Source organism: Cohnella sp. GCM10020058 (genome assembly GCF_042683485.1).
In the GTDB taxonomy this organism is placed as follows: Bacteria; Bacillota; Bacilli; order Paenibacillales; family Paenibacillaceae; genus Cohnella.
The window spans coordinates 575,700-633,370 of record NZ_JBHUJV010000009.1 but is presented as its reverse complement, the minus strand read 5'-3'; the positions used below and the strand labels follow the sequence as shown (position 1 = coordinate 633,370).

Below are 57,671 nucleotides of genomic sequence, written 5' to 3'. Positions count from 1 at the left end.
CCGCAAAACGTCGAGAAAGGCGTCCACGACCATCGGATCAAAATGTGCGCCGCGCTGCGCGCAAATCTCGGCGATCGCCTCCTCATGCGTCCACGCCTTTTTATACGGCCGCTCGTGCGTGAGCGCATCGTAAAAGTCGACGATCGCCACAATGCGACCCGACAAAGGAATGTTCGCGCCGCTAAGGCCTCGAGGATAGCCGGCGCCGTTCCACTTTTCATGATGCGTTAGCGCGATTTCTCCCGCTACCTGGAGCACCGGGAACAAGCTCGTCTCCAAAATCCAAGCCCCGATGAGCGTATGCCGCTTCATCTGCTCGAACTCGTCCGTCGTAAAGCGGCCCGGCTTCAGCAGAATCTCGTCCGAAATGCCGATCTTGCCGATATCGTGCAGCGGCGTCGCCTGCTCGATCAGCTCGACCTCCTGCTGCGGCAGTCCGAGCGCGACGGCGACATCGCGTGCCATGCGTCCCACGCGCTGCGTATGCTGACCGGTCTCGTCGTCGCGATACTCCGCCGTACGCGCAAGCAGATGCAGAATCTCAAGCTTGGCCTGCTCCAGCTCGGCCGTACGCTCCTGGACCCGCCGTTCGAGCGTATGATTCTGCTCCTGAAGCTGCAGGTAAAAATAACGCGACTTCAGCAAGTTGCCGATGCGGAGCACGACCTCTGAAGCGTCGAGCGGTTTTGTAATAAAATCGGTGGCTCCCAGATGAAGCGCCTCTTTGCGCGCGCTCGGCGAGTCGTCGGCCGTGAGCACCACGACAGGCAGGAAGCTGCTCTCCCCGATCAGCGGACTCAGCTGCCGGAGAACGTCGAATCCGTCGACGACCGGCATATGAAGATCGAGCAGCACAATATCCGGCGCGAGCTCCCCGAAGAGCCGCACCGTCTCGGCCGAATCCGTCGTACTGTGCAGGTTCGTGAAGCCTGCCCTGCGCAGTACGTGCTCCAGCAGCATAATATTTGTAGGTTGGTCGTCAACGATGAGGAACCTGGCATTCTGCGTCCATGCGCGATCCATTGGCGATCACTCCTCGAACAGATGTACCGTCATAGCCTTTTAGATTCATTTTGATTATAGGCGATCGCCGTCCCAAATGGCAGACAGGATTCGCCAATTTTCGCAACACCGACTAAACTGAGCTTTTATTTGTACCCAATAGTCACCAACTATAAACAAAATATATTTTATATATTTCCTAGCGGGAAGCGATGGCACTATGATAAAGACAGTTAGCAATCGAGGAGGTCATGCGATGAACCCGAACGTGAAAAAACATTTTGACGCCGTCGCGAGTCAGTACGATGAACAGCGGAGGGGCCTGATTCCTTGCTTTGACGACTTTTACGGCATGGCGTTGTCGTTGGCCGAGAGCGGGGCGGATTCGCCTCGCGTGCTGGACTTGGGCGCCGGCACCGGCTTGTTGGCCGCGATGGTGCGAAGCAAGCTGCCAAGCGCGCAAATCTCCTTAATCGATATGAGCGCGAGCATGCTGGACGTCGCCCGGGGACGATTCGCCGGAGACCCGAATGCCAATTTCATCGTAGCCGACTACGCCGAATATGACTTCGCGCCCCAACGCTACGAGATCATCGTGTCGTCGCTCTCGATCCATCATTTGACGCATGCGTCCAAGCGGGATTTGTTCAAAAAGCTGTACCGCGCGCTCGCCCCGGGCGGCGTGTTCGTCAACGCGGACCAGGTCGCGGGCCGTACGCCGGCCTCGGATGCGTACTACCGCCGCAGATGGCTGGCCGAGATTGCCGCCAGCGGCCTGCCTCAATCCGCCATCGATGCATCCGTGGAGCGGCGGAGCGTCGATATCAACGCCAAACTGGACAATCAGCTCGCCTGGATGACGGAGGCGGGGTTCCATGACGTGGACTGCTTGTACAAATATCTCGATTTCGCCGTCTTTTTCGGCGCCAAGCCTTCCGCATCCTAGTCTCCTCGAGCCGCTACACGTCCCGGGAATACACGTAAAATCCGCTTCGGCGCTGCCATCCGGTCGCTGCCCAGAAGCCGGCACCCGCGTCATTGTCCGCAAGCACGAAAAGGTGGCACTTCCCAATGCCGGCCTCCCGCAGCTTGTCCAAACTGAGGGAGGCCAGCTGACGGGCGATTCCCAGGCCTCGATAAGCAGGATCTACTGCAGCATGGTACACGTAGCCGCGCCGTCCGTCATGGCCGCACAGAATCGCGCCGGCCAGTTCTCCTTCCGCTTCGCACACGAAGCTCATACCTTCGTTACGGCACAAGTAGGCCGCGATCTCTTCCTTCTCATCCGCCTCGCTCAGCGCCAGACCTTCGATTCGCCGCCATAGCGCCATCATCCGGTCGTAATCGGCGATCTCCATCGTCCTGTATTCGATCCTCACCGTTCCGGTTCAGCCCTCTCCCGTTCAAGCCGCGCCAGCTCGCGCTCGGCCGACTCCAGCTGATCCTCTCCGAAAACCATGAAGCCGTGCTTGCGAAGCAACGCCGCCGTCCTGCCTTCTCCAAGGCGCTTGGTGCCGCTGAAGGTACCGTCATAGACGGACTGGCTGCCGCAGGAGGGGCTGCTCTGCTTGAGAATCGCCAGCGCCACGCCATGCGCCAGTGCCGCCTGCAGCGCAAGCTCCGCGCCACGGTCGAACGCCTCCGTCAGGTCTTCCCCCTCTTCGGTTACGACGCTGTCGCCCCGAATCTGTGCCGGCGGCCGCGGCGTCGGCAGCCCGCCCGCGACTTCGGGGCACACCGGCACGAACCGGCCTTCCGCCTGCCATCGCAAAAACCGGGGATCCTCGCATAACTTGCCGCCACCGTCGTATCGCACCTGCTGACCGAGCAAGCAGGCGCTGACCAGTATTTTCGCCGCCATCCGCTTCCCCTCCTTCTCCTAAGTCGCCCCGTCCCACCTGCATTGCACGAGATCCACCCTGTAATCTCCATCGAAAAGAACGCCCTCTTCCTCCAACAGCGCTCGCTGCGTATACCGGGCTTCGTCGCCCGGCAGCGCGATCTCTCCTTTGGCGTTCACCACCCTGTGCCACGGAAGACCGTGCGCTTCGCTCAGCGAATGCAGCACCCAGACGACGCGCCGAGCGGCCCGCGAGCTGCCTGCCGCGGCCGCCACTTGCCCGTACGTCATCACCGTGCCGGCAGGTATCGCTTTAATGACTTCAACTACTCGCGCCGTAAATGGCTGCATGTCGCTCACCTCTACGTTACAGCTTATAATAGTTCCCGCAAAGACGCCAAGCCCCCGAGGCCGAAGCGCCCGGGAGCTTGATGTTTCCGCAGTAACTCTGCGGTATTCCGTATTTCGTATTACGCGAGATCGGCGTTAGAAACCGCCGCCCGTTTCCGCCGTCGCCAGCAGGCCGTGCACGACCTTCGCCGCTTCGGCTCGCGTCGTGGAGCCCTTCGGCGCGAAGATGCCGTCGCCGCGGCCCTGCATCAGACCTTCGTCCAACATCCTGCCGACCGCTTGCTGCGCCCAACCGCTGATGTTGCCGCCGTCCTTGAAGCCGGCGGTGCCTGACGTGCCGCCCGACTTCAGCGCCGGGATGCGCGCGAGCATGACCGCCATCTCCTCGCGGGTGATCGGCGCGTTCGGCACGAAGCTGCCGTCGCCCTTGCCCGTGATCAGGCCGTTGGAGGAAGCGATGTTCACGAATTCAGCATACCAGCTGCCGCTCTGCACGTCGGAGAAGGAGGAGCCTGCGCCCTTGGCACCCAGCCCGAACTCCTGCACCAGCAGCTTGGCGAATTCGGCGCGCGTGATTTGCCGCTGCGGCGCAAAGTTTGCAGCGTCCGTGCCGTCAATCAATTGCTTGGCCGCCAGTTCCGCGATGACGTCCTTCGCCCAGTAGGAAGCAGGTACGTCTGCGAAATTACGGTTGTATTCCAGCGCCGCATACGTGCCTGGCATCGTCACTTCGGACGTCAGCGTGCCGCCTTGCAGCTTGGCTTTCACATAGACCGGCTTGCCGCCGTCGATGCGGTACAGGTTCGTCAGATTGGCGTTCGAGCTGCCTTCTACCTTGAATGCGATCGAGACCGGCTGAGCGAAGCCGCTCAGCGTACCGGCCGTCGTACCGTCCTTCGTCACAGCCGAGAGGCCGAGCTTGGCAACGGCGCCCGCAGGCTTGACGTTCAGGTTCGCGTTTTGCGCGCCGGCGAGCAGCGAAGTCGAAGCTTCGGACGTCAAACGGCTGTAATTCAGCGACAAGGTCGCGTCCTTCGCCGCATCGCCCGTGACGAGCTTCGACGCGTCTTCCAGCACCTTGGCCGGAAGGGACAGCGTCACGCCGTCCAGCTCAAGCTTCACCTGCGTGCCGGACCCTGCCAGCTCCGCGATATTCAGCGGGAGCAAGATGCTGACTTCGGTCGCGCCGGCCGGGATCGTCACCGGCAAGCTCACGACGCCGTTGTCCGCCTTCGGCACGTCCTTCGCTTCTACGCTCACCTTAACCGGCGCTCCCGGCGTCGGGGTTGGCGTCGGAGTCGGCGTCGTAGTGCCCGGATTGCCCGGAGGCGTCACGGGGACATTGGAATTGTTAATGCGCCCTTCGATCTTGGCCGTGATCTGCCCGCCCTTGAACGTATCTACAATATACTTGTAGAAAATATCCAGGTCAGTCGGGCCAACGACGGATTCCTTCGCTTGAGTGAGCACTTTGTAGTTGTCTCCGCCCGCAGCCATGAAGTTATTGACGACTGCCGTGTATTCCTTATTGTCCTCGATCGGCGTGCCGTCCGTCTTGGTCAGGCTCGTGACGCGCTGCGCGACCGGGAGCGCCAGATTGGCCGAATACTTTAGACCCGAGATCTGCAGCGTCTTGGTGTCCGCCGTACTGTCCGCCTTGACGCCCCATTGCTGCTGGAGCAGCGTGCGGATCTGGGCGCCCGTCAGCGTCAGCTTCACGAGCGTGTTGCCGAACGGCTGCACCTTGGCCAGATCGCCGAACTTCACCTCGCCGTTCGGCAGGTCCGCGCGGATGCCGCCCGGATTCATGAACGCGAAGTCCGAGCCCGGGAAGGCGCTGCGCATCGCGTCCGCGATCAGGTTGCCCAGCGGCGCTTCATTGTTGTAAGCGTCGGTCCGTACGACAGAGCCATCCGTCGTGCCCACAGGATTTTTAAGCTCCGGGTGCTTGTCGAGATATTTGTTAACCAGTTCTTCGGTCTCCGCGTCCGGCGTTACGCCGTCCTGGAAGGTCGTGGTGACCGTAGCCGACTTGCTCGTCACGTCGCCCGTCACCGGGTCGATCGTCAGCTTGACGTCCTCGAATGCGGTGCCGTAGGAGTAAGCTTGCACGACCAGCTTGCCGTTCACCATACCGTTGGCCAGTGCATGGTTGTCGCCGGCCATAATAACGTCGACTTCGTCGTCGACGCTGTTCGCCAGGTCTGCGGCTTCGCCCGTCGTCAGCCCGGTCGTCGCGTTCGTGGTTGCAGGGTCATGCGCGAGGACGACGATCGTTTTGACGCCTTGCTTCTTCAGCTCTTCAACCGCTTTGTTCACGACCGGCGCCTGGTCGACCAGCTTGACGCCCTTCAGGCCTTCCGGGGACACCTTGGTCACCGTTGCCATCGTGACGACGCCGATGAAGCCGATTTTTACGCCGTCGACTTCCTTCACGACATAAGGCGCGATGATCGGCTCGCCCGTCTTCTCGTCCACGACGTTGGCGTTCACGTAGTCGAAGTTCACGCCTTTGTGCACGATCTCGCCGCCGACAGGATCGACGCCACCTTCGAGCTGTGCCTTCAGCGCCGCTACGCCCTGGTCGAACTCATGGTTGCCCAGCGTACCGACGTCGAAGCCCATCATGTTCATCCACTCCAGCGTAGGCTCGTCCCGCTCCAGCGAGGATACAGGGGCCGTAGCGCCGACGGAGTCTCCGTTATGAACGAGGAAGCTGTTCGTGTACTTAGCGCGCGCGGCCTTGAGATACGCCGCCAGCGTCGCTGCCGTACCCGCCGCCTTGCCGCTTACGATCGAAGTCGTATCGAGCTGGCCATGCAGGTCGTTGATGCCAAGCAGATGCACCTCGACGGGAATGTTCAGCTTGTAGACCTCGAATTGGCTGGCGTTCTGCGTGCCCGTATCCGTGATCTTGCCGTTCGTCGCCTCGGCGTACTTGGCCGCCGAAGGCGAGCTGGTAAAGGTCAGGTTGACGTTGCTCTTGATCGGCACGAACGACCAGTTGTCGTCGGCGCTCGGGCTGACCGTTTTCTTTTCCGAGATATAATCCATCAGCACCTGACGGTTCTCGTCCTGGGAATCGACGGCCAGCGGCGAACCCTTGAGGCCCGGAAAGTTACCGCCGCCGCTCGCGCGGTAATTGTTCGTAACCACGACGAACTCCTGGTCCGGGTCGATCGGCTTGCCCGCGTACTTCAGGTTCACGATCCGGCTCGAAGAAGCGTCGTTGACCGTACCGTCCGGCTTGTACTTGGCCGGCTTGGTGACGTCGATCTGATAAGTGACGCCGTCGATGACATCATAGTTGTAGACAGCGAAGGACGAATTCAGGAGCTGCTGCTCCGCCGTGCTCGCCGGATCGATCCGGTTGAAGGCGCCGGCCGACATCTCCAGCCATTCCTTAACCGTCGAACCCTTGATGACAACCGCCTTCAGCGTATTATCGTACAGATACAGATCGCTGGCGCTGCGGATCGTGAGCGGACCCTTCTCGATGTCCGTATACTCGGACGGCCCGTTGCGTCCCGCCTTGAACGGCGCGCCGGCGCTTAAGATCGGCAGGTTTTCATAGACCGTACCCGCGACCGACTTCTTTACGTACCACTTCTGCGCGTCCGTCACGATCTGGATCGACGGATCGTCCTGCACCATGGCGAAGTAGCTGTTGATCGGCGCATCTGTCTGCCCCAGCTCCTGCCCGGTATAGGCTATCGTCGCTTCGTGCGCGTTTTTGACCGCGGCGACAACGCCTGCGTCAGGCTCCACGTTCGCGATGTTGACCTTGTTCTCCGTCCGGAAAATCGAGCGCGTGGACGACTGCGAACTCGTCTTGTCGACCGCCCACTTGCCGTCGCCGTCCTTGACGAGCTTCAGGTCGATCAGGCCGAGGCTGGCGCCGCCGAACCCCGATTGAACCGCGAACACGCCGTTGATCGTGCCGCCGCCGAGTCCGTAGACATTATTAACGACGCTGGCGGACGAATTGTACGGCAGGTTCGTCGCCGGGTCCTTGAACAGAGCATCGAACGAGGCGTCGCTCGCCGTCGGGAAAATCTTGTGCGTGTGGGAAAACGTAATCGCGTCGATGCCCGGCACCTTGCTCAGCGCATTGACGTCGTTTTCCGAGAGGTCGCCCTCCACCGCGTTCGCGTCGAAGCCCGTGTGCGCCAGCGCCACGATAAGCTCCGCGCCGTCCGCCTTCATCAACGGCACGAAGTGACGGGCAGTCTCTGCGATATCGCGCGTTACCACTTTGCCGGACAGATTGGCCTTGTCCCACTCCATAATCTGCGGCGTGACGAGACCGATGACACCGATCTTGACGGTCTGATCTAAGCCGTTTTCGTCCTTGAACGTGCGGGTAAGAATTTCGTAAGGCTCGTACTTATTGGTCGTCTCCGTATCTTGGGCAATACCGTCGTGGTTGTCGTCCACGTAAATATTGGCATTGACGTAAGGGAGCTGCTCGCCCGAACCGTCCTTGCCGCCGGCAATCGCTTTGTCCAGATAATCCAGACCGTAATTGAATTCATGATTGCCAAAAGTCGCTGCATCGTAACCGAGCAGATTCATCGCTTGATACATCGGATGGACGCTGCCTGCTTCGGACAGCTTGTCCACTTTGGCCATATAGGTGCCGAGCGGTGTCCCCTGGATCAAGTCGCCGTTGTCGAACAACAGCGAGTTAGGCTGCTCCGCGCGTGCCTGCTTGATCAGCGTCGCGGTCCGGTCCAGACCGACCGCCACCGTCTCTGCGTTTTTGAAATAATCGTAGCCTCGTACATTGGTGTGCAAATCCGTCGTCTCCATAATCCGCACATGCAGCGGTGCAACGGATGGCTCTGCCGCAGCCGCCTTGCCGGCTTCCAACAGGCCGAATCCCCCGAACACCTGAGAGACCAATACCGCCGCGGCCGTCACGGTCGACGATCTCTTGCTCCAACCAGTCTTCCTTTTCAACATGCTCGCTCTCCCTTCGGTTCGCATTCTTAGTAAGTATAATAAAAGATATCACTAGATGATCACTTAATTTGTAAAAGATATGTAAAGGATCAATAACAAGGATTTTACAATTGTGCCGGAGGACTCGCGTGCGGCTGGATTGGTCGGCCTATCGTCGCTAACGTCGCTCCTTCTACCTAAAGCCTGCATATATACATCTAATTTCCCCGATCTCGCCCATTTTGGACAAGATACATGCAAATGTGCATCTTTTTCTCTCCATGAGCCGGATTTTCGGCTTGTGCTTGGAAATTAACTGCGCATTTGCAGGTATTTCATTTAGTGCCGTTGGTCGGCAAAAAATACATGTACAAATGCAGGTTTTTCGGCCAGGAAAAACACCCCAAGAACGCCGGTCCTCCAAAAGCGCGCTTACTTGTCCGCCAATCGCCGCTAATCTTATACCTTTTATAATAAAAAGACCCATGCGACAATACGCATGGATCCGCGCTGCATTCTGCCAGAGAGATCATCTGACTCGTCTCCCCTTACCGCTAGCTATATATACTGAATGGAGGACTGCGTCCCGAGCGGCAGCAGCTCATAAAGGTACACCCCTATAAGTTCCCGCTCGATCGGAGAGATCGGCAGGGTCGAACGGATCGTCAGATACACGATGGCGTTCGCCCGGTCGTAGCGCTCGAACGAGATGCGTCCGCCGGCCAGCATGCGGTCCACGACGTCGATGATGTCGTGCAGGTCCGATCCGCGGTTCATCGCGGCTTCCCTGATGTCATCGGGCACCTCCGGCGCGGCAGGCACCCGATCCTCCTTTGTCAGTCCGTACGGCTTCACCTTAAAGCATACGAACGGCGTCAGGTATGCAGCGGCAAACTTCAGCAGGTTCGTCCGCTCCTCCTCGTGCAGCTCCAGCTGATCGTCCCAGGCATAGATCGTCGCCGTCTGCTTGGCGCTGGTATGGATCCTCACGTAACGCAGTTGAGGAAACCGCTCCCGGACGAGCGATTCGGACAACAGTCGCGTACTCATCGTGGGCCGCCCCCTTCTCACTCAAATTTATGCGTTTATAATTTGGCTGCGCTTTCACGAAAAAAGGATCCGTTGCCTCAGCTTCCCTCATGCTTCCCGTCGACCGAAACGGAAGATATTCACTATTGTATTCGGCTCGCTGCGCGTTGTATGTTCGCAAGCCTAAAGTTGGGGCGGAGAAAGGTCGCGAACGCAAAAAGGCCGCCGCCCCGAAGGGCGGCAACCAGCTTTTCTTTATGATTATCGGCTTAACCGCAGCTCCACCAACCTCGCCGTCCGCTCCCGCGGCAGTGTCACGCGCAGCGCGCCGGACTCGGCGTCCCAGGCGACGGCGCTGCCCTCGTGCGCGGCCGGGTACGCGATGCGCGCCTGCACGTGGCCTGCGCCGCCAAACGCATCCGCATCGCCTGTACTGCTGCTGGAAGCGCCGGCGCCTCCGCCAGTCTCCGTCGCCAGCCACGGCATCGACAGCGCGATCTCGGCCGCCTCGCCGCCGATGCGCCAGACCGCGACATAGGCGCAGTCCTCCGCGCGGATGCCGAAGCAGATCCAGTCGTCCTGCTGCGTCGGCAGGCCGAGCGGCCAGAACGGCAGGCCCGCGGCAATGTCGGCGCGCATCGTCTTGTAGTAGTCGAGCGCCTCCTTGACGAGCGCGCGGCGGCGCGGGCTGAGCTCGGCGACGTGGCCGCTCTGGTGAACGCGCAACAGCATCGCGTTGACCATGTTGAAAACGACTTCCTCGTCGTCGCCTTCGCGGAGCGGATAAGACCAGATGGCCGATTGCTCCGGCGTCAGCGCGGAAGGCGAGGCAGCGGCGATCGCCGCGTACTTCACATAGTCCTCCTGGTCGCTGGTCGACTGGATGCTGTGCCGGCTGAGCATGGCATAGTCCATACGCATGCCGCCGCTGGAGCAGTTTTCGATGACAAGGTCCGGATACCGCGCGAAGATGCCGTCCAGCCAGGCTAGATACGCCCGGTTGTGCTGCATCAGGCCGTCGCCGAAGCTATCCGCGTCGGTCTCGGTGCCTATGCCCGCATTGATGTTATAGTCCATCTTAATGTAGCCGACGCCGTAGTCTTCGACGAGACGACGAATGACTTCGTCCGCGTGCGCGACGACTGCCGGATTCCGATAATCAAGCTGGTAGCGCGAGCGGTCCTTGACACGTTTGCCATGACGCATAAAAAACCAGCTGTCGTCGGCATCTGCCAGCTTCGGACTATTGATGCCCATCACCTCGAGCTCCAGCCACAGTCCAGGGATCATGCCTTTGCCGCGAATGTAGTCGAGCACGTATTTGATGCCTTCGGGAAACCGTTCCTTGGACGGCAGCCACTCGCCCACCCCATCCCACCAATCGCCGTCCGCGTACCAGCCTGCATCGATGCAGAAGTATTCGCTGCCGATGTCCGCGGCCGCGTCGATGAGCGGGAGCAGCTTCTCGGTCGTCGGCTGGCCCCACAGGCAGTTCATGTAGTCGTTAAAAATGACGCGCAGCAGCCGGTTGTCGTCGTTAGGCCGCCGGATCGCGCGCCGGTACCGGGTCAGCTCGCCGATCGCCGCATCGAAGCCGCCCCGCGTCGCGCCGACCGCCGCCGGCACGGAGACGAACGACTCGCCCGGCGCGAGCTCGAGCCACCATTGATTATCGTGCTCGGTCGGCCCGCTCACGAGCAGTGTCAAATAATCGAACTGGTCGATGATTTCCCAGTGCCACGAGCCGTTATGCTCGATCTGCCAGAACAGCTGCGTATTCGTTTCAAAGTTGTCCAATACGGCCATCGGGATATGCTCCGCGGCGGCCCAGGATCCGGTATTGCTGCACGAGATGCGTTTTGAGCTGCGGTCCGTCACATGAGACAGTCCCAGCTCCGGCAACGAGTACGTCCGCCACTGCAGCTCGCTCTGCCAGCCGGTGTGCGGGATAGAGACGGACATCTTGTCGTCGCGATCCAGCGCGCCTTCTTTGTCGAGTCCCGTCAAGGCAAAGGTGGATACGTACTCGACGCCCAGCGGAGCCGCACCTCCGTTGCGGAGCGTCGTCCAGCAGCGGGCGACCGCAATGCCGTCGTAGAATTGGAAGTGCGACACGGCCTCGAGTCCCGTCTCGGGATCGGCGAGCGTCACTTCAAGCTTGCGGCCCGGACCGCTGCGCATGTCGTTATGCGACCGGTACTGCATGCGCAAGCCCGGATAGGTCGCACGATGCGTGCGGCCGTGATATTCGGCGCGGTCTTCGCCGGACAACTGCAGCTCCAGCAGGCGAAAGCCCGGCGCTTGCTTGTCCGACACCGCGCCCGGACTGTAGGGCTCGGGCCCGAAGTGCATCAGCCGCGCATCTCCCTCATCCGTCACAACGATATATAGATGCAGGCCGTTTTCGGCAATCTCGATCGCTTTGCTCATTTCCGGGGCACGCTCCTAAGATCCAGTTTAAATAGATAAGGTCCGTAAACGCGCAAAACCCAGTCCCCGGAGGGCTGAGTCTTGCGTGCTTCTATTCGGGTTGGGCGCATCGGGTTAGCGCAGGACGCTATACCGCTGCGTCCTTATTGAGCGGAACCCAGCTGCGTCCATGCTTGTTGGATCTCGGTAATCGCCTGGTCTTTCGTCTTGCTCTTGCCGATATACGCCTGCATGATCTCGCCAAACTTCTGGTGGAAGGTGTCGAGCGAGTAGTTGACGGACAGATCGCCGGACTTCTCGGTCTTCAGGATCTCATCCATCGCCTTCGGCATTTGCAGATCAGGCAGCGGCGCGTCCTTGATCGGCGGAATGACCTTCGCGACGTTGGAGAACCAGCTCTTGCCGTAGTCGGACGTATACAGCCAGTTGAAGAAATCGACCGTTTCGCGGGCGACCTTGGAATCCTTGTTGATGCGCAGCGCTTGGTCGGCGCCCGTGATGATGACTGCTTGCTCGGGCTTGTCGCTCACCGGGTAGCCCATGATGCCGATCTGGATGTCCGGCGCGATCTTCTCGATCGCTTCTTCGTCCCACGCGCCCTTGCCGGTCATGATCGCAGCCTTGCCGGCGGCAAAATCGCCGACTTCGGCGTTGCTGTCGCGCTCAAGCGGCTTGTCGGTACCGTGCGCGACCGTCGTGTCGACGAACTTGAAGAAGTTGTCGGCCAGCACCGGGTGATCCTTGAACGTCGTCTTGCCGGCAATGAAGTCGGCGACCAGCGATTTGGCGTCCGTGCCGGCGTCCAGCGCGGCGGCGTCCACGAAGTGTTGGAATACGTGCTTCCACGTCCACCATTCTTTGTAGGCGTTGGCGAACGGCGTGATGCCCTTGGCTTCGAGCTTCGCGATCGCGTCGTCGAGCTGAGCGGTCGTCTTCGGCACTTCGGTGATGCCTGCTTCTTCAAACAGCTTCTTGTTATAAATCAGCGTGAAAAGGTTGCCCTTAACCGGCAGACCCAGCACCTTGCCGTCGCTGGACGTCATGTTGCTGCGCACGGCGTCCGTCATGGCTGCCGCGAGCGGCTCGTTCGTCAGATCGGCGCTGTACTCGGCGAACGTGTCGATGTCCCCGCCTGCCGTCGTCTGGAATACGTCCGGCGTGTTGCCGGATGCAATCCGCGATTTCAGCACCGTATTGTAGTCGGCCTGCATGATCTCGAGGTTGATCGTGACGTTCGGCTTGACCTTCTTGTATTCGGCGATGTAGGCGTTAAATGCGTCCGTGTACTCCGGCGAAGCCGTGAACATGTTGATGGTGACCGGCTTGTCCGAGGTTCCGGCCGAGGCGCTCGCCGACGAGCCTGCCGAAGCGCTTGCCGATGCCGCCCCGCTGGAAGCCGCGTTATTGTTGTCGTTGTTGCCGCCGCACGCAGCCAGCAGACCGGCCATCATGACTGCGCTGACGGATACGCCCGCAATCTTTTTGAGCATGTATGTTGCCCCCGATTCGTAAGTGATTTTGCGCTACGATGCTTATATTAAATAACCGCAGCCGGCAACCCAATGCATTTAAGTAATCTCTTATGGGTAAAAAAGCGGCCTGGCCGGCGGTTCGCTTTTTTACCCTTCTCCCAAATGCGGGAAGTTATGCGTACCTGTGCCATGCGCTCGCAGGAAGGCGTTGCGGTAGCCGCGACGGGCCGAACTACGCGGGGGCGGGGGCGGGGGCGGGGGTGCTTCGTGCACATTTATTGTGCACGATGGCGGCGACGCGGCGCGGGTGCTTCGTGCACATTTATTGTGCACGATGGCGGTCTTCGCGATGGCGGCGACGCGGCGCGGGTGCTTCGTGCACATTTATTGTGCACGATGGCGGCCCTCGGGTCCCACGACCGGCAACGCGAGCCCGCCAACCCCGAACTTAAGGCGCTTCCGCCCCCTGCGCCCGGTACTCCGACGGCGACAGGCCGACGTAGTTGCGGAATGCCTTGGAGAAGTAATTTTTATCCTTGAAGCCGAGCATCTCCGAGATCTCCTGGATCTTCAGCTCCGGGCGGTCAAGCAGCGCCTTGGCCTTGTCCATGCGTACCTTCTGTACGTATTCGTGGATGCCGAAGCCGTATTGCTGCTTGAACAGCTTCATTAAGTACTCCCTGCTCAGAAAATAGCGCTCGGTGAACATCGAGATTTTGATGTCCTCAAAGTAATGCTGCTCGATGTAGCGCTTGATCTCCCCGACGTCGAAGGCACGTTCGGGCGACAGCGCAGCCCGCGCCAACTCGGCGTACCGCTCGCAGATGCGGCAGAGCAGCGCCTCGAACTCGTCGAAGCCCGCATAGTCGGCGGACAACCCGAGTAGGCCCAGGATGCCCAACGCGCCGCCCCCGCGGGCACTCGCCGCTTTGGCGTCCCCGCCCGTCCCCGCGTCGGCGTCAGGCGCCGGCAGCGCAAGCTCAAGCGCCAGCTCGCCGAGCAGAAAAAGCAGCTCCTCCAGCAGCCGGTCCGCCTGCTTGAAGCTGAACCGCCCCTGCTCCCGCACGCCGGCCATATATTGCTGCACGACGGACCGCGCCTGCACGGCGCTGCCCGCCTCGACCGCCGCGCGAAGCTGCGGCATTCGCGAAGCAAAAGAAACCGCCGGCGCGCCCGTCTCCTTGCGCTCGGCAGCCGGCGGCGACGGCTGAAGCTCGTCGCGGCGGAACAGATCGGCGCCGTCCGCCGCTTCAGCCGCGGCGCCGTAAGCGTCCGCCAGTCCGCCGACTGCGACGCCGGACCCACTGAGCCCTGCCGCCGTGCGGATGCCGAACAGATCGCTCAGCCCCTGTGCGATCTTGCGCGCGAAGTGCGCGGCGCGAAACGCGAGATCCTCGGGATAGCCGCCCGTCATCGAATGGATGACGATCAGCTCCCGTTCCCGCTTCGGGTTCGCCAGCCCGAAGCTCAAAAAGCCCGCCTCGGCGAACTCGCCGACGACGTTGGCCGCTGCGTAGTGGAGCAGCGCCGTCTCGCCTTTGAATCGTCCGGCCGCGACCGCGTCCAGATTCAGAAGGCGAAGCACGGTCACGCCAAACCGCGTCCCCGGATCGTCCGCGCCGATGAGCCGCAGGTACGCTTCGCTGCTGCCGGCCCTGAACGTGCGGGCCAACAGTGACAGGTAGATGTTCTCCTTAAGTTTGGGCAGCGACATGTTGAGCGCAATATCGCGGTCAATATGGTCCCGCTTGCTGTCCCGCCGGGCGTCCAGCACGCCCGCCGCCTTGGCGAGCGCCTGGTTGAGATCGCCGCGGTTGACCGGCTTGAGCAGGTAGTCGACCACACGGGAACGGATCGCCTGCCGCGTGTAGTCGAAGTCGTTGTAGCCGCTGATGACAATCGTGAACAGGTCGGGATAGTCCTGCTCCACGATCTGCAGGAACGCCAGCCCGTCCATGACCGGCATCTTCATGTCCACCAGCACCAGGTCCGGCCGCTCCCGCTCCAGCAGCGCCAGCCCTTCCTGGCCGTCCGCCGCCTCCAGCACCTCGCCGATGCCATGGCGCGGCCAGTCGCCCAGGATGCGGATCGCCTCTCGGGTCGGCTCCTCGTCGTCGATGATCAACACTTTATACAAGATGTCCGCCTCCTCCAGGGATCTTCATGCGGAGCTCCGTGCCGCCTTCAAGCGCCTCGATCTCAAGCCCCGCCCCCCCGCCGAAGAGCAGCTTCAGGCGCGCGTCCAGATTGCGCAAGCCGATGCTCTCGCCGCTTCGGTCCTCCCACGCCGTCTCGAACGAAGCCCGCACCTCCCGCAGGCGATCCGGCGCAATGCCCGGTCCGTCGTCGCGCACGGCAATGACCGCGCCTTCTCCCTCCAGGTAGGCCGCGATCAGAATTCTGACGGGCCGCTGCACCTTTTCCACGCCGTGCTTGATCGCATTCTCCACGAGAGACTGGATCGACAGCTTCGGAATCGACAGCTGGAGCAGCTCGTCCCCGATGTCGTACGACATCGCGACGCGGCTGCCGAATCGCGCCTTTTGCAGCATCATGTACCTTTCCACGTGCTTCAGCTCCTCATTCAAATAGACGATGTCCTTGCCGCTGATGCAGTAGCGGAGCGTCCCGGCGAGCGCATCGACCATGTCCGCCACGTCGTCGTTGCCGTTTTTCAGCGCCTTGGTCGAGATCGCCTGCAGCGCGTTATACAGAAAATGCGGATTGATCTCCGCTTCCAGCGCCTTCAGAATCGCGCTCTGTTCCGTCAGCTTCATCTTGTACCGCTCGTTGATCAGCTCGTTCGTACGCCGCGCCATCAGGTTGAAGTGCCTGGACAGATACGCGATCTCGTCGCGTCCGCGCACCTCGGTGACCGTCTCGAAGTCGCCCGCGCCGAACCGGCTCATCTCCTTGGACAGCCGTTTCAGCGGACGGGTAATGGCATTCGAGGTGAGAATGACGAGCCCTACCGCGACGGCCAGGAAGCCGATGCCGATCCAGATGCTGATGCGCCGCGCCTCCACCGCCGTCCGGTAGATCTCGCTGAAGGGGATCGGCTTGACGAGCCGCCAGCCTTCCTGCCCGTCTACGTTTTCGACGACCAGATAACGCCCGCCTGGGCCCTGCCAATTGAAGCTCTCTTTGCTCTCCTCGGTATGGAGCAAGCTCACGAACTTGCCGTCGCCGACAGCGGAGGCATAGAAGTCCGGATCGTCCGCATGGAACGGCGTATCGTTGGCGTCGAGCAGCATCGCGTGCTCCCCCTCGCTCATCGGAATGTCCGTCATGATCGCGTTTTTGGCCGAATCGTTCACATAAAAGCTGACCACGGCCCGCGCCTGGCGGTCCTTGAGCGATCGCAGCACCCGGTGGTATGCCATGAACACGCTCTCCGGCGCCGTACCGTACCCCGTCTCGCGCGACAGGACCAGCGACTGGACGCTCCGGTTATGCGGATCCGCCATCGCCTCCTTGTACCAGACTTGCTCGGGAATACCGTCGTCCAGCGCGGCGCGCACCGTCACGTTGTATCGCTCGCGGGTCACGTACAAATACTTGTGCTCGTCCGCCAGATACATATAGATGCTCTGCAGATCGGTCCTCGCGTAAAAAAGCGAACGCAAATAGTCCTCCAGATAAAGGCGGGAGGCATAGTCTTTGCCCTCGCGCTCGATGGCAAGCATCAGCGGGTCATAGTCGATCTGCGGCAGCGAGAACTGCTCGAGCTCGCTCATGTACTTGGCGTAGTTCTGGTTCACCAGCTTCAGGTTGCTCCGGTTGCTCGCGACGCTGCCGGCGACGGATTCCCGCTCGATGATCTTGTAGGCGATAAAGGAGAGACTCGAGACGATCAGAATGATGATGGAGGTGAACAGCAGGATCAGCTTGTTCACCAGCCTGCGGGAAGGGGCCTCTCGCAGCCGGCGCCCCGTCCGCCGCAGCCATTGCGCAAAGTTCTGCATAAGTGCCTCCGATTCCAGTTCACCTTATTACCCTTAAGTGTTTACTTAAATCCATTTAGGACGTATTCGGCGCCGTTTTATAATGCATTATAGCCTAAACCCGTCATACCACAAGAGAAAAGAGGTGCCGCTATGGCCTCGTTTTACCGCAAATGGCGCTCCAAGATGGAGTTCGGCCTATTCACGCTGCCGGTTCTGATCTGCGTGGCCGTCGCCTTTTACATTCCGTTCGTCATGACCGTCCGCTACTCGCTGACCAAGTGGAACGGCATCTCCAAGCATCCGAAGTTCATCGGACTGGACAACTTCAAGCAAATTTTCACCGGCGACGCCAACTTTACGAACGCGGCCTGGTTCACGGTCAAGTACGCCGTGCTCTATATCGTACTCATCAACGTGCTGGCCATCCTGCTGGCGCTCGTCCTCGACACGAAGCTCAAGTCGAAGACCTGGCTGCGGGCGGCTTTCTTTATCCCGTACATCCTCAGCCTCGTCATCGTCGGCTTCATCTGGAAGTTCATCTTCATGCAGGGCTTCGAGTCGCTTGGCAACAGCACGGGCTGGCATATTTTCAAAATGAGCTGGCTCGGAGAGCCGGGACTGGCCTTCATTTCCGTCCTGTTCGTCTCGATCTGGCAGTCGATCGGCTTCTACCTGGTCATCTACATCGCAGGCCTGCAATCGGTCCCCGGCGATCTGAAGGAAGCCGCCGTCGTGGACGGCGCCGGGCCCGTCCGCCGCTTCTTCAGCGTCACGCTGCCGCTGCTCGCGCCTTCGATCACGATCGCCGTCTTCATGGCGCTGACCAACTCGATCAAGGTGTTCGACGTCATCCTCTCCCTTACCGGGGGCGGACCGGGCGGGACGACGTACAGCGTCGCCTACGACATTTACCGCGACACCTTTACGAACAACCTGTACGGCTACGGCACCGCCAAGGCGCTCATTCTGTTCGTCGCCGTCCTGATCATCACCGTCATCCAGCTCACCATCTTCAAGCGCAGGGAGGTTGAAGCCTAATGTCCGCTTCGAATAAAGCGACCCGCTGGGCCCTTGAGATCGTCATGATCCTCCTCTCCCTCGTGTTCCTGTACCCGCTCTTCCTGGCGATCTTCAACTCGTTCAAGAGCTTCCAGGAGGTCATGTCGGACGTCATCGCGCTGCCGCACCACTGGACGTTCGCCAACTATTCGTACGTATGGAAGTTTATCAACTACCCGCGCCTGTTCCTGAACAACACGATTATCACCGTGCTGGGGCTTGCGGGCATCGTCCTCGTCTCTTCGATCGCCGCCTACAAGTTGGCGCGTACGAAGTCGCGGCTGAGCGGCATTGTCTATTTCATCTGCATCATGCCGATGCTCATCCCGTTCCAGTCGATCATGCTCACCGTGCTCAAGACCGCGCGGTTCCTGCATCTGTCCGACAGCACCTGGGGGCTCGGCCTGCTGTACTGGGGCTTCGGCGCTCCGCTGGCCGTCTTTATCTATCACGGGTTTGTCAAAGGCATTCCGAAGGAGCTCGACGAGAGCGCGATGATCGACGGGGCTTCCGGCTTCGGGCTGTTCTTCCGGATCATCTTCCCGCTGCTCAAGTCCGTCACGGCGACGATCGTCATCATCGACGTCATGTGGATCTGGAACGACTTCCTGCTCCCGCTCCTCATGGTCAACGGCTCGCCGACGACCAAGACGCTGACGCTCGCGGCCTACACGTTCGTCGGCCAGTACACGTCGGACTGGCAGTACGCGATGACCGCTATGGTCATGGCCGTCCTGCCGTCGATCGTCGTGTTCATGTTCCTGCAAAAATACATCGTCAAAGGCGTCGTCGCCGGAGCGGTGAAGGGTTAACGAAAATTTGCCGCAATCGCAATACGAAGACCGCCGGACGCGTGCCGGCGGTCTTCGCTGCTTCCTTATGTTTATCGCGATTCGGCTACCGCTGCAAGGCACGCCAGGCATCCAGTTGCCGCTGCACTTCCGCCCGCACTTCGTCCAGCCCGGCCTGCCTGAGCTCCGCGTTGAACTTGGGCAGGACGGCGTCGACGTCCACGCTGCCGGTCAGCAGGCCAGGGTAATACTTTTCCCACACCGTTCGAATGTTGTCGATCTGGATCGACATGCCCGCCAGATCCGGCGTGAACCCGAACAGCTTGGACTTGACGTACTCGGCGTTGGCCGCCCGGTACTGGTCCCACTTGTCCAATGGATCCGGGTACTCGCCCCCGACCGTCTTGAGAATAAACCAGTTGCCCTGCGTATACTGCACGCCTTCATAGCCGACCGCCGCGCCCTGAGCGCCGCTGCCTCCGGAAGTCTTCGGCAGCACCTGCCCGTTCTCGTCGAGCGTGTAGTGAACGCCTTCAATGCCGTAATTCATCAGATTGCGGAGTTCGGGGTCCGTATTGAGCAGATTCAGAAACTTGACGCTCTCGGCCGGATGTGCGGCGTTCGCGTTGACCGCCATAATGCCGCCGCGCACGGATTCCGTCGTGATCAGAGGCCGTGTTACCGGTTGGGCGACGACCTTGTAGCCGCGATCCTTGCTCCAGCTGTTCTCCGCGAGGGGACCGCCTCCTGCCGGCTTCCAGAAGACCAGGTCTCCCCGCTTCAGATTCTGACCCTCCCTCAGAGCCGCATCCTCATTAATATAGCCTTTGAGATAATAGCTTCGGAGCGTGTCCAGCACATGCCTGGCTTCCTGCGTCTCGAAGATGTTGATCACCGGCGCTTCGGGATCCAGCGAACGAATCATCAACGGCAGCGGCTTGTCGATCACGTACTCGTAGCCGTCGAGCGCGAAGAAATTCTGGGAATCCTTATCCAGCTCCATCGGCAGATAGGCGGGCTCCTTATCCTTGATCATCTGGAGCAGCGGGGCGAGCGACTCCAGCGTATTGTACTTGGAGATATCGATGCCGTACTTTCGGACGAGCGACTCCGGATACATCCACTGCATCCGGACCGCAAGCTCCTTGTTCGTCGGTACGCCGTAGATCCCGCCGTCCTCCATGCGGACGCCCTGCCACAGCACGGGATCGACCGCTTCATACATATCCCGGCCGACACCCGCCAGATAGTCGTCGAGTTTGAGCCAGGCCCCCCGCTGCACGTAGCTCGAATAATCCGTCGTATAGGCGATGTCGAAGGGCGTGCCCGTCGATATCATCGTATTGATCCGGTCGCTGTATTCCTGCCAGCCGACCTTGACGTAGGTGATCGTAACTCCGATTTTTTTGGCCGTCACTTCACTAATCTTGTCGTTGACCATCTTCAGATCGGGGTCCGGATTACCGATCGTGTAGTAGATCAGATTCACGGCGCCGCCAACGCGAGCCGGCTGCTCGCCCGATTTCGATGGGGTCATGCAGCCGGACAGCGACAGCGGCAGCGCGAGCAGCGCCGCCAGCATAACCGCCTTGAAGATCGGGCTGCAGTATCGTCGATATCGCATGCCGCACTATTCCTTTCTCCGCAGGTCGGAAGGCGACTTGTGAAAGTACGCGCTAAAATGCGTATAAAAGTAGTTCAGGTTGGCGTAGCCGACGGATTGGGCGATCGTCGCGATTTTCTCGTCCGTCGTCTGGATGCGGTCCCGCGCCCGGAACATCCGGTAGGCCATGAGGTATTCCGAAAACTTCATCTGCGTTTCCTTCAAAAAGAGCTGTCCGAGGTAGGTTCCGTTCATGCGAAAGCGTTCGGCCACCGTCTTGAGATTGAGATTGTGCCCGTACTCCGCCTTGACCATCTGCAGAATTCGGTTGGTCAGCTTGGACAGACTGTCGTAACGCACGCCTAGTATGGGGTCCGCGTCGCGGTCGTCCGGCTCCGCCAGCGTGCCGTTCAAGTCTTCGACGATAATCCGCTGTACAAGCGCTTGCAGCTTGACGCGCTCGATGGGCTTGAGCAGATAATCCTTGGCCCCGCAGTGGATCGCCTGCATCGCGTATTCGAATTCCTCGTAGCCACTCATCATAATGTAGGTCGCCGGCAGCCGAATTTCCTTCAGCTTGCGAATGGCATTATACCCGCGCTCCTTGCCGATGCAGACGTCGAAGATCGCCAGGTCCGGCCCGAATTCCACGGCTTTGGCGATGGCGCCCTCATAGGTCTCGCTGGTCTCGATCCGCGCGAAGCCGAGCCTCTCCCAGTCCAACGTTCGCTTGACGCCCTCCAAAATCTGCGGCTCGTCGTCCACGATCAGAAGCTTATACATGCCTTACGCCTCCTTCGCAAAGGTCAAGGTGATCTTAACGCCTGCTTCCTCGTTATTGTCGATTTGCATCGCAAAGCCTTTACCGTGGAAAAAGTGAAGCCGCGTATGCACGTTCCGCAAGCCGATGCTCTGCGCGGCAGCATCTTCGCTGCGGGACAGATGGCGGCGGATCTCGGCCAACCGATCCTTGGAGATCGTGGCCCCGTTGTCCACCATCTCCAGCTCGTACGCGTCCGCGCGCTCCGTACCGTTCACGACAAGCAGATTGAACGCGTTGTCCGGATCGAAGCCGTGAACGAAAAAGTTTTCCGCGAGCGGCTGCATCCAGAACTTCACGGTGGGCAGCGACAACAGCGCTTTGTCCACGTTCAGCTGATAAAAAAAACGGTCCGGATATTTGAATTCCATGATTTTCAGGTATTTTTGCAGCAAGGCCAGCTCGCTGCCCAGCGGAATGATATTTTCGTTTTTAACGATCTCGCGGTACAGCGCGCCCAGCGTCGCGATCGCTTCGGCCGTATCGTCCGTTCGGCCCGACAGCGCTGAGGAACGGATAATTTCCAGCGTATTATACAAAAAGTGCGGATTGATCTGGTTTTGAAGCGCCTTCATTTCTGTCTCCTGCTGCTTCAGCTTCAGCAGATATTCCGTCTGAATATGCTTGTTGAGCTGCAGCGTCATATCGTCGAGCTCCGCCGCGATCATGCCGTACTCGTTTTTTCGGTACCGTGCCGGACTTACGGGCGTGAAGTTGGCGGATTTGACCCGTTCGATCGAATGGATGATCCGCCGCAGGAAGCCCGCGGCTTCGCGCAGATTGTATGCGGTCAGCAGGAGGACGCTGCCCATGGCCGTCCACACCACCAAAAGTACGATGAGCAGCATGCCGGCGTTCTGACGGATGAGCACCGACAAGTCTATGATACTTACGAATTGATAATCGAATTCCTTGGACGGATAAGTCACGTAAAACGCGCGACCGAAATCGCCCAAACGGATAAAGCCATGGCTGCCCGGGTTCGCTGCAGCCTTGCGGAACGACGCCTCGCCGGCGCGTCCTCCGCCCCCTGCAAGATACACGTCGCCTGCATTGCTGACAGCGGCGGAGGCGACCCGCCGATTGTCCTGCAGGTCCGCGAACAACGCGTCGCTGCTGACGAGAAACCGGAATTCGCCGAGCTGCCGCGAGATCTGATTGGGGTCGAGCAGTTGCTTGCGGATGACGAAACCTCTCTGGATCGTCTCCCGGAATATGTCGTCCGTATTCGGTACGTTAAACTTGAAGCTCGTGCCGCCGCTGCTGCCAAAACGCACGACATTGCCTTGTTCCGCGGTATGCAGGCTCACCTGCACGATGCGGTTCTGTCCCCCGTTGCCGAGAAAAGCCTTCATATCCTCCGGAAACGATACGAGCGTCTGGTCGTAACGGCTGTTCTGGAGTCTGACCGTCAGATAACCTTCCGCGCTGTTGCCGAGAAAATAGCGGACGTCTGCCACGAGGCCGCTGTTGGAGTATACCCGCTGCAGATAGGCATCGATCCGGTCGGAATCGTTTTGAAGCGCACCTTCCACTCTGGCGTAGGCGTCCGCGGCCTGACTTTTCGCATTCTCAAGCCATTGCTCCAGCAGAACATAGGTGGCCAGCGCGCTCAAGCCAAGCCCCATTAGCAAAGCAAAAACCGCAAAGGCGATGAACTTGCCGCGATAAATTTTGATTTGAAAAAAAGAAAACATGCGGCGCTCCCCTGCATTCGGATTTTTGCCGGTCATCGTTTAACCATAAGCCTTAGCGTTCGGATAAATCAATCCTCGATTCGGCTTTTACAAGAGCCGAAAACCCGAACGACCGGAAAGGTGCGTTCGGGCTTTCTCATGCGTTTTAAGCTCAGGCCTTGAAGTAGGCATCGATTTGCGCCTGCGCGGCTTGAATGATTTTGTCCATGCCGGCTTTCCGCAGCTCTTCCGCGATCTTCGGCACCTGCTTCTCCGGATCGGAAGCGCCGGTGACCAGCTCATAGCTGTATTTGCTCCATACGGACTTTACGTTGGCGACTTCCGTGGCCAGATCGGTGATATCAAGCGCAAAGCCGAGAATCGTGGAGGAGGTGGCGGCTTCGTTCAGCTTGCGGACCTGGTCCCACTGATCTTCCGGCGCGCCCTTGGTAACGGCCAGGTTGAAGAACGTGCCTTGCGTATAGGCAGCCAGCGGCCAAGAATCGGTTTTACGCTCGATGACCTTGTCGCTGACATAATCGAAGTCGACGCCCTCTTCGCCGAACGCCAGCATATTGCGCAGCTTGGCATCGGTATTGACCAGTTGCAGATACTTGAGCGCCTCTTCCTTGTACTTCGAATTGGCGGAGATCGCATTCATCGAGCCCTGAATCGTGCTGGTCGTATAGATCGGGCCCGATATTTGCACCATGTCGTATTTCTCGATGCCCGCGTTGATCTGCCAGTTCACTTCGGCGCCCGGGAACGCCTGCGCGCTGAAGAACGGGCGGTACGGATCCGCTTCAATCTTGGTCGGGGCGTCCGGATTGATAATGCCGTCCTTGTACCACTGGTGCATGAGCTTCAGGTTGGCCATCGTATCCGGCTGCTCGAGCACGGAGACGACCTTGCGAGAGGCATCGTCGGTCTTGACGCCGATCGGCGCGAAGCCGAGCGTCATATCGTCGTAGGCGTTAAAGAAACCGTTGAATCCCTCGCCCTGCGTCAAGGACAGTGGATAGTAGCTCTTGCCTTCGCCGGCCTTGATGTCGCGGAACGGCTTATCCAGATCCTGCATTGCCTTGATGCTGCCGAGGTCGATATTGTACTTTTTAACCAGCGCATCGTCGAATACCCAATACTGGGTTGCGGACGAATCCTTATAAGTCGGCACCGCATAGATTTTGCCGCCGTTCTTGGTTCCGTCCCACACCATTTGCGGTATCGTGCTCTGCAGCTCCGGCGTCACGCTCTTCACGAGATCGGTAATGTCGGCGAACGCGCCCATGTTGACCTGCTGGCTGTACTTGCCGTTATTCGTAAACATGATGTCGAAGGGCTCCCCGGAGTTGACAATCGTGTTGATCTTGGTATCCCATTCGCCCCACCCGGCGACGCGAAGGTCGATTTTGACGCCGATCTTTTCCGCCGTGTATTCGTTCATTTTCTCGATGGCCTTATCGTAGTTGGCCGGTATTTGTCCGCCGATCGTCCACCATACGAGCGTAGGAATATCGCCGGACTTCGTGGCGGGCGCGCTCGATGACGCGGATGCCGTAGATGACGCGGACGCTGCCGGAGAGCTGGCTGCCGCGCTGCTCGCGCCATTGTTGTTGTCCGATTTGGAGCACCCGGCCAGGCCGGTCATCGCCAGCGCGGCTGCGCCGATCAAGAACGGGGATTTCATAAATGCTTTCATCTTTTTTCCTCCCTCATGTCATTTGAGCGTTTTTATGCGTGTACCTGTACGGCAGATATGATAAACCCGATAGATCCGGGCTTATTTCGTTCCGGTTTAAGGCTCATCCCTTGACGGCGCCCACCGTCAGACCCGATATGAAGTACTTCTGAAAGAACGGATAGGCCAGCGCGACGGGCAGTACGATAATGATCGCGACCGCCATGCGGGCGGATTCCTTGGGCATCGTGGCGACGAGCTGCGCATAGCTGACGCCCATCGTCGAAGCGTTTCTCGCCAGCGCATCGACGTTGCTCATGAGGCTGTTCAGCAGCGCCTGCAACGAATACAGGTTCTGGTCGTCGATATAGAGCAGCGATTGGAACCAGTCGTTCCAGTACGAGAAGCAAAGGAACAGTCCGATCGTCGCCAGGACGGGCAGCGAGATCGGCAGCACGATCGTGAAGTAAATTCGGAACTGGCCGGCGCCGTCGATCTCGGCCGACTCGATCAGTCCGTCCGGAATCGTCGATTTGAAAAAGGTTCTGCAGATGATGACGTTAAAGGAAGATACGGCCAGCGGGAGGATGAGCGCCCAGATCGTGTTCTTGAGCCCCAGCAGCGACGAATTGATGTAGTAGCTCGACACCAGGCCGCCGTTAAAAATCATCGGGATAAACACGATCCATGTCAGCAATCCCTTCAGCTTGAAATTCGGCCGCGACAGCGCATAGCCCATCGACGTCGTGAGCAGCACGCCGATCAGCGTACCCGCCGCCGTCACGAGCACGGAGACGCCGAGCGCCCGCGTGATCATCGAGCCCTGCTTCACGATATAGTTGTAGGCATCCCCGGATAGCGCCGTCGGCAGGATGTGGTAACCGCTCTCGCGAATAGACGACTCGTCGGACAGCGAGATGGAGAGCACCACCACGACGGGAATGAGGCACAGCAGCGCCAAGGCCATAAAAATCAGGTGGAAAAAAACGTTCATCCCTTTGCCGATCCGATTGAATTTTTCGAGACCGGAATCGTAGCTCGTTTGCGTCGACATCGTTGTCGCCTCCTCTCTAGATCATCGCGCTATCGGGATCGACTCTGCGGACGACCCAGTTCGCGGTAAGAATCATCGCGCAGCCCAGCACCGACTGCAGGAAGGAAGAAGCGGAAGCCATGCCGACCGTCGCGGTTTTCAACTGCTTGAATACGAGCACGTCTACCGTCGTGGTCACGTTGTACAGCGAGTTGGAGTCTCGCGGCACCTGGAAGAACAGGCCGAAGTCCGTGGAAAAGATATGACCGACCGCCAGAATGAACATCAGCACGATTACGAACTTCATTAAAGGGAGCGTGATATATCGGGTCTGCTGCCACTTGGTCGCACCGTCGATAACAGCCGCCTCGTAATAAGTCGAATCCATGCTCGTGATCGTCGCCAGGTAGATGACCATGCCATAGCCAAGGCCCTTCCACATATTCATAAAAACGAGAAAATAGGGCCAATAAGACGCTTCCATATACCAGTTCTTCGGATCCTGGCTGAAGTCGGACAGAAATTGGTTGAAGATGCCTTTGTCATAGCTCAGAAACGCCCACACTACAGCGGATACGACAACCCAGGAGAGAAAGTAAGGCAGGAACATCATCGTCTGATAGACCTTGGCGGCCTTGCGGCTGTGCAGCTGCCCGACCATGAGCGCGAGCGTGACGGGAACCGCGATGCCCAGAATAATGAAGATGATGTTATAGCCGATCGTGTTGCGAATAACGATCCAGGCGTCGTTCGATTTGAAGAGAAACTCGAAGTTTTTCAGACCCACCCAAGCGCTGTTTGCGACATTGTTGACAAAGTTCCCGTGGATCTTGAAGTCTTTGAAGGCAATGATGACGCCGAACATCGGCAAAAAGCAAAATAAAATGTACCAGATGGTGGTCGGGAGCGCGAGCAGCGTCAGCTCGGTATCATGCTTGCGCCAGCGCGTTCGTTTCCTTTTGCGTTCGACCCTTGCGTCCATGAACATCATTCCCTTCCTGTTGTAAAAGGCGGAGGAGCAGGTTCTGATGGCTTGCCTTTAACGTTTCCCTATTTTAAAAGCGCTTTCATTTCCTGATAGTTGTAATTTTAAAAAAATCGCAGGACGCTTCCTAGACCAAAAACAACAGACCATAGTCAAAAAACGTTAGGTTCGTACTGCTTATTTTGCTAAAAACGCTCCCCTCGCCTATAAACCATAAAAAACGCCTGATGATAGGAAGATTGGTTATAGTGAATGACGAACCGACATTGTATAATATTGCCATCATCAACATTAGATGGCGGCGATGCCGACACTTGTCGAATCGAATCCCTTCCTCTATTCGTCCGGCGCGACGGCTTTTTGCGAAAGGTGTGGAGCGTTCCTTGCAGCCAACAGAAGCAAGCATTGTAAGCGTTTCCGGTCTGAGACGCGCCTTCAACAGCGGTCAGGGGACCGTCGAGGTATTGAAGGGCATCGATCTCGCGATCCCGGCCGGCAAGCTTGTCGTCCTCAAGGGCCGTTCGGGCTCGGGCAAAACGACGCTGATCAACCTGCTGGGCGCCCTCGACCGGCCGACCGAGGGCAAGATTGCGTTCGCCGGCCGAGACCTCACGGCGATGAGCGACGGCGAGCGGGATGCGCTGCGGCGCAAAGAGATCGGCCTTATCTTTCAATCGTTCGCCCTGTTTCCGCTGATGTCCGCTTACGAGAACGTGGAGTTTGTGCTGCGGATCAGCGCAAGCCCCAAGGAGAATCGGCAAGAAGCGGCGATCCAGGCCCTCGAGCAGGTCGGCCTGAAGCCGAGAATGCACCACCGGCCCTTCGAGCTCTCGGGCGGGGAGCAGCAGCGCACGGCCATCGCCAGGGCGATCGCCCATAAGCCTCGGCTGGTGCTGGCGGACGAGCCGACGGCAGAGCTGGACTCGAAGACCGGTCTGCATATTATCAAGCTGTTCAGGGAGCTCGTCGAGCAAAGCGGCTTGTCGATCGTGATGACGACGCACGACCCGGCCGTCATGGAGATCGTCGACCACATATACGAACTGGAGGATGGTCAAATTGTCTCACCGGTCTAGACGCATTGCCGCCGCGGGCACGGCCTTGCTGCTTGGCGCCGCGCTGGCGGGCTGCTCGCTGCTCCCCCGCGAAGAAGAAGCGCTCGCTCCGCCGCTGGTCAAGCCCGCCGCCGAAAACTATCAAACGGTCAAAGCGGCCAAGGGACCGATCGAAAACGCGCTGCAGCTGGGCGGGACGTTCGAATCCCTGGTCTCCGACGTCGCCCAATTTACCGGTACGGGCGGGCGCATCTCCAAGATCGACGTCACCTCCGGACAAACGGTCAAAAAGGGGGACCTGCTCGCCGAGCTCGTGCTGGACGACCTGGATCTGCGCGTGAAGGAGCAGGAAATCGCGCTCCTGCGGGCAAAAGCGGAGTTGAAGTCCATAGACAAGCAATACGGGGACAAAAAGGACGAGGACAGCCAGTCCGCGCTTCGCGTGGCGACGCTGCAGAGAGATATCGAGCAAATGAAATACGACCGCCTGCGCGAACAGCTCGGTAACAAGCTGCTCTATTCGAAGATTGACGGCCAGGTCGTCTTTGTGGAGGAACTGCAGCCCGGCGATTACGTGGATGCTTACCAGACCATCGTGAAGGTCGCGAATCTGACGAAAATGCAGCTCGTGACGACGGGCGCCTCCGCCGAACAAGCCGGCAAAGCCGAGATCGGCTTCAAAGCCGAAGTCACTTATAACGATTCGGACAACAAGGAGATCAAATTCGAGGCGAAGGTGTCGCAGACCCCGGCGAGCGCGCCGCAAACGCAAAACAAGCAGCTGGCCGAGAAATACGCGACGACCTTGTATTTTACCGTTCCCAAGCTGCCCAAGGGCGTCGAGCTTGGCCAGAGCGTCAATATCCGGATCATCCTCCAGCATAAAGACGGCGTCGTCAAGATTCCCCGCAGCGGACTCCGCACCAGCATCGGGCGCAACTACGTGCGCGTATTGCAAGACGGCAAGCTTCGGGAGGTCGACGTCGAACCCGGTATCTCCGCTCCGACGGAAGTCGAGATCGTGACCGGTCTGTCCGAAGGCGATAGCGTCGTACTGCAATAGAAATCGGGCATCGGGAGGATCGCACCATGGCTTTGTCGGTCATGATATTGCGCAAGATGGCACAGAACATATGGCTGGTGGTCAGCCTTTTCCTCGGCATTCTCATCTCCGTGGCGCTGGTCAGCAGCATGCCGATCTACAAGGAAGCGACGCTCTCGCGGATGCTGGTCAAGGATCTGCAGACCGCGCAGCAGAAGTCCGGCGTTTACTCGGGGGCCGTCTGGTCGCGCGTGTCGTTCGACGCGCAGACGACCGCGCAGCGCGGCCAGATCATATCCGAGCTCGACGCCTTCGTAAAAAAAGAAGGCGCCCCCGCATTCGGGCTACCGATCGTCGATATCGTCAGGGAGTCGAACACGGAGAGATTTAACGTCTACCGGCAAGGATTGCCCGAAAAAGAGCGCAAAAACGCAAGCCGCAGCGGCCGGTTCACGAGCCTTGAAGGGCTGCAGCAGCACATTCGCTTAAAGGACGGCGTCCTGCCTTCACCGGAGGCTAAAGACGGGGTCTATGAAGCGCTCGTGACCGAGGCCGCTTTGAACAACTTCAGAAGCGTGCTCGGCGTCGTGCTCGAAGTCGGCGATGCCAAGCTGAACCGCAACATCCTGATCAAGCCCGTCGGCATCATCGAGCCGCTGCGCGAGGACGATCCATACTACCGCGATCCTTCGTTCGAATCGCTCTCGCAGTCCTTTCTCGTCGACGAGAAGCTGTTCGACCGCGAGTTCGTGCAGGCGGGCGTCGTCCCGGTATTTACGGCCGGCTGGTATGTCGTGCTCGACTACGCCAAGCTGGAAGTGTCCGGTCTCGCCCGGTTCGAAGCGGCCGCCAAGCGGATTCAGGCGGCGGCCAACGGCAGGGTCGCTCTTTTCCGCAACGAATTCAGCTTCCCCGCGGAGAAGACGATCGCGCGTTATCAGGAACGCGCGAAGCAGGTTCAGAAGCTCGTATGGTCGCTCAACATGCCCGTATTGATCATGCTCGGCTTCTATATGTTCATGGTGTCCAACCTGATCGCCGGACGGCAGAAAAACGAGATTGCCGTGCTCCGCAGCCGGGGCGCGTCCCGCATGCAGATTCTGCTCTCGTTCGCCGCCGAGAGTCTGCTGCTGAGCGGGCTGGCGCTCGCTGCGGGCCCCCCGCTCGGCCTGCTGCTCACCAAGGTGCTCGGCGCTTCCGGCGGATTTCTGTCCTTCGTCCAGCGCGCCGGCCTGCCCGTCCGCTTGACGGCCGAAGCCTATCGCTACGGCGCGTGCGCGGCTGCCGCCTCCTTCCTCATGCTGATGGTATCCGTCGGCCTGGCGACGCGCGCGAACATCGTCGGCCACAAGCAGCAGCTCGCCCGCCAGGGCAAGACGCCACTCTGGCACAAGCTGTGCCTGGATCTGATCGCGCTGGGGCTGGCCATCTACGGACTGTACGCCTTCCGCTCGAGGCTGCATGACATTCAGCGCCTCGGACTGGGCACGGACGACTTGCGCATCGACCCGCTGCAATTCATCGTTCCGGCCTTGTTCATCCTTGGCGGGGGCCTTCTGCTGCTCAGGCTGTATCCGTATCTTCTGAGGCTCGTCTACGCGGCCGGGCGCAAATGGTGGAGCCCTTCCGTCTACTACACCCTTATCCAGGTCGGCCGTTCAAACAGCCAATATCAGTTCCTGATGGTCTTCCTCATCCTGACGATCGCCACCGGCTTGTTCGGCGCCAGCGCCGCCCGTACGATCAATGAAAATACGGCCGACCGCATTCGTTACTCGGCCGGTTCGGACATCGTCGTGACGGCCCAGTGGCCCAACGACAAGCCCCCGCCCCCCGTGCCAGGCAGCCCGGCATCCGAGCAAGCCCCGGCAACGATGGAATCAAGCGTCGTTCACTATCTGGAGCCGTCCTTCGATCCCTATACGACGCTCCCCGGCGTAGAACAAGCCGCCAAAGTGTTCCGAAAATCCGTCGGCTTCAGCGCAGCCGGCGAAGGCGAGGCTGCGAGCAGTTCGGGCAAGGCGACGCTGATCGGCATCGACACCGACGACTTCGGCCGCACGGCCTGGTTCAAGGACAGCCTGCTCGCGCATCCGTTTTACGAATACCTCAACCTGATTGCCGGCGATTCCAAGGCGGTGCTCGTCTCGGCCTCGCTTGCCGCGCAGATGAAGGTGAAGCCTGGCGATACGATATGGATCGGTTGGGACAACGTGCAACAGGCGCCGTTTACCGTTTACGGCACGATCGATTATTTCCCGACGTTTAATCCGCTGCCCCCGACCGGTTCCGTGACCGCCGGCGAAGCGGCCGCCCAGGCGAACGCCCCGATGCTCATCGTCGGCCATCTGTCCCGCATCCAGTTCCAGCTCGGGCTCGAGCCTTACGAGGTGTGGCTGAAGATGAAGCCCGGCTTTAAATCCGCCGAATTTTATCAAGCGCTGGCGGACAGTCCCATCGCGACGACTTCCGTGCGCAATGCGCAGACGGAGCTGATCGAAGCGAAAAACGATCCGTTTTTGCTCGCGCTTAATGGCATCCTGACGCTGGGCTTCATTTTATCGATCCTCGTCAGCTTCGTCGGCTTCATGCTGTACTGGGTGTTGTCGCTCCGCAGCCGCGCGCTGCAGAACGGCGTCATGCGCGCGCTCGGCCTGTCCGTCCGGCAGATGGGAGGGATGCTGGCCGTCGAGCAGCTGCTCACGTCGGGCGTCGCTGTCGCGATCGGCGTCGTCGTCGGCAATCTGGCCGCGCGTCTTTACGTGCCCCATTTTCAGATCGCCTTCAACCCGAGCACCTTGGTCCCGCCCTTCGAAGTTATTTTCGCGCGCATGGACTATATCAGGCTCTATACGACGGTGTTCTTCATGCTGGCGGTCGGGCTCGGCATACTCGGTTTCATGCTCACGCGCATCCGCATTCATCAAGCGCTCAAGCTGGGGGAGGATTAATCGATGATCCAATGCGACGGCTTGGTGAAAATATACAAAGCCTCGAACCTGGAGGTATTCGCCCTGCAAGGGCTCGATCTATCGGTCGAGAGCGGGGAGCTGATGGCAATCATCGGCAACAGCGGGAGCGGCAAGTCTACGCTGCTCAACATGCTGGGCGGGCTGGATCGGCCGACGGCAGGCTCCCTCACCGTCGACGGCAAAGACATGCTGAAGATGAAAGATGCGGAGCTCGTCCGCTACAAACGCGAGAGCGTAGGCTTCGTCTGGCAGAACAATGCCCGCAACCTCATCCCGTATCTGACCGCGCTGGAAAACGTGGAGCTGCCGATTCTGCTGTCCGGCCGGCGCAAACGGCTGCGGGCGCTCGAGCTGCTGGAGGCGGTCGGGCTCGGACACCGGGCGCGCAACAAACTGCATCAGCTGTCGGGCGGCGAGCAGCAGCGCGTCGCCATCGCTATCGCGCTCGCCAACCAGCCCAGGCTGCTGCTGGCCGACGAGCCGACCGGCTCGGTCGACTCCCGCATGGCCGAGCAGATCCTCGATCTGTTCCGCGACCTCAACCGGCAGTTGAACCTGACCATCGTCATCGTCACGCACGACCCGCTGCTCGCGAGGAAGGTCGACCGCGTCGTCGCGATCCGGGACGGCAAGATCAGCTCGGAAATGCTGCGACGCAAGTCGTACGACGAGGAATTAAAAGAGCTCGAGGCGGGCCCCGAGCCGGAAGAGTCGCATGTCGAATATGCGATATTGGACAAGGCGGGGCGGCTGCAGGTGCCTGCGGATTATCTCCAGGCGATCGGCATTAAGGATACGAATAAGGTCAGGCTGGAGCTTGGCGACGGACAGATCATCTTGACTCCGCCGGAGAAGGGCGCCTGATCGGTTGGCGGCCAGGCGCATCGTATACCCTACTCCTCCTCATCCTCCGCCACGAACACGATGGATTCGTTGGACAGAATGCCCCCGCGATAGCAGACCCCCTCGAAGCGGAACTCGAAGAACATACCCGCCTGGTTCACGATTTTGTTGTCGTTCGGGTGGAACATGACGCGCACTTCGAACGAAACGCGACGTGTCGCGCCGGGCACCAGCCCGCCGAGGTCGAAGCCTACCTGCGGATCGAGCTGGGCGATGCCGTCCAGCCTGAGGCTGCCCGAGACGAACTGGAGCGGCGCAGCCAACGTATCGAACAACGTGACGTTCTCCGCGACCAGGGTCCTCGACGTATTGCGAATGACAAAATCGTAACGATAAGTTTCCCAGACCGCAACGTTGGCCTTGGACGCTTGCTTCACGAAGCTGAAGAACGGTTCCAGGCTGATCGGCAGCAACGGATTGGAGATCGGCTGCGAAGCGAACCGGCCGGATTCGATCCCGTTGTCGGCCCGAAGGAAGGTCGCGGACACTTGGCTCGAATTAACGACAGACGCGCTGCCCGGTTTGCCCGTAATCAGCAGGTCGTAGCGCACGACCGCGCCTTGGGCGGGCGATAGCGGACCGATCTGGATGCCCCTGCCCGGATCTTCCTGAATCATAAGCCGGTCGTTCACGCGTACCGTCCCGTCGATAAATTGCGATTCGGGCGGCAGTGTATCCCGCAATATGGCCGAGACGACCGGCAAACTCCCGTCGTTGATTACGAAGATGCTGTAGGTGATACGTTGACCGACGAAAAAGGCATTGTTGAACGCGCGCTGGAACACGATCAGGCTTGAGCCGGGCTTCAGGGCGGGCAAGGCGACCGGGATCGGCGCCGCCTGCTCGATGGGCGACGCCACGCCCGACAGATCTCCGATCGTGACGCCGCGAATGGGGGCCAGCGTAATGCCCGGCGCGGTCACAGACTCGGCGAATTCGACCGTTCCGTCCGGCATTACGAACGGACCCGCGATTCCCGCTTGACCGGGCAGCGGCGTAATCCCCGGCTTAAATATAAGGACGACCGGGAGCATCTGGTTCGGAATCGGCGGCACGCCGGGCGGCGCGTCGATCGTTGCCTCGCCCAGGCTGCAACGCGGCGGTGCGGTTCCCGGCGTCATCACGATGACGGAGCCCCTGTTCACGATATTTCCGCCTGCCGGATAGGTGGCCACGATGGCTTCGAATTCGACGATGACCGTCTCTCCGGGCAAAATAACGCCGAGCAGCGTCGACTCCGTCAGATCCTGCGCCCTTGCGGGTATGCCGTTGATGACGACGCTGGCCGGGATGAACAGCAATCCTTGCGGCAGATCGTCGTTCAGCACCGCCTCGCCCGGGGCCGTTCCCACATTGCTCACGGCAAGCGTGAAGCGAATGATATCCCCGAGCGACGCGGTTTGGACATTCGCCGTCTTGGCCGCCTTGATCAGCGGTCCCGCAATCGGCGGCACGATCGCTGAGCCGCCGCCCGCGCCCGTGGAAGTGCTTGCCGTCGTCGGCGGAACGATCGTCGTCGTGGTCGGCGGAACCGGCGTGGTCGTGGTCGTCGTAGTCGGCGGAACCGCCGTCGTCGTGGTCGTCGTGGTTGTCGTCGGCAGCTCGGTTGTGGTCGTGGTTGTCGTTGTAGTAGGCGGTTCAGTCGAGGTTGTTGTCGAGGTTGTTGTCGAGGTTGTCGTTGTCGTGGTTGTCGTCGCACTAGGCTGGACGGGCAGGCAGCCGCAAAACGGCACGTTGTGCGCTTCGATCGAGCCGCCCGCATTGACGAGCGATGCCGCCACCATCGTACCGTCGATGTTGCCGAAACCTCTCGCCTGCCAGTTCGCGTTAGGCGCCAGCACGGAGCCAGCGATCGCGATATTTTGATTGAAGGCGACCGATGCCTGAAAAAAGTTCCAGAGGATCGGACAGACGTTGCCCCGATTGGCAGCCACGCCGTTGATGAAAATCTGGTAGCTGCCGAATCCCACATCGTTGTCCCCGACGTTGATTACGGCCGTGGCTCCCGCCGGAATCGCCAGGTTGATGCCGTTCGCCGTGTCGAGGCGCAGGCCGTTGCCGTCTACGTTGTTGCCGCCGAACGTGAAGACGTTTAGCGCCCGGTCCGTACCCGCGAGGACGATCTGTCCGAAGTTGTTGCTCGCCGTGCCGTTCGGCGTCAGCGCCGACAGATTAAGCGACAGCTCGGTCAGCTCCCGCTCCGCCGAGGCGAAGTCGATGGGCGTCCCGCGCAGGGGCTGGTCGGGTACGCGGTTGTTGTTGGTCATCGTATACGTCAATACCGTGCTGCCAGGATAAACGACCGTGTTTCCCGCAAAATTCGTACCGTTCGTAATGTTCACGTTGCCCTGTATGATCAGGTCGGGCCTGGTCGTCGAAACCGGCAGCGTATCGCCGACGCCGTAGTTCGCGTACGTCGCATTGCCGCCCACGGCGACTCTTCCCTCCGCATCGACGTTGGATTGCGTATGGTCGCCGAAAATAAACAAATTAAAATCGTTCGCGATGCCCAGATTGCCGCAAGCCATCTCATCCCTCCACTCCGTCGCTCCTCCCACTGTACGGCGGCTCCGCCTGTCCTTATGCATACGCAGTGAGCCGTTGACATAAAGAAGAAAAAGATCCGGAGAAATAGGGGGCCGCAAAAGATGAAGGTTGCCCTGCTCACGATGTTCAACGGCCTGTCCCCGACCTATTCCCTCGTCCAGGTCGCGGAGCTGCAAATTCGCATGCTGCTGGAAGCGGGCGTGAACGTGCGGCTGCTCGTTTCCGAGGATTGCCCCCGCTCCGAGCGTTACGGCGTCTATCTGGACGAGCGGCTCGCCTGGGTCCCGGTCGCCAACCGGCTTGACGGCGAGATCATTCATTGGCGGGATTATACGCAGGCGGCCGGGCGTACGCACGACCGGTTCGACGCCGAGACGGAGACGATCGCCGCCGACCTCGTCCGCAAGCTGGATGACGCGGACGTCTGCATCATGCACGACATCCTGTATCAAGGCTGGCATCTCGTACACAACGTGGCTATCCGCAAAGCTCAGCTGGCGCTGCCGCACGTCCGGTTTCTGTCGATGGTCCACTCCGCTCCCGCGCCTCGGCCGCTCCGCTCGGCCTGGCCGTTCTCCGCACGCTACAAGCCGATGCCGAACACGCTTCATCTCTACCCGACGGCGTCCGGCATACCGGCGCTTGCCCGTCAGTACGGCGTAGCCGAATCGGACTGCAGGGTGATGCCCAACGGGCTTGACCCGCTTGCCGATGCTTCGCCGGATACGAAGCGGCTCGCCGCCGCCACAGATCTGCTCTCTCCGGACGTGCTGATGGTGTATCCCGGCAGGCTAACGCCGGCCAAGCGGTTCGACAAAGCCGCCGCGCTCGCCGGCGCGACGGCGGCCGTCGCGGGCCTGCGCGTAAAGCTCGTTTGCTGCGACTTTCCCGCGATGGATACCGCCCCGTCCGCCTACAAGCAGACGATCCGCCTCGCGGCTGACCGCGTTTTCTCCGCCCTCTGCGAGGAGCCTTCCATGAACCGGAAGAGAGGCAGCGCCGAAGTCGTTTTCACCTCGGATCTCGGCTGGCCCGAAGGCTATCCTCATCGCGGCGTCATGGAGCTGTTCGGGCTCGCCAATCTGTTCGTCTGCCCGTCTTTCTCAGAGTCGTTCGGCCTCGTCGTGCTTGAGGCAGCCAGCCGCGGCAATCTGCTGGTGCTGAACGAAGCCGTTCCGGCACTCGCCGAGCTCGGGCGGCCGCTTGGCGCGTATATGATGCGTTGGGACGCGCGCAACTTCGGCTTCGATACCGCAGAAGCTTACTCCCCGTCGGAGGAAGCGTACCTGCGCGAGCACGCGACTGAGATCGCGAAGGTGCTCGCGGATAATCCCGTGCTGCGTGCCAAGACCGCGGTCCGGCAGCGTTACAGTCCGCATGCGATCTGGGAGGAGCGGCTGCGGCCGCTGCTTGCGGAGTGCGAGGCCAGACGCGCAAAAGGCAGCTTCGCTGTTCATCGTACGGAATAGACCAAGCTCGCGCCGGGACAGCTCCCGCACCCGCGGCGGGCCGTTGTTCAGAACGAGCGCCCCCAGTCCCACGGCTGAAGACGCTCGTCCTTTCGCGCTGCGGCACCTGCATGCCGCTATGACCCGGCCGCCGGCCTTACAGGCAACGTTTTTTTCTTTTTCCCCGCTAGATATACGCCCCCGAGGATCACGACCAGCCCGGCAAGCATGTTCCAGCCGATATGCTCGCCGAGCAGCGTATACGCCCAGACGAGCGCCGTGCAGGGCACCAGGTAAGTGACCATCGTAGCGAACTCGGCGCTGGCCGCCAGAATGATGTAGTAGAACAAAATGTAGCCGACGCCGGAGCCTAAGACGCCGAGTCCCAGCAGCATCAGCAGATTGGTGCCTTCCGCGAGCCGCTCGATCGGGAAGGGCTCTGCGACCAGCGCCATGATGCCGCTCGCGACCGTGCTGCAGAGCAGCGTGCCGAAGGTAAGCTGGTACATGGAATAGCCGGTCAGCACCCGCTTGGACAGCTGCGAGCCCAGCCCGTAGCACAGCGTGGCGGACAGCATGAGCAGCATTCCGGCCGCGTCGATCGACGAGACGGCGGACGGCGTGATGCCGAGCAGAAGCGCGACGCCCGCGAAGGCGATCGCGATGCCCAGCCACTGGTAGCGGTTCGAGGACGCGCGGAACGCGGCCACGCCGATCATGATCGTCCAGAGCGGCGTCGTCGCGTTGAGGATTGAAGCGACGCCGCTGTCGAGCCGCGTCTCGCTGTGCGCGATGAGAAACCAGGGCAAGGCGGTGTTCACGATCGCGACGAAGGCCATTGCGGGCCAGCGGACGCCGCGCAGTCCGAACGGCTTGCGCAGCGCCAGCATGATCGCCGTCACGGCGACGAGACCGAATGCGGAACGGAGGAAGGAGACGCCCCACGACCCGAAGTCTTCCACCAGCACTTTAATAAAGTAGAACGACCCGCCCCAAATGAGACTGAGCACGATAAGCGCGACATAGACGATTTTAGGCATAAGGCTGAATTACCTCCACCATTCCGCAGCGGGACCTGCGTCCGTGCCGTCGATTGCGACGGTCTCTCCGATGCGCGGCGCGATGAGCTTCACGCCTCTGCGGGCCGCTTCGGCGGACGCCCTGCGGATCGGATCGTTCCAGTCGTGCAGCGCCAGCGTGAACGCGCCCCAGTGAATCGGCAGCAGCGTCCCTCCGCGCACGTCGACATGGGCTTGGACGGTCTCCTCCGGCGACATGTGGATGGCCGCCCAACGCGGGTCGTATTGTCCGCACTCCATGAGCGCGAGATCGAACGGACCGAATCGCTCGCCGATCTCCGCGAAGTGCGGACCGTAGCCGCTGTCGCCGCTGAAAAATACCTTTTGCCCCCCGCCTTCGATCGCCCAGGCGCACCACAGGGTCGCATCCCGCCCTGTCAATCCTCTCCCCGAAAAATGCCGGGCAGGCAAGCAGGACAGCCGCAGCCCTTCCCATTCGAACGTCTCGTGCCAGTCATGCTCCTCGATGCGGCTCTCGGCCACGCCCCACCGGCGCAAATGCGCGCCGACGCCGAGCGGTACGAAGAAGCGGCCGACCTTGGCATGCAGCCGGCGTATCGTATCATAGTCCAGGTGATCGTAATGGTCGTGCGAAAAAATAACCGCGTCGATGGGCGGCAGCTCCTCGAGCGCGAAGGGCATCTCGTCGGCGTAGCGCTTGCCGCCGAAGCGGGGGAACGGCGAGGGGGCGCGGCCCAGCATCGGATCGAGGAGAATCGTGCGGCCGCCGATCTCGAGCAGCGACGCCGAGTGGCCGAACCAAGTGACGCGGAGCGGCCCGGGACGGCCGATCGCGGCCGTGTCGAGCTTCACGACAGGGAGCTGGCCGGGCGCGGGCCGCGCGTTCGGCCGGCGCTTCGCGAAGTCGCGGAGCATCGACAGATAGTCCGCCGCCGACGCCGCCATCGAGGTCGGCAGCGGATAGCTGAATTTGCCTTGCTTGAATTGGGGAGAACGGTGGAGGCGGTGGCCCGGCTCGCGGTATGCTTGGGCGCCGAAGACCGGATTAAAGACAAGCACTGCGTAGACGGCCGCCGCCAACAGGAGTACGACGGCGAGCGCGACGATGAGCGTTATCATAGGAAAAAAAAGACCTTCTCTCTGGCTGTTGGCCGGGCGATCGGCCCAAGGGCCGGTACACCGATGATATCACCGACGGCCCTCGTCCGCCACGCCGTCTATTCGGCCGCCGCGGGTACGATCGTCATTCAGCCGTGCGCATCCGGCAGCTCGCCGCGCTGAATGCCCGACAGCGTCTCGTAAAGCCGTTTGGACAGCTCGCCGGGCTCGCAGCCGCCGACGGTCAGCCGCTCCCCCTTCCAATGCAGGCTGCCGATCGGGGAGACGACCGCGGCCGTGCCCGTGCCGAAAGCCTCGCGCAGCAGGCCGTCCCGCAAGCCCGCCGCAACCTCGTCGATCGCGACCGGACGTTCACTGACAGGCAAGCCCCAGTCCTGGAGCAGCGTTATCGCCGAATCCCGGGTGACCCCGGCCAGAATGCTGCCGCCGAGCGGCGGCGTGACGACCTCGTCTCCGAAACGGAAAAACACGTTCATGCTCCCCACCTCTTCGACGTACTCGCGCTTGACGCCGTCCAGCCACAATACCTGAGAGCATCCTATCCGCGCAGCCGCCTCCTGCGCCTTGAGCCCCGCCGCATAGTTCCCTGCCGTTTTGGCGTCTCCCACGCCGCCGGCGACCGCACGCACATGATCGGTTTCCACATATATCGGGACAGGACGCACGCCCTCCGCGTAATATGCGCCGACCGGCGAGCAGATCGCGACGAACCGGTATGAGCGGGAAGGCGCGACGCCGAGCTGCGTCTCGGTCGCGATGACGAACGGACGGATATACAGCGAGGTGCCCGGCGCGTCGGGAATCCAGTCCGCGTCCACGGCCGCGAGCCGCTCCAGCGCGCGCAGCACGCGCCCTTCGTCTAGCGCCGGCACGCACATGCGCGCGCAGGACCGGTTCAGCCGACGGACGTGATCCTGCGGCCTGAACAGCCACGCCCGGCCGTCCTTCCACTTGAACGCCTTCATGCCCTCGAACACCGTCTGTCCGTAATGGAACACCTTCGCCGCCGGGTCTACCGACAGCGGCCCGTAGGGCACGATCTGCGGCTCGCCCCAGCCTGTGCCTTCCACGTAGTCCATGAGCAGCATATGATCGGTAAAATACCGCCCGAAGCCGAGCCCGCCCGGCCCCTCCAGCAGCTCGCGAAGCTTGCGGGCGGCTTGCGAAGGAAGCACGCGCGCTCCGCTTTCGCCTGTTCCGTTGCGCAACGGCGCCCGTCCTCCACGCTTTTTCCTGACCGGCGGCATCCGGCTCTGAAGCCCTCTGATTCCATCCAATGGCATGCTTTCCTGTGCGCTCCGTTCCATCGCCATTCCCTCCAACAAAGTGTTGCTTGTAGAATAGCGCGAACGGAAATATATTTAAAATATCTGATTTATACAAATAACATACCGACAAGGTATGTTGTAATGAGAGGGCAGGAGTGCTGGCTATGGATCTCAGACAGATACGTTATTTTTTGACGGTGGCCGAGGAAGGCCAGATTACGTCCGCGGCCAAAAAGCTTCATATGGAGCAGCCGCCGCTCAGCCGGCAGATGCGGCTGATCGAGGAGGAACTCGGCGTCGCGCTCTTCGACCGTTCGGGCAGACGGCTACGGCTGACGCCGGCCGGGGAGCGTCTACGCGAGCGTTCGGCCGGACTGCTCCGCCAGCTGGAGGAGACGGTGACGGAGGTGCGGGAGCTGGACGAGGGCGTGCGCGGGGTGCTGTCGGTCGGCGCGGTCGTGTCCTGCACCTCGCTGCTTCCAGGCCCGCTCCGACGATTCAGGGAGCGGTATCCGGACGTGAGCTTCAAGCTGAGCGAAGGCGATCACCATCTGCTTGGCGAACGGCTGGACCGGCGCGAGATCGAGATCGCCGTCGCGCGGCTGCCGTTCGAAGCGCCCGGCGGCGAGGACCGCTACGAGATCCGGCCGCTCCCTTCCGATCCGATCGTCGCCTTGCTGCCGACAGGCGCTTGGAAAACGTCAGGCGGCGCTGCCCGGACGCAAGACGTACTGGCGATTCGCACGGACGCGGAACCGCTGTCCCTCGCCGAACTGGCCGCATACCCGCTCGTCTCGCTGAAGACGGACCGCACGGTCGTTATGCACGAGACGATCATGCGCGCCTTCGCGGACGCAGGGCTGCGTCCCCGCGTCCTCTGCGAATGCGCAAGCGTCGCCATCGCGCTCACGCTGGTCGCCCACGGCTTCGGCGCGGCGCTGCTGCCGAAGTCCGTTATGTCTACGTTTCCGCTGGCCGGCATCGAACGCCGCGCGATCCGGGACGCCGATCTGCTGTCGGAGGTCGGGCTCGTCTGGCTCAAGGACCGCTATCTCTCGCGCGCGGCGCGGCGCTTCATCGCCTTGTTCGGCGCTCCCGATGGACAAAGCGGCGGCGGGGGTCTATCATGAGAAGGAATCGAATAGCCGAGTGACGGCAAGGTGCCCCGACGCGATTTGCGCGAGCGGGCTTAATAGGGAAGCCGGTGCGAATCCGGCGCGGTCCCGCCACTGTAATTGCGGAGCGATGCGGCTAGTTGCCACTGTCCGGACGGACGGGAAGGCGCCGCGTCAGCGATGAGGCAAGAGCCAGGAGACCTGCCTTGAACGTCGTTTTTCTTCCTTCGGGGGCTAGAGGGAGAGAATGCGCTGCGAACGCTTGCGCGACTCGACTTTGTCATGGTATCGAACGTCAGCCCCTGTTAACGGCAGGGGCTTTTTAGATTGGCGGCGCTCTGAAGTGTCGGAGGGAGCGGGCTGCGGCGCAGGGAACTGCGTCGGCGCGTGGTCGATGCTCGCAGGTGCGCGGCAAGGTGTCCGACGATTGCTCGTGGTTGCTCTGCAGTTACTCTGAAACTGCTCTGTAGCTGCTAAATAGTTGCTCAGTTCGATGTTCGGTAATCCGCGCACTTTCGTTTTATTGGAACGGACCCAGCATCCGCAATTTCGGTTGCCAGACGTTTTTTCGCTTCTCAACGGACGCCAGATCCCTTATTTCCTATTTCGCATGCTTTCATGCCGCCAATCGTGCCTTTAGCGGATCCGTGGTATCCGTGGTCCGCTATGTCGTTCTATTCGCCCCATCCCGGCCATATAGCGGATCTGTGGTCCGCTCGACCATCTCGCAGCCACTCGGTCCCCACTGCCGCCATCTTACCGGAAACGAGGTCCGCTCCATGTCGAACGCCAGATCGTTATTTCACCACACCATATCCCTTTCGCTCAGAAAATATCGCGCCTGGCCGCTGGCGCTCATGCTGTTCGTCGCGATGACCGTCTGCCTGGCAGCGCCCGCCGCGGCTGCGGAAACCGCCCCCGACGGCGCTGCGACGGGTGCTGTGACGGATACCGTCACGCTCTCGGTCGTCGGAGACGCCCAGCGCGGCACCCTGCTTCCCCCGACGCAGGTGGATCTGCAGAACGGGGATACGGCCTACTCCGTGCTCGACCGCACGCTCCCGGGGAAGGTCAAGTCCTCCGGGTCGGGCGAAGCGCTGTATGTGAGCAGCATCGACGGGCTGTCCGAGCTCGACCTCGGGCCGAAAAGCGGCTGGATGTACGAGGTCGGCGGCGCGTATCCCGCCGGGAGCGCCAACATTTATCGGCTAAAGCCGGGCGATATCATCGTCTGGCGCTACACGCTCGATCTGGGCGCCGACGTGGGGGCCCCGAATTCCGGCTCCGGCGGAGATGAAGGCGTCGGGCAGATGGGGGGCGCGGCATCCGGCATCGCCTACAAAGCCAATATTGCTTCCCTCCGCAAGCTTTTGCTCGCCAAGCCGGCTCCCGAGCTGTCCGAGTGGGAGGCCTTCGCGCTCGGCCGCTCTGGCGGCGGCGTTCCGGACGCCTACCTGGCGGAGCTGGCTGCGCAGGTGAAGGCGGCCGGCGGCGCGTATCGCAAGGCGACGGACCTGGAGCGCATCGTCCTCGCCGTTCGGGCGGCCGGAGCCGATCCCCGCGCGTTCGCTGGCTACGATCTCGTCGCCGCGGTGTATAACCACGCCAAGCTGACGCTTCAGGGCGCCAACGGCCCGATCTTCGCGCTGCTCGCGCTCGACAGCGGCGGCTACGACGTGCCGGCGGACGCCGCCTGGACGCGCGCCAAGCTCGTCGATTGGCTGCTCGCGCTGCAGAACGCCGACGGCAGCTTCCCGCTGGCCGCCGGCGAAGCCGGCAACGCGGACATCACCGCGATGGCTTTGGCCGCGCTCGCACCTTACTCGGCTGCCGCCGTAGACACAGACGGCGAAGCCGACGCTTCGGGAATCGGCGGCACTCGCTCCGCTACCGCCGCAGCGGCGATCGACCGCGCCGTCGCCTTTCTCTCGTCCGTCCAGTTGTCTGACGGCGGCTTTAAGCTCGAGCGCGACGAGAATAGCGAAACGGCCGCGCAGGTCGTTATCGGCCTGACCGCGGCGGGACGCGATCCTGCCGGCTCCGCCTTCGTCAAGTCCGGCGGAGGCCTGCTTGACGCGCTGCTGGCGTATCGGACGACGGAAGGCGGCTTCGCGCACACGCCGGGCGGCGCCTCCGACGCCATCGCAACGGAACAAGCGATGCTGGCTCTGGTCGCGTACGACCATTATGCAGCCGGAGCTCCCGGGCTGTACAAGATCGCCGCCGAACGCTTCGTCGACGAACGGCAGATTGCCGGCTGGGCCTCGGATGCCGTGCATCAAGCTTATGCGGCCAAGCTGCTATCCGGCACGAGCGCCTCTCCGCTCCGCTTCGAACCGAAGCGCGGCATTACGCGCGCCGAGTTCGCCGCCCTGCTCGTCAGGCTGGCCGGCGACAGGCTGAACGCAGCGCAAACCCCAGGCGCCGCCGGCGCGACCGGCGAAGTCTCGTTCGCCGACGTCCAGCCGTCCGCTTGGTACTACGGGGCCGTCATGCAAGCCGCCCGCGCAGGCATCGTAAACGGCGTATCGGCGGCGGCGTTCAAGCCCGGCGCTCCGATCACGCGCGAGCAGATGGCCGTTATGATCGGCCGCGCCTTCGGCATTTCCGGGTCGCAGAGCGGTACGGCTTGGCGGGACGCCTCCAGCATTCGCGCGGCTGCCCTGCCTTACGTGAATGCGGTCGCAGACAAGGGTATTCTGCTCGGCGCGGCCGGGGCCTTCGATCCGTCGGGCACCGTGACCCGGGAGATGGCCGCAGTAACCGCTATCCGGCTAAAAAATTTAAGTTTGGCCTCATAAAATAGACAGCATGCGCAGACGCAGGGAGGGATAGGAAGTGAAGAAAATTCGCAAGGGCCGGCTGGCCGCGCTGCTCTTTCTGCTGGCAGCTCTGCTCGCGGCATCCGGCTGTAGCGGGTCCGGCACCGATGACGGGACGGCTTCCAACCAGGCGAACGCCTCGGCCCCATCGTCGCCAGCGTTACAGACACAGCAGGGAAGCGATGAGGCTTCAACAAGCCCGCAATCAAGTCAGCAAGCGAGCCCGCAGGCGTCCGCAACGGCAATTGGCGATGCAGCGACGACTGGCGTAGATCCTGGCGGCGCTCACCCTGCGGCCACGCCTGGCGCCCCGTCGACCTCCGGCGCGGCCAAGCCTTCCGGGAGCCAGGCGCCGGCGGCGACTGCCGATACCGGCTCGGCTTCAGCGCAGCCCGAAGCCTCCGCAACCGTCGCGACGCCGACAGCGACGCCTCATGCGACCGCCGGCGGCAAGCCTTCGCCCTCTCCGCAAGCCGGCCCAGCGACGCCCAGTCCTTCCCATGCAGCCACCCAGGCGCCGCAAAAGGCCGAAATCACCCTGTCGATCGTCGGCGACAGCGATACGGGTACGATCCTGTCCCCCGCCGCGGTCGAGCTTAAATCCGGGGACAGCGTGCTGGACGTGCTGAAGCGCGCGACCCGCAGCCGCAAGATGCAAATGGAGTATCAAGGCAGCGGCGCAGCCGCTTATGTAGAAGGCATCGATAACTTATACGAATTCGATAAAGGCGCGAAGAGCGGCTGGCTGTTCCGCGTGAACGGGGAATTTCCGGGCAAGAGCGCGGGCGCATACAAGCTGAAGACCGGCGACGTCGTAGAATGGCTGTACACGCTCGACATGGGCAAGGACGTCGGAAAAGGTAAGGAAGACGGCAAGGAGAGCGGTTCGTGAACGCAGGTGGTTTTGCGGGCCTCCATCCGCTCGTCTGCTTCATCTATTACGCCGGCGTGATCCTGCTCGGACTGATGCTGGCGCATCCCGTCTACCAATTGGCGTCGCTCGTTCTGCTGACAGCGCTCCTGCTGCTGCAGCGGCAGGGCCGGACGCTGGCGCGCTCGCTCCCCTACTACTTGCTGGTCGGCGGGCTGTTCGCGATCGTCAATCCGCTGCTGTCCCACCGCGGGCGGCATATTCTGTTTTATATGATGGACCAGCCGATCACGCTCGAGGCCGTCCTCTACGGCGTCATGACGATGATGACCATCCTCGCCGTGCTGCTGATGTTCGTTTCCTACCGCGTCGTGATGACGACGGATAAGTTCATGTATTTATTCTCCGCCGTTCTGCCCCAGACCGCCCTGCATGCGTGGATGACGCTGCGGTTTATCCCGCTGTTCGCCCGCAGGTTCAAGCAGATCGAGCTCATCCAGCGCTCGCGCGGCATCGACATGCGGACCGGCGGTCCGATCCGCAGACTGCGGAACGGCGCGCTGCTGCTCCGCATCCTCATGACCTGGTCGCTCGAGGACGCGATGCGCACCGGCGATTCAATGAAGGCGCGCGGTTACGGCACGGCCAAGCGGACCGCTTATTATCCGTACCGGATGGATCGCCGCGATCGGGCGACGCTCGCCATCCTCTGCTTGCTGCTGCTGCTCGCACTCGCGGGTTGGCGGGAAGGCTGGGGCCTGCTGACGCTGTACCCGCGCATGGAGACGCTGCGGCTCGGGGCCTTGGAGTCGATCCATTTCGCGATATCCGCGCTGTTTATAAGCATGCCGATCATATTTGAAACGAGGGAGAGATACCGATGGAGATCGTCGCGGCGAAGCGCCTGACCTTCCGCTATCCGGACGCGGCTCAGCCTGCGCTGACGGCAGTGGATCTGTCCGTACGCAAGGGCGAGCTTGTCGTGCTGTGCGGCGCTTCCGGCTCGGGCAAAACGACGCTGCTCCGCCACTTCAAGCGCGAGCTTGCGCCCGTCGGCGACCTGTCGGGCAGCTTGTGCTATGACGGAGTTCCGCTAGCGGAGCTGCCGGACGGACGCGCGGCCGAGGAGATCGGCTTCGTCTTCCAGCATCCCGAGAGTCAGATCGTGATGGATACGGTATGGCACGAGCTGGCGTTCGCGATGGAAAACCGGGGGTATCCGCAGGTCGTCATGCGCCAGCGGCTGGCGGAGCTGTCCAGCTTTTTCGGGCTGGAGCCGCTCATGCAGCGCTCCGTGCACGAGCTGTCGGGCGGACAGACCCAGCTCGTAAACCTGGCTTCCGTGCTCCTGCTCCAGCCGCGTCTGCTGCTCCTCGACGAGCCGACTTCCCAGCTCGATCCCGTCGCGGCCCGCGAGTTCGTGCATCTGCTGCGCCGGCTTAACGAGGAATTCGGCGTGACGGTCGTCGCGAGCGAGCATCGGCTGGACGACATTTTGCCGCTCGCAGACCGGCTGGTCGTCATGGCGGACGGCCGCGTCCGGTATGACGGCACGCCCGGCGAAGTATGCAGGCGGATCTGGACGACCGGCGATGCGCGCGAGCGGCTGTACGTGCCGTCCGTGGCCAGATTGCTGGCCGCGCTTGACGACGCGGGCACATGCGAGCCATCCGGAACGGCGGGCGCCCCGGACGCCCCTCTGCCGCTGACCGTACGCGAAGCGGTCGCCGCGATCGACCGGCTGGCCGGGGAACGCGCTGCTTCGGACGGACAGGCCGATGATGCGCCTAAGGCAGGCGATCCGCACGGCCGGGCTAGCGCCGACTTTGCACAGACCCCCGGGCCGCCAGCTTCAAACGGTTTCTCCCAGCTGCGCAGCCTGCTTCGCCTGTCTGCCCGCCAAGGCGCCGAAGGCCCGGCAGAAGTGCTGTCCTGCCGCGAGCTCACGTATCGCTTCGAGCGAGACCAACCCGACGTCCTGCGCAGGCTGAGCCTTCAAGTGCGCGAGGGCGAGCTGCTCGCCGTCCTCGGCGGCAACGGCGCCGGCAAATCTACGCTGCTGCAGCTCATGGCAGGGCTGCGCAAGCCGCAGCGCGGCAAGATCGCGATCGCGCCGGGTCGCAAGCTCGGCTACCTCGCGCAAAACCCGATGCTGTACTTCAGCAGCGACACCGTACGCGAGGAGTTCGCGCGGGCGGCCGAGCACGCCGGATACAAGGGCGGCGCGGCCGAGGTCGAAATCGCGCATTGGACGGATGCGTTTGACCTCGGCGCGCTCCCGGACCGGCATCCGCACGATCTCAGCGGCGGCCAGCAGCAGAAGCTGGCGCTCGCGCTCGCCCTGCTCCCGCGGCCCGACATCCTCTGCATCGACGAGCCGACCAAGGGGCTGGATCCCGATGCCAAGGAAGCCTTCGCGGCACTGCTCCTGCAGCTGCGCGAGGAAGGCATGACGATCGTCATGGTGACGCACGACGCCGAGTTCGCCGCACGCCACGCAGACCGGTGCGCGCTGCTCTACGACGGGGAGATTGCCGCCGCAGCGGAGCCGCCGCTTTTCTTCGGCGGCAACTACTTCTACACGACGGCTGTCAACCGGGCGGTCAGACACCGCTATCCGGACGCCGTTACGGCGGAGGAGGTCATGCGCAGATGGACAAGCGAAGCCGTGCGCTCCTGATCGCCGCCATCATCCTCGCTGCCGGTCTCGCTGTCGCTTCCGCGATCTGGGACGGCCACTACCTGCTCCTGTCCGCCGTCGCGATGACGCTGGCGATGGCGCCGCTGTTCGTCCGCTTCGAACGGCGTCGGCTCGAGCCGCGCGAGATTGCGATGCTGGCCGCACTGGCGGCCGTCGCGGCGCTGGGACGGATCGCGTTCGCACCGCTCCCGAGCTTCAAGCCGACGTCTTTTGTCGTCATCGTGGCCGCGCTCGTCTTCGGCAGCGAAGCCGGCTTTATCGTGGGCGCGGTCGCCGCGCTCGCCTCGAACCTATTCCTCGGCCAAGGCCCCTGGACGCCCTGGCAAATGTTCGCCTGGGGCATGGTCGGCGCCACGGCCGGATGGCTGCGCCATACGCGCTTCATGAAGTCGCGGATCGGCCTCTGCGCCTTCGGTCTCGTCTGGGGTTTCCTTTTCGGCTGGATCATGAATGTGTGGTCGCTGCTCAGCCTCCCAGACGCCTTCGGCTGGAAGCTCGTCCTGATTACTTACGCCCAGAGCTTCTACTTCGATCTCGCGCACGCGGCGGCCAACGTGCTGTTCCTCGGCTTCTTCGGCCTCAGCTGGGTACGACTGCTCGAGCGCATCCGTAAAAAATACGGGCTGCTTGAAAGCCGAAACGTCCGTCGTTGACCCTGCCGTGGTCTATTTATCGGCGCGCAGCAACGCGGCCTCGTAGCCGGCGAGCCGTTTCATCAGAAGTCCGCGGCTTTTGCAGCCGGTCTTGCGAAGCAGGCTTGAGACATGCTTTTTGACGGTAATCTCGCTGACGAACATCCGCGCCGCAATCTCCGGATTGGACAGTCCCGACACCAGCAGGCCGGCCGCCTCCCGCTCGCGCGCCGTAAACGCGTAAGGCGGCTCTTCGTGCGCGGTTGCGCCTCCCGACCGTCTGCCGATCAGCTTGCGCACGTACGCTTGCCTGCCGGCTCCGCGAAGATCCGCGGCAAATGTCTGCGCCCGGTGTCCGGGCCCGTAATCGTCATGCTCCGCCCCCTCGACCGGCTCCATCGCGAGCGACAGCAGCAGTTCCCGGTAAAAGGGATGCGGCGTCGAGCAAAGCACCAATCCGCCCGAAGCCAGATAACCGATCGCTTCCTGGATCAGCTCCGACCTGGCTCGGCCGTCCGACGGGTCCTCCGCGTCGATCATGCGGATGTACCAGCCTGCCGGAGAAGACGGCGGCACGGCCAGCGCGAGACGGTCCGCCACGGACAAGCCGCGAAAATAAGCCCGGGTCACGGGTTGCCTGGCGAGCAGGTCCAGCGAATGCCGATGGATCGGAATGGCCGCGAACAGCCCGATCATCCGGCCTTCGGCGCTCCGCAGCAGCTTGACCGAATCAAGCCCGAGTTCAAGCCAGTCCGCCGCGTTCGCGAGGCGGCCGCGCGCCGCATCCTGCTCGGCGGCCATATCCAGCGTATAGGCGGCTTCGCGTTCATAATCGACGAAGGCTTGCGCTTTACGGCGCGGCTGCGTACTCCGACGCGTCAGATAATCCTCGACCTCCGAATAATTACGGGCGTCGAGGGTCTCGAACGTATGTCCCGAACGGCCGATAGGCATGGAGAGTACCGCACGCAGCTGCGAATCCGCAAGCTGATAGATCAGTTCCTGCATGAACCAGGCTGCCCGTTGCGAATTGCGTTCGCCGGCAAGACGTTTCTCGTAGAGGGCGATGCACCGTTCCCGGGCTTCCCGCCATGCTTGGGGGCGCAATCCGCGAAATTCGGCCTGCAGCGACTCCCGCGCGAGCTCGTGCAGATGCCAGCCGCGTCCGCTCCGTACCGTACAAGGCAAGCGCAGCAGTTCTGCAAAGGCGGTCTCGTCGGGCGTTTGTTCGCCGCAAGCGGCGGCGAGCGTCTCATAGTCGAAGACGCGCAGCAGCGATGCATGCCAAGCCGCCAACCGAAGCTGCGGGCTGCCGCTGCCGCCCAGCCAATCTCCGGCCAGGCCGGCCAGATCCGGGAATGCATCGGCGTCATGCGGTTGCGCGGCAGTCCGGCTCAGCAATAGCGGCAAGCCTGCCGCCCAGGCCGCCGCCCGCCTGCGGAAGTCGCCGTCCGCGACGCCCAGCCGGTCGAAATATACGTTCATCTCCTTGTGCGTAAGCGGTCCGAGCTCCATCTCGACGCCCAGACTGCGCCAGGCCGGTGAGTCCCGCCAAGGACCGTCGGGCGGATATCGGCCTGCCAGCACGACGAGCACCCGCCTGCCGAGCGCCGGCAGCAGCTCGCCACGCAGCCAGCCGCCCAGCGAAACGCCGCGCTCTGCCGCGTCAATCGCCAACACCGCGCCGCGTTCGCCTGCCAGCGCATCCAGCGCCTCCACCGCGGACGTGCGGGTCCCCCTCTGCGCCGCGTGCGGCAGCGCTTCGGCAAGCGCGGCGGCCACGCCGGCAGACGTCGGCGGGACGAGCTGCAGATCTAATCCGAGCCATGGGATGCCCTTCGTCTCGGCCAAGTCCTTGAATCTGCCGAGCAGCCAGGTTTTCCCGATACCCGCAGGGCCGAATAGGTGCACGATCGAAGCCCGTCGAGCCGGATCGTCAAGCAGCGCCGCAAAATCCAGCCGTTCCCGCTCTCTGCCGACAAACGACGCCGACTCGGCCCGCGACAGCTCGTCCCCGATCCGGCCATCGTACGATCCAGCCCCGTTTTCCCCCATCCGTTCATTCCCCCGTTCTCCGCATCCGCCGTTCGTCTGCGACGTGCCTAACTTTTATACTATCGTATACTAGAATGCGGCTTCGTTCGATGATATCTTTTCGTTATCGAATGATCGAGGAGGAGTAACGATGATTGTCAGCGCTTGGGACGGCCATTACCGCATGACGGCCAATGACGAACATGCACGGCTGGCCGGACGACTGGCCGCAGGGTTCAGGCACACCCTGCTTTCTAAGGGAGAGCGTATGGAGGAGCTGCTTTACGCCATAACGGAGCATGACCGGGGATGGATCGGGCTCGACGAGGTGCCGCTATGGAACGACCGGACGGAGCGTCCGTTTTCAGTGGCGGATTATCCGCTTGGCCTTCGGCTCCCCTTCTATGCGCTCGGCATCTCGGAGGTAGAAAGACAGAGCCCTTACGCTGCGCTGCTTTGCAGCATGCACTATACGAACGTGCCGCCCGAGTTTATGAAGCATGTCGTCGGCGGCGCACCGCCGAGCCTGCCAGTTGCAGTCTCAGAGGAAAAAGAGCGCCAGCGCCGGTTAAGCGCCGACCTCGGTCTCGACTCCGCCGAAGCGGCGGCGATGATCGGTACGCATCTCGCGCTGCTCCAGCTAGCGGATACGCTGTCGCTGCACCTCTGCGCCTCGATCGGCGCCGATCAGGGCGACATGGCCGCGCCGTTTGCCGCCTTGTGTCTCCGTGCGGGGGCCGCTGCGACGGGCAGCCCGATCTTGCTCACGCGATCTGCAGACGGCGAGGTCCTGATCTCCGCCTCCATATTCGACGCGCCTCTCGAGACGTCTTACTTGGCCCGCGATGTACCGGGACCCTTGATCGCGGACAAAGGCATTGCGGTCGCTTATGCGGAAACACCGCTCGCCGAGATCCGTATCGTCGTCCGCCCCATCGCATCATAACGATACGACAAACAGAACACCCGGTTAACAGCTGATAACCGGGTGTTCTACTGTTCTGGTTTACTATTCAATTGTCTCAGTACGCTCCCATCTTAAGTTTCCGAAGATTTATCCAGATTCGCTTGCGCTTGATCGTAATCTTCTTAGACTTCATTTTGGTGAATTCGACCTCCAAGGTCGTCCGCGCATTCGTGCGTTTAAAGGGTCTTGCCGGCGCCCTTGGCGCTCGTTTGCCGCGACACCTCTCACTTCGTTCATTTATTCGTGTTACTTTTGCTCGCTGTTCTTATACCCGTCATTCTTTTACTAGTCTTACTTTTGCTCGACGTTCGTTTTACTCATCGTTCGTTTTTACTCAACGTTCGTTTATTCGACGTTCGTTTTATTCGACGTTCGTTTTATTCGCCGTACGTTAAATCGTGGTTTCTTAATATCGTCGTGCGCTTTCTTCTCCGCTTGCCGTCTGAACCGACCGGCTCGCGCCTTGCTTGCCGAAGAGTCGTCCCTTGCTCGTAAACGTTGGATTCCCGCATATCCGGACCGCCGTGTTACGTCAATTGCCGGGCGGTTGCGTTCGCCACATTTCCGTACGCCGCGGATATGCTTCGCTTACCTGGCCCATTGGACTATCCCCTCTCGTTTGGGATGCCCTCATTATAAGACAGCGGATTCAATTATTCAAATTTTCTGAATATTGATAAACGAGCCTCTCCGCCCACGAGGCGGCGTCAGCCCGTCGCATGCTCCCGTATCCATTAAAATACTCGCTTTTTCGTTTATTTTTACACAAATCACATTTTCATTTTACAATCCCTCCGCAAAATGATTTCACGACACCCTTTCCCTGTAAACGCGCCGGTGTCCTCGCTTACCGCACGCTCCGACGCCGTTAAATTCGCCCGCCCATGTCGGTCTTGCGCCGCAATGCCTGCAAATATACATCTATTTTCGCCGGTCTAACCCCTTTTAGACTGAATAGAAGCAAAAGTGCAGTTTTTTACCCCATTAGCCCAATTTTCGGCTTATGGCTTGAATTTGCCTGTATATTTGCATTTTTTCCGTCACGCGTCGTTGGTCCGAAGAAAATGCCTGTACGAATGCAGGTATTTCGAGCCGCAGCGCGACCGAACAGCTCCACACGCCAAAAGCGCCGATAGCCGATAATAGCCGATAAGAGGATAGCGCGCTTACTCCCCTGCCCTCGAATCGCCGCCATATTTATACTTTCTGATTATGCCCAAAAACCGCACATCGCTGTGCGGTTCCCGGGCGCATAGGCTTGCCGCGCGATCTATAAATCACGAACGGCCTTTTAAGAATGATACTCCGCAGAGGAGGCCGCGGCCTCCTGTGTATCGTCCGCCGCCGCGGGCGAACGCCGCACGTTAACGCGCTTGATCTGGCGATTTTCCATCTCCGCGACGACGAACGTATAATCGTCCGCGAACACTTCGGCGCCCGGCTTCGCCTCCTCCAGCTCGGACATGAGCCAGCCGCCCAGCGTGTACACGCCTTCGTCGTCCTCGATGTCCGTCTTCAGCAGTCGGTTGGTCTCCTCGATCATGAGCGTGCCGCTCAGCTCGTATCGGCCGTCCCCGAGCTGCTGGATCAGCGGGCGGCCGTCCTCGTCGCGCTGCTGCCTCCGTTCTCCGACGATACGCGCGATGATGTCGCGGATCGTGACGATGCCCGAAGTTCCGCCATACTCGTCGAGCAGCACCGCCATATGGATGTCCTTTTTTTGCATAAGCAACAGAATCTCCTGCACCGACACGGTGTCCAGCAGCTGCAGCACCGGCTCGATATAAGGCTTGACGGGCATGTCCGTCTCTCCCGGATGGCGAATATACGTCGTCAGCAGTTCCTTGTAATCGATCAGTCCCACGATCGTATCCTTATCGCCGCCTGCCGTCACCGGGTACAGATCGTAGGCATCCAGCGCAGTGCGGGCCACGATCTCCTGCACCGTCTCGCTCTCGTCGATGAACGCCACGTCCCGCCGCGGGATCATGATCCCTTTGGCGACCATATCGTCCAGCTCGAAGATGTTGGTCACATAACGAAACTCCGAGGAGTTGATAATGCCGCTCTTGTAGCCTTCCGACAAAATGAGGCGCAGCTCGGCTTCCGTGCGGGTGTTGTCCGTTTCGGAGAGCGGCTTCATCCCGAACATGCCCGTGAGCAGCCGCGCCGAACGGTTAAGCAGCCAGCTGAACGGATAGGTGATTTTGAAAAAAATCATGAGCGGTCTTGCCAACGCGAGCGCCAGCGATTCAGCCTTCTGAATCGCCACGATCTTGGGCAGCAGCTCCCCGACCACGACCTCGAGGAAGGTGAGGATGAGGAACGCGATTACGAAGGATACGACCGTCTCCACAGACTCCGGCAGCGCGAAAAGCCCGAAAACGGGGCTTAGCAAATGCTCCACCGTCGATTCGCCCAGCCAGCCGAGCGCCAGATTGGTCAGCGTGTTGCCCAGCTGGCATGCGGACAGGTACTCGTCCAATCTCGCCACGATCTGCTTAACCGCCGACGCTTTCTTGTTGCCCTCGGCGACCATCTGCTCGATCCGGCTCATCCTTACCCGTATGACCGCATATTCCGCAGCCACGAAGAAAGCCGTGCATGCGATGAGCGCCAGCACGATTATCGTATTGATCATCCGCTCGTCTCTCCCCTTCCGTCCGTCGTCCCGACGTTTCAGATGGTATATTGTACCCGGAACGAAGGGAATCGAAAGAAAGGGGAGCTTGCGGCTGGCATGGGCTGCGGACAGGCGATCGTCGCTTTACGGTCGGGTTGCGGTCGCGTTGTTGTCCGGTTGCGGTCGGGTTGCGGTTGCGGTCGCGTTACGTATACAAAATGTTCGGACTCCAGTACGTCGTGTCGTAGCTGTTATTTCCGTTTTTGTCCAGGACGAAGTAGAGCACGTCGCCCGCCGTCACGCTGACGGTCAGCGAATGGCTGACGCCGGTCGCGTCGTTGTAGGCGATCGCCTGCCAGCCGCTCGCCGGCCATAGCTGCGCGGCGTTCTTCAAGATCTTGACCCGGACGCCGTCCCCGCCGTTCGTATCCTGCTTCCGTGCGTTGCCCGTGACGCGCACCGCGCCCGACGCCGGGGCGGTCCACGCCCGCACCGTGTCGTCGGCGTCCGGATGCATCAGGCCGCCGTCGTGAATGATATTCCAAGCGTTCGTCCCCCGCCAAGTCTTGTCCGTCGCGTTCCATGACATGCTCGTATAGGGGGAAGCATTGCCCTGCAGATAGTTCCAGTTCCAGCCGCCCTGATACGTCAGGAAGTCGGTCGATGCGTTAAACACCGGTTTGTAGGTAATCATCGCATCCAGCACGGTCGTGTCATAGCTGTCGGTGCCGTTCTTGTTGACAACGATATAAACGTAATCGCCGGCGGCGACGTTCGCAATGACGCCAAACTGCACGCCGAGCCGATCGGTCGCCGCAATCGTCTGCCAGCCGCCGGACGGCCACAGTTGGGTGCCGTTCTTCATGATTTTAATCCGCACGCCGTCGCCGCCGCCCGTATCCCATTTGGCCGCCGTTCCCTTGATCATGACCGTGCCCGTACTCGGGGCCAGCCATGCTTTGGCCGCGTCGTTGTTCTCCGGGTGGACGAAATTCGGCCCCCACATGCCGATGTACGAGCCCGTCCCCCTCCATTTCCGGTCCGTCGCGTTCCACGTCATATTGGCGTAGCTGCTGCCGTTCCATTCCTTGTAGTACCACTGATTCGCCCCCTGTACGGAGGAAAAGTCCAGCCCGCCGACATACGTATCGACCGGCGCGGCAGAGCGCCTGACGACGACGTTTTTCACGTAATTGTTGACGTTAAACGGCTTGTCGCCCAGATCGGTCAAATATTGTCCGTCGATCGATACGTCCTCGAACAGAATGTCGCTGACCGGCTTGCCAAGGTCCCAGCCCCACAGCCGAATCTCCTTCGAACCGGTGCCGACGGCCGTAATGTTCCGGAACGTCACGCCGCTGATGAGCCCCGGGAAGGACTGGTTGCCCGGCAGCGAACCGAACCAGAAGCTGTCCGCAAACGAGAGATTGACGAGTCGGACGCTCTGCTCGACCCGGATGTCCTGGTACAGAATGTTGCGGAACTGCGTGCCGTTCAAGGCGGTGATATCCATAACGGCCCGGTCCTGGATGACCCCGTGATTGTCGCGGTCGTCATAGCTGTACAGGACATCGTTGTTCAAATACTTGATGTTCTCGTAATAGGCGGCCTGCGTCTCCGCGCCGAGCGACCATACGTCGTTGGCATCGCTCCAGAATTGACTGTTCTGGATGGTGATGTTGTAGTTGGGCGCTCCGCTCGCCGGATTATCGCTTGCGTTGTAGCCTGGCGTGACGACGCCTTTGATCGCGATGCAATCGTCGGCGGTCCGAAAGAAAGAGCGGTCGATCGTCACGTCGTGGGAATTGACGAGATTCAGCCCGTCCGTACTTGCATAAGTCGGGCTGACGACTTTATAATCGGTGACGCTGACCTGGCTGCTGTTGTCCATCAAGCTCGACCAGGAACCGATCCGCCGGTCAACGATGATGCCGCTCATCTGCACGTTCGTGCTCGACAAGATGCTGATCGGCTGATTCAGATAAGTCGACGTATAATTCATGCTGACGATGCCCCGGCCCCGGATCGCGACATTCGAGGCGCCGCGCACTTCGATATGCCCGTTCAGAAACGCGCCGCCGGCGATATACAGCGTCTTGCCCGAACCGACCGTGATCGTCGTCGTCGGCGTGGAAGAGTAGTCGTAATAGCCGGGTCCGATGTAGATGACGTTCGGATCGGACGGACTCGGCACGCTCGTCTCTGGTGCGCTGGCGAACAGGTGGAGCGTGCGGCCCTGATAGTTCCCGTCCAAAATAAGCGATACGTTGGTCGGGCCGTTCAGCGTGAACTGAATCGTGTTCCCGCTCCGGGTAGAGGCGAGGCTGAGGGATGCGGGCGCAAGTTTATAGGAAGAAAAAGAAAAGTTGACCGTCACCGACACGGTTATGGAGCCGGTCATGTCGAAGTAACCGTACGATACCTTGTTGCCCCAGCCGTTATTGTCTCCGTACAGATCGATGGCGCTGCTGCCCGCTGTGACCGTGAAGTCGGAGGAGCGAGGAGCGCCGGTGGGCGCCGCATAGGCGGTGACCGTACCGGCGGCGTGCGTCGCCGGCACGCCGAAGGCCAGGGGTGCGACGAATAAAGCCGCCGCGAACAGAAGACGGACGAAACGCAAACCGATGTTTCTCATACCGATTTACCTCCCGAAATGAAGTTTAAACCCGCAATATAAAACGCTTTCACTTTTATTTGAAAAAATGGCCTGTCACGCTTTCCTTTCCCTCAGGCGAAGTAGGTTGCGGAGCGAACGCCGCCCCGCCCCGCTCCCTCATGAACCTGCACTTCCTCCCGGCGTGTCAGTCTTCCGACAGCGCAAGCGTACCGCCCTCCGTCTTCATGCGGAAAAATACGGGGCGCTCGTCCGGCGTCCGGTTCGGGCAATGCAGCGCGAGCGTCAACTGTCCCTTCAGGTCCGCGAACAGCATCCCGTGCCCGCCGTCCCGGCGGAAGAACGGCATCGCCTCCTGCGTCCACGGCCCTTCAATCTCCCCGGACACAGACTTGGCGATGCCCATCGCGTACCCTTCGGCACCGTGGCTCGACCAGAGCATCCGCAGCTCCCCCTCAGCCGGGCGGAACAGGAACGGACCGTCCGTCACGAAGCCGCGAACGTCCGGCTGTCCCGCAGCTTCGTACACCGTGCTCCGCACCCAAGGCGCCTCCGTTGCGGCGAACAGCTTGATCGGCTCTCCTGCCGTCTCGGCCAGGTCCGCGCTCAATCGAAGGGCATACATCTCGCCGTCCGTCACCTGCAGCCACTCCCGGCAGAATACGATCCAAGGATCGCCCTGCCGATCCGCGTACAAGGTGCCGTCGAGACACTCCCAGTCCGGCGGCGTCGCCGGCCGGTCCGACAAGGGCCTGAACGGGCCGAGTGGCCCGTCCGCGGCCAGAATCTGCGTTGCGCGCCGCCGTCCGGGCGCCTTGAAGCTGGCGAACATATAGTACCGGCCCTTCCAGCGGTGAACCTCCGGCGCCCAGAAATTTTCAGTCCCCCAGAATCCGACCTCGGGCCGAAACGCCGGGAACGGTCCCTCCCACTGCTCCAGATCGCGGCTGCGGTAGACATCGAAGCCGGTGCCCGGGCCGGACCATGCGTTGCGGTCGGTCGTGCCGTACAAATAGTACAATCCCTCTTCCGGCACCGTCACGACGAACGGATCGCGAATTTGAATATCGCTTCTGTGCAGCATACCCGCCATTTCCTCCTTATCCGTCAACCTGCGCGAATTCCAATACGAACGGCTTCGATGCATTTGCCGCAGTCCTCGATCCTGAACCGCACGGTTCCGGCCTCGCGATCCTCTAGCCTGATCCCTCTTGTTCGAACACTTCGTCGTCTCCCCT

Annotated in this window: 39 protein-coding genes and 1 riboswitch (1 of these 40 only partly in view); of the genes, 15 read left to right on the top strand and 24 right to left on the bottom strand. The window is 61.1% G+C overall.

The annotated features are described in order from the left end of the window. Positions 1-1,023: the 5' portion of an HD domain-containing phosphohydrolase gene (locus ACFSR7_RS18185; RefSeq protein ID WP_378163963.1), read on the bottom strand. It extends 18 nt beyond the left edge of the window; 1,023 of the gene's 1,041 nt are visible here — the first part of the coding sequence; it begins with the start codon at positions 1,021-1,023; its stop codon lies beyond the left edge, outside the window. A gap of 235 nt (positions 1,024-1,258) precedes the next feature. Between ACFSR7_RS18185 and ACFSR7_RS18180 the strand changes: the two genes are divergently transcribed. Beyond that, positions 1,259-1,948: a class I SAM-dependent methyltransferase gene (locus ACFSR7_RS18180; protein WP_378163961.1), complete on the top strand. Its 690-nt coding sequence runs from the start codon at positions 1,259-1,261 to the stop codon at positions 1,946-1,948. Positions 1,949-1,961: 13 nt separating this feature from the next. Here ACFSR7_RS18180 and ACFSR7_RS18175 read toward each other — a convergent pair whose 3' ends face one another. The 9 genes from ACFSR7_RS18175 to ACFSR7_RS18135 form a co-directional block, all read right to left on the bottom strand. Next, positions 1,962-2,381, bottom strand: coding sequence for a GNAT family N-acetyltransferase (locus tag ACFSR7_RS18175; RefSeq protein WP_378163959.1), 420 nt, complete (start codon positions 2,379-2,381; stop codon positions 1,962-1,964). Continuing rightward, positions 2,378-2,863 carry a 2-thiouracil desulfurase family protein gene (locus ACFSR7_RS18170; RefSeq protein ID WP_378163957.1) on the bottom strand — a complete coding sequence of 162 codons (486 nt, stop codon included), beginning with the start codon at positions 2,861-2,863 and terminating at the stop codon, positions 2,378-2,380. Before ACFSR7_RS18170 ends, ACFSR7_RS18175 begins: the two co-directional genes overlap by 4 nt. 18 nt (positions 2,864-2,881) lie before the next feature. Beyond that, entirely contained in the window at positions 2,882-3,193 is a 312-nt protein-coding gene (locus ACFSR7_RS18165; RefSeq protein ID WP_378163955.1) for an MGMT family protein, read from the bottom strand. Positions 3,194-3,328: 135 nt separating this feature from the next. After that, positions 3,329-8,158 (bottom strand): bifunctional 2',3'-cyclic-nucleotide 2'-phosphodiesterase/3'-nucleotidase, encoded by a 4,830-nt coding sequence (locus ACFSR7_RS18160; protein ID WP_378163953.1) that lies wholly within the window; start codon positions 8,156-8,158, stop codon positions 3,329-3,331. 537 nt (positions 8,159-8,695) lie between these two features. Next, a complete protein-coding gene (locus ACFSR7_RS18155; protein ID WP_378163951.1) occupies positions 8,696-9,187 on the bottom strand; it encodes a hypothetical protein in 492 nt (163 codons plus the stop codon). 240 nt (positions 9,188-9,427) lie between these two features. Continuing rightward, entirely contained in the window at positions 9,428-11,596 is a 2,169-nt protein-coding gene (locus tag ACFSR7_RS18150) for a glycoside hydrolase family 36 protein (RefSeq protein WP_378163949.1), read from the bottom strand. A 143-nt stretch (positions 11,597-11,739) separates the two neighbouring features. Next, positions 11,740-13,086, bottom strand: coding sequence for a type 2 periplasmic-binding domain-containing protein (locus ACFSR7_RS18145; RefSeq protein ID WP_378163947.1), 1,347 nt, complete (start codon positions 13,084-13,086; stop codon positions 11,740-11,742). Positions 13,087-13,516: 430 nt separating this feature from the next. Then, the gene (locus tag ACFSR7_RS18140; RefSeq protein ID WP_378164631.1) at positions 13,517-15,196 is read right to left on the bottom strand and encodes a response regulator transcription factor; all 1,680 of its coding nucleotides are present in this window, start codon (positions 15,194-15,196) and stop codon (positions 13,517-13,519) included. Position 15,197: 1 nt separating this feature from the next. Further along, positions 15,198-17,033, bottom strand: a complete 1,836-nt coding sequence (locus tag ACFSR7_RS18135) for a sensor histidine kinase (protein ID WP_378163945.1) — start codon at positions 17,031-17,033, stop codon at positions 15,198-15,200. 132 nt (positions 17,034-17,165) lie between these two features. Between ACFSR7_RS18135 and ACFSR7_RS18130 the strand changes: the two genes are divergently transcribed. Together ACFSR7_RS18130 and ACFSR7_RS18125 are read left to right on the top strand one after the other, a co-directional pair. Beyond that, positions 17,166-18,053, top strand: coding sequence for a carbohydrate ABC transporter permease (locus tag ACFSR7_RS18130; RefSeq protein ID WP_378163943.1), 888 nt, complete (start codon positions 17,166-17,168; stop codon positions 18,051-18,053). Further along, complete coding sequence (locus ACFSR7_RS18125) at positions 18,053-18,886, top strand: carbohydrate ABC transporter permease (RefSeq protein WP_090117166.1); 834 nt, start codon at positions 18,053-18,055, stop codon at positions 18,884-18,886. Before ACFSR7_RS18130 ends, ACFSR7_RS18125 begins: the two co-directional genes overlap by 1 nt. A gap of 85 nt (positions 18,887-18,971) precedes the next feature. Here the strand turns inward: ACFSR7_RS18125 and ACFSR7_RS18120 are convergent, their stop codons facing one another. The 6 genes from ACFSR7_RS18120 to ACFSR7_RS18095 all read right to left on the bottom strand — a co-directional run bounded on the left by ACFSR7_RS18120 (position 18,972) and on the right by ACFSR7_RS18095 (position 26,657). After that, entirely contained in the window at positions 18,972-20,489 is a 1,518-nt protein-coding gene (locus ACFSR7_RS18120) for an ABC transporter substrate-binding protein (RefSeq protein ID WP_378163941.1), read from the bottom strand. A 6-nt stretch (positions 20,490-20,495) separates the two neighbouring features. Beyond that, complete coding sequence (locus tag ACFSR7_RS18115) at positions 20,496-21,251, bottom strand: response regulator transcription factor (protein WP_378163940.1); 756 nt, start codon at positions 21,249-21,251, stop codon at positions 20,496-20,498. 3 nt (positions 21,252-21,254) lie between these two features. Beyond that, on the bottom strand, positions 21,255-22,985 hold the full coding sequence (locus ACFSR7_RS18110) for a sensor histidine kinase (RefSeq protein WP_378163938.1): 1,731 nt from the start codon (positions 22,983-22,985) through the stop codon (positions 21,255-21,257). A 151-nt stretch (positions 22,986-23,136) separates the two neighbouring features. Continuing rightward, positions 23,137-24,663 (bottom strand): ABC transporter substrate-binding protein, encoded by a 1,527-nt coding sequence (locus ACFSR7_RS18105; RefSeq protein WP_378163936.1) that lies wholly within the window; start codon positions 24,661-24,663, stop codon positions 23,137-23,139. Between the two features lie 103 nt (positions 24,664-24,766). Continuing rightward, on the bottom strand, positions 24,767-25,696 hold the full coding sequence (locus ACFSR7_RS18100; protein WP_378163934.1) for a carbohydrate ABC transporter permease: 930 nt from the start codon (positions 25,694-25,696) through the stop codon (positions 24,767-24,769). A 16-nt stretch (positions 25,697-25,712) separates the two neighbouring features. After that, on the bottom strand, positions 25,713-26,657 hold the full coding sequence (locus tag ACFSR7_RS18095) for an ABC transporter permease (protein ID WP_378163932.1): 945 nt from the start codon (positions 26,655-26,657) through the stop codon (positions 25,713-25,715). A gap of 386 nt (positions 26,658-27,043) precedes the next feature. On the opposite strand from ACFSR7_RS18095, the gene ACFSR7_RS18090 reads away from it, so the two are divergent. Genes ACFSR7_RS18090 through ACFSR7_RS18075 form a run of 4 tightly spaced genes read left to right on the top strand, consistent with a single transcriptional unit; the run spans position 27,044 to position 32,593 of the window. Beyond that, positions 27,044-27,736, top strand: coding sequence for an ABC transporter ATP-binding protein (locus ACFSR7_RS18090; protein ID WP_378163930.1), 693 nt, complete (start codon positions 27,044-27,046; stop codon positions 27,734-27,736). Then, positions 27,720-28,778 carry an efflux RND transporter periplasmic adaptor subunit gene (locus tag ACFSR7_RS18085; RefSeq protein WP_378163928.1) on the top strand — a complete coding sequence of 353 codons (1,059 nt, stop codon included), beginning with the start codon at positions 27,720-27,722 and terminating at the stop codon, positions 28,776-28,778. Before ACFSR7_RS18090 ends, ACFSR7_RS18085 begins: the two co-directional genes overlap by 17 nt. A gap of 26 nt (positions 28,779-28,804) precedes the next feature. Then, positions 28,805-31,708, top strand: coding sequence for an ABC transporter permease (locus tag ACFSR7_RS18080; RefSeq protein ID WP_378163926.1), 2,904 nt, complete (start codon positions 28,805-28,807; stop codon positions 31,706-31,708). Positions 31,709-31,711: 3 nt separating this feature from the next. Beyond that, on the top strand, positions 31,712-32,593 hold the full coding sequence (locus ACFSR7_RS18075) for an ABC transporter ATP-binding protein (RefSeq protein WP_378163924.1): 882 nt from the start codon (positions 31,712-31,714) through the stop codon (positions 32,591-32,593). A gap of 29 nt (positions 32,594-32,622) precedes the next feature. Here ACFSR7_RS18075 and ACFSR7_RS18070 read toward each other — a convergent pair whose 3' ends face one another. After that, positions 32,623-35,190: a choice-of-anchor A family protein gene (locus tag ACFSR7_RS18070; RefSeq protein ID WP_378163922.1), complete on the bottom strand. Its 2,568-nt coding sequence runs from the start codon at positions 35,188-35,190 to the stop codon at positions 32,623-32,625. Positions 35,191-35,280: 90 nt separating this feature from the next. On the opposite strand from ACFSR7_RS18070, the gene ACFSR7_RS18065 reads away from it, so the two are divergent. Then, positions 35,281-36,648 carry a glycosyltransferase gene (locus ACFSR7_RS18065; protein ID WP_378163920.1) on the top strand — a complete coding sequence of 456 codons (1,368 nt, stop codon included), beginning with the start codon at positions 35,281-35,283 and terminating at the stop codon, positions 36,646-36,648. A gap of 116 nt (positions 36,649-36,764) precedes the next feature. Here the strand turns inward: ACFSR7_RS18065 and ACFSR7_RS18060 are convergent, their stop codons facing one another. The 3 genes from ACFSR7_RS18060 to ACFSR7_RS18050 form a co-directional block, all read right to left on the bottom strand. After that, entirely contained in the window at positions 36,765-37,667 is a 903-nt protein-coding gene (locus ACFSR7_RS18060; protein WP_378163918.1) for a DMT family transporter, read from the bottom strand. A gap of 9 nt (positions 37,668-37,676) precedes the next feature. Then, entirely contained in the window at positions 37,677-38,786 is a 1,110-nt protein-coding gene (locus ACFSR7_RS18055) for an MBL fold metallo-hydrolase (RefSeq protein ID WP_378163917.1), read from the bottom strand. Between the two features lie 128 nt (positions 38,787-38,914). Further along, positions 38,915-39,925 carry a branched-chain amino acid aminotransferase gene (locus ACFSR7_RS18050; RefSeq protein ID WP_378164629.1) on the bottom strand — a complete coding sequence of 337 codons (1,011 nt, stop codon included), beginning with the start codon at positions 39,923-39,925 and terminating at the stop codon, positions 38,915-38,917. A 293-nt stretch (positions 39,926-40,218) separates the two neighbouring features. Between ACFSR7_RS18050 and ACFSR7_RS18045 the strand changes: the two genes are divergently transcribed. From ACFSR7_RS18045 to ACFSR7_RS18020, 6 genes are all read left to right on the top strand, one after another. After that, entirely contained in the window at positions 40,219-41,184 is a 966-nt protein-coding gene (locus ACFSR7_RS18045; protein ID WP_378163915.1) for a LysR family transcriptional regulator, read from the top strand. A gap of 12 nt (positions 41,185-41,196) precedes the next feature. Then, a riboswitch (cobalamin riboswitch) is annotated at positions 41,197-41,392 on the top strand. 556 nt (positions 41,393-41,948) lie between these two features. After that, complete coding sequence (locus tag ACFSR7_RS18040; RefSeq protein WP_378163913.1) at positions 41,949-43,970, top strand: S-layer homology domain-containing protein; 2,022 nt, start codon at positions 41,949-41,951, stop codon at positions 43,968-43,970. Between the two features lie 37 nt (positions 43,971-44,007). Then, positions 44,008-44,883, top strand: a complete 876-nt coding sequence (locus ACFSR7_RS18035; RefSeq protein WP_378163912.1) for a DUF4430 domain-containing protein — start codon at positions 44,008-44,010, stop codon at positions 44,881-44,883. After that, complete coding sequence (locus tag ACFSR7_RS18030; RefSeq protein WP_378163910.1) at positions 44,880-45,770, top strand: energy-coupling factor transporter transmembrane component T; 891 nt, start codon at positions 44,880-44,882, stop codon at positions 45,768-45,770. Before ACFSR7_RS18035 ends, ACFSR7_RS18030 begins: the two co-directional genes overlap by 4 nt. Continuing rightward, positions 45,743-47,542 carry an ABC transporter ATP-binding protein gene (locus tag ACFSR7_RS18025; protein ID WP_378163908.1) on the top strand — a complete coding sequence of 600 codons (1,800 nt, stop codon included), beginning with the start codon at positions 45,743-45,745 and terminating at the stop codon, positions 47,540-47,542. The genes ACFSR7_RS18030 and ACFSR7_RS18025 overlap by 28 nt, the downstream gene beginning before the upstream one ends. Further along, positions 47,515-48,216: an ECF transporter S component gene (locus tag ACFSR7_RS18020; protein ID WP_378163907.1), complete on the top strand. Its 702-nt coding sequence runs from the start codon at positions 47,515-47,517 to the stop codon at positions 48,214-48,216. Before ACFSR7_RS18025 ends, ACFSR7_RS18020 begins: the two co-directional genes overlap by 28 nt. 12 nt (positions 48,217-48,228) lie before the next feature. Here ACFSR7_RS18020 and ACFSR7_RS18015 read toward each other — a convergent pair whose 3' ends face one another. Beyond that, positions 48,229-50,250, bottom strand: coding sequence for a LuxR family transcriptional regulator (locus ACFSR7_RS18015; RefSeq protein WP_378163905.1), 2,022 nt, complete (start codon positions 50,248-50,250; stop codon positions 48,229-48,231). 130 nt (positions 50,251-50,380) lie between these two features. On the opposite strand from ACFSR7_RS18015, the gene ACFSR7_RS18010 reads away from it, so the two are divergent. Beyond that, positions 50,381-51,175: a DUF3891 family protein gene (locus tag ACFSR7_RS18010; RefSeq protein WP_378163903.1), complete on the top strand. Its 795-nt coding sequence runs from the start codon at positions 50,381-50,383 to the stop codon at positions 51,173-51,175. A 1,312-nt stretch (positions 51,176-52,487) separates the two neighbouring features. On the opposite strand, the gene ACFSR7_RS18005 is transcribed toward ACFSR7_RS18010, so the two are convergent. The 3 genes from ACFSR7_RS18005 to ACFSR7_RS17995 form a co-directional block, all read right to left on the bottom strand. Continuing rightward, complete coding sequence (locus ACFSR7_RS18005; protein ID WP_378163901.1) at positions 52,488-53,837, bottom strand: hemolysin family protein; 1,350 nt, start codon at positions 53,835-53,837, stop codon at positions 52,488-52,490. A 187-nt stretch (positions 53,838-54,024) separates the two neighbouring features. Continuing rightward, entirely contained in the window at positions 54,025-56,454 is a 2,430-nt protein-coding gene (locus ACFSR7_RS18000; RefSeq protein WP_378163899.1) for a glycosyl hydrolase family 28 protein, read from the bottom strand. Between the two features lie 166 nt (positions 56,455-56,620). Further along, complete coding sequence (locus ACFSR7_RS17995) at positions 56,621-57,517, bottom strand: glycoside hydrolase family 43 protein (protein ID WP_378163897.1); 897 nt, start codon at positions 57,515-57,517, stop codon at positions 56,621-56,623. Positions 57,518-57,671 lie beyond the last annotated feature (154 nt).

Coding starts and splice junctions, on each gene's coding strand:
- ACFSR7_RS18180 (WP_378163961.1), top strand. CDS start 1,259: ATGAACCCGAACGTGAAAAAACATTTTGACGCCGTCGCGAGTCAGTAC.
- ACFSR7_RS18170 (WP_378163957.1), bottom strand. CDS start 2,863: ATGGCGGCGAAAATACTGGTCAGCGCCTGCTTGCTCGGTCAGCAGGTG.
- ACFSR7_RS18165 (WP_378163955.1), bottom strand. CDS start 3,193: ATGCAGCCATTTACGGCGCGAGTAGTTGAAGTCATTAAAGCGATACCT.
- ACFSR7_RS18160 (WP_378163953.1), bottom strand. CDS start 8,158: ATGTTGAAAAGGAAGACTGGTTGGAGCAAGAGATCGTCGACCGTGACG.
- ACFSR7_RS18155 (WP_378163951.1), bottom strand. CDS start 9,187: ATGAGTACGCGACTGTTGTCCGAATCGCTCGTCCGGGAGCGGTTTCCT.
- ACFSR7_RS18150 (WP_378163949.1), bottom strand. CDS start 11,596: ATGAGCAAAGCGATCGAGATTGCCGAAAACGGCCTGCATCTATATATC.
- ACFSR7_RS18145 (WP_378163947.1), bottom strand. CDS start 13,086: ATGCTCAAAAAGATTGCGGGCGTATCCGTCAGCGCAGTCATGATGGCC.
- ACFSR7_RS18135 (WP_378163945.1), bottom strand. CDS start 17,033: ATGCAGAACTTTGCGCAATGGCTGCGGCGGACGGGGCGCCGGCTGCGA.
- ACFSR7_RS18130 (WP_378163943.1), top strand. CDS start 17,166: ATGGCCTCGTTTTACCGCAAATGGCGCTCCAAGATGGAGTTCGGCCTA.
- ACFSR7_RS18125 (WP_090117166.1), top strand. CDS start 18,053: ATGTCCGCTTCGAATAAAGCGACCCGCTGGGCCCTTGAGATCGTCATG.
- ACFSR7_RS18120 (WP_378163941.1), bottom strand. CDS start 20,489: ATGCGATATCGACGATACTGCAGCCCGATCTTCAAGGCGGTTATGCTG.
- ACFSR7_RS18115 (WP_378163940.1), bottom strand. CDS start 21,251: ATGTATAAGCTTCTGATCGTGGACGACGAGCCGCAGATTTTGGAGGGC.
- ACFSR7_RS18110 (WP_378163938.1), bottom strand. CDS start 22,985: ATGTTTTCTTTTTTTCAAATCAAAATTTATCGCGGCAAGTTCATCGCC.
- ACFSR7_RS18105 (WP_378163936.1), bottom strand. CDS start 24,663: ATGAAAGCATTTATGAAATCCCCGTTCTTGATCGGCGCAGCCGCGCTG.
- ACFSR7_RS18100 (WP_378163934.1), bottom strand. CDS start 25,696: ATGTCGACGCAAACGAGCTACGATTCCGGTCTCGAAAAATTCAATCGG.
- ACFSR7_RS18095 (WP_378163932.1), bottom strand. CDS start 26,657: ATGGACGCAAGGGTCGAACGCAAAAGGAAACGAACGCGCTGGCGCAAG.
- ACFSR7_RS18080 (WP_378163926.1), top strand. CDS start 28,805: ATGGCTTTGTCGGTCATGATATTGCGCAAGATGGCACAGAACATATGG.
- ACFSR7_RS18075 (WP_378163924.1), top strand. CDS start 31,712: ATGATCCAATGCGACGGCTTGGTGAAAATATACAAAGCCTCGAACCTG.
- ACFSR7_RS18065 (WP_378163920.1), top strand. CDS start 35,281: ATGAAGGTTGCCCTGCTCACGATGTTCAACGGCCTGTCCCCGACCTAT.
- ACFSR7_RS18060 (WP_378163918.1), bottom strand. CDS start 37,667: ATGCCTAAAATCGTCTATGTCGCGCTTATCGTGCTCAGTCTCATTTGG.
- ACFSR7_RS18055 (WP_378163917.1), bottom strand. CDS start 38,786: ATGATAACGCTCATCGTCGCGCTCGCCGTCGTACTCCTGTTGGCGGCG.
- ACFSR7_RS18045 (WP_378163915.1), top strand. CDS start 40,219: ATGGATCTCAGACAGATACGTTATTTTTTGACGGTGGCCGAGGAAGGC.
- ACFSR7_RS18040 (WP_378163913.1), top strand. CDS start 41,949: ATGTCGAACGCCAGATCGTTATTTCACCACACCATATCCCTTTCGCTC.
- ACFSR7_RS18025 (WP_378163908.1), top strand. CDS start 45,743: ATGGAGATCGTCGCGGCGAAGCGCCTGACCTTCCGCTATCCGGACGCG.
- ACFSR7_RS18020 (WP_378163907.1), top strand. CDS start 47,515: ATGGACAAGCGAAGCCGTGCGCTCCTGATCGCCGCCATCATCCTCGCT.
- ACFSR7_RS18015 (WP_378163905.1), bottom strand. CDS start 50,250: ATGGGGGAAAACGGGGCTGGATCGTACGATGGCCGGATCGGGGACGAG.
- ACFSR7_RS18010 (WP_378163903.1), top strand. CDS start 50,381: ATGATTGTCAGCGCTTGGGACGGCCATTACCGCATGACGGCCAATGAC.
- ACFSR7_RS18005 (WP_378163901.1), bottom strand. CDS start 53,837: ATGATCAATACGATAATCGTGCTGGCGCTCATCGCATGCACGGCTTTC.
- ACFSR7_RS18000 (WP_378163899.1), bottom strand. CDS start 56,454: ATGAGAAACATCGGTTTGCGTTTCGTCCGTCTTCTGTTCGCGGCGGCT.
- ACFSR7_RS17995 (WP_378163897.1), bottom strand. CDS start 57,517: ATGCTGCACAGAAGCGATATTCAAATTCGCGATCCGTTCGTCGTGACG.